51 protein-coding genes (1 of these 51 running past the window's edge) are annotated in these 57,193 nt (G+C 72.1%); 24 read left to right on the forward strand and 27 right to left on the reverse strand.

Going from position 1 to position 57,193, the window contains the following annotated elements; all coding sequences use genetic code 11:
• Positions 1-26: 26 nt before the first annotated feature.
• Entirely contained in the window at positions 27-1,427 is a 1,401-nt protein-coding gene (gene sthA, locus AB0J88_RS10740) for a Si-specific NAD(P)(+) transhydrogenase (protein ID WP_364346207.1), read from the reverse strand.
• Between the two features lie 290 nt (positions 1,428-1,717).
• Between sthA and AB0J88_RS10745 the strand changes: the two genes are divergently transcribed.
• The gene (locus AB0J88_RS10745; protein WP_364346205.1) at positions 1,718-2,152 is read left to right on the forward strand and encodes a CBS domain-containing protein; all 435 of its coding nucleotides are present in this window, start codon (positions 1,718-1,720) and stop codon (positions 2,150-2,152) included.
• A 607-nt stretch (positions 2,153-2,759) separates the two neighbouring features.
• On the opposite strand, the gene AB0J88_RS10750 is transcribed toward AB0J88_RS10745, so the two are convergent.
• From AB0J88_RS10750 to AB0J88_RS10770, 5 genes are all read right to left on the reverse strand, one after another.
• On the reverse strand, positions 2,760-3,215 hold the full coding sequence (locus AB0J88_RS10750) for a MaoC family dehydratase (protein WP_364346203.1): 456 nt from the start codon (positions 3,213-3,215) through the stop codon (positions 2,760-2,762).
• On the reverse strand, positions 3,212-4,384 hold the full coding sequence (locus AB0J88_RS10755; protein ID WP_364346201.1) for an acyl-CoA dehydrogenase family protein: 1,173 nt from the start codon (positions 4,382-4,384) through the stop codon (positions 3,212-3,214). The genes AB0J88_RS10750 and AB0J88_RS10755 overlap by 4 nt, the downstream gene beginning before the upstream one ends.
• Before the next feature lie 412 nt (positions 4,385-4,796).
• Positions 4,797-5,558 (reverse strand): 3-oxoacyl-ACP reductase FabG, encoded by a 762-nt coding sequence (gene fabG / locus AB0J88_RS10760; RefSeq protein WP_364346199.1) that lies wholly within the window; start codon positions 5,556-5,558, stop codon positions 4,797-4,799.
• Positions 5,559-5,587: 29 nt separating this feature from the next.
• Positions 5,588-6,772, reverse strand: coding sequence for an acetyl-CoA C-acyltransferase (locus tag AB0J88_RS10765; protein ID WP_364346197.1), 1,185 nt, complete (start codon positions 6,770-6,772; stop codon positions 5,588-5,590).
• Between the two features lie 17 nt (positions 6,773-6,789).
• Complete coding sequence (locus tag AB0J88_RS10770) at positions 6,790-7,938, reverse strand: acyl-CoA dehydrogenase family protein (RefSeq protein WP_364346195.1); 1,149 nt, start codon at positions 7,936-7,938, stop codon at positions 6,790-6,792.
• A gap of 79 nt (positions 7,939-8,017) precedes the next feature.
• Between AB0J88_RS10770 and AB0J88_RS10775 the strand changes: the two genes are divergently transcribed.
• From AB0J88_RS10775 to AB0J88_RS10785, 3 genes are read left to right on the forward strand one after another with little or no spacing between them, the layout of a single operon-like run.
• Positions 8,018-8,695, forward strand: coding sequence for a TetR family transcriptional regulator (locus AB0J88_RS10775; protein WP_364346193.1), 678 nt, complete (start codon positions 8,018-8,020; stop codon positions 8,693-8,695).
• A 4-nt stretch (positions 8,696-8,699) separates the two neighbouring features.
• A complete protein-coding gene (locus tag AB0J88_RS10780; protein ID WP_364346191.1) occupies positions 8,700-10,148 on the forward strand; it encodes an aldehyde dehydrogenase family protein in 1,449 nt (482 codons plus the stop codon).
• A 37-nt stretch (positions 10,149-10,185) separates the two neighbouring features.
• Entirely contained in the window at positions 10,186-11,259 is a 1,074-nt protein-coding gene (locus AB0J88_RS10785; protein ID WP_364346189.1) for an alcohol dehydrogenase catalytic domain-containing protein, read from the forward strand.
• A gap of 183 nt (positions 11,260-11,442) precedes the next feature.
• Here AB0J88_RS10785 and AB0J88_RS10790 read toward each other — a convergent pair whose 3' ends face one another.
• The 3 genes from AB0J88_RS10790 to AB0J88_RS10800 all read right to left on the reverse strand — a co-directional run bounded on the left by AB0J88_RS10790 (position 11,443) and on the right by AB0J88_RS10800 (position 13,468).
• Positions 11,443-12,018, reverse strand: a complete 576-nt coding sequence (locus tag AB0J88_RS10790) for a GtrA family protein (protein ID WP_364346187.1) — start codon at positions 12,016-12,018, stop codon at positions 11,443-11,445.
• Between the two features lie 341 nt (positions 12,019-12,359).
• Entirely contained in the window at positions 12,360-12,959 is a 600-nt protein-coding gene (locus tag AB0J88_RS10795; RefSeq protein ID WP_364346185.1) for a hypothetical protein, read from the reverse strand.
• Between the two features lie 38 nt (positions 12,960-12,997).
• Positions 12,998-13,468 carry a hypothetical protein gene (locus tag AB0J88_RS10800; protein WP_364346183.1) on the reverse strand — a complete coding sequence of 157 codons (471 nt, stop codon included), beginning with the start codon at positions 13,466-13,468 and terminating at the stop codon, positions 12,998-13,000.
• A 26-nt stretch (positions 13,469-13,494) separates the two neighbouring features.
• Between AB0J88_RS10800 and AB0J88_RS10805 the strand changes: the two genes are divergently transcribed.
• Positions 13,495-14,430, forward strand: coding sequence for an FAD-dependent oxidoreductase (locus AB0J88_RS10805; RefSeq protein ID WP_364346182.1), 936 nt, complete (start codon positions 13,495-13,497; stop codon positions 14,428-14,430).
• Here AB0J88_RS10805 and AB0J88_RS10810 read toward each other — a convergent pair.
• From AB0J88_RS10810 to AB0J88_RS10825, 4 genes are read right to left on the reverse strand one after another with little or no spacing between them, the layout of a single operon-like run.
• Positions 14,413-15,012 carry a TetR/AcrR family transcriptional regulator gene (locus AB0J88_RS10810; RefSeq protein WP_364346181.1) on the reverse strand — a complete coding sequence of 200 codons (600 nt, stop codon included), beginning with the start codon at positions 15,010-15,012 and terminating at the stop codon, positions 14,413-14,415. The two genes, AB0J88_RS10805 and AB0J88_RS10810, sit on opposite strands and share 18 nt — an antisense overlap.
• The gene (locus AB0J88_RS10815) at positions 15,009-15,761 is read right to left on the reverse strand and encodes an SDR family oxidoreductase (protein WP_364346180.1); all 753 of its coding nucleotides are present in this window, start codon (positions 15,759-15,761) and stop codon (positions 15,009-15,011) included. Before AB0J88_RS10815 ends, AB0J88_RS10810 begins: the two co-directional genes overlap by 4 nt.
• Positions 15,758-16,840, reverse strand: a complete 1,083-nt coding sequence (locus AB0J88_RS10820; RefSeq protein WP_364346178.1) for an acyl-CoA dehydrogenase family protein — start codon at positions 16,838-16,840, stop codon at positions 15,758-15,760. Before AB0J88_RS10820 ends, AB0J88_RS10815 begins: the two co-directional genes overlap by 4 nt.
• A complete protein-coding gene (locus tag AB0J88_RS10825) occupies positions 16,837-18,045 on the reverse strand; it encodes an acyl-CoA dehydrogenase family protein (protein WP_364346176.1) in 1,209 nt (402 codons plus the stop codon). The genes AB0J88_RS10820 and AB0J88_RS10825 overlap by 4 nt, the downstream gene beginning before the upstream one ends.
• A 184-nt stretch (positions 18,046-18,229) precedes the next feature.
• On the opposite strand from AB0J88_RS10825, the gene AB0J88_RS10830 reads away from it, so the two are divergent.
• From AB0J88_RS10830 to AB0J88_RS10840, 3 genes are all read left to right on the forward strand, one after another.
• Positions 18,230-18,652: a TOBE domain-containing protein gene (locus AB0J88_RS10830; protein ID WP_364346174.1), complete on the forward strand. Its 423-nt coding sequence runs from the start codon at positions 18,230-18,232 to the stop codon at positions 18,650-18,652.
• A 17-nt stretch (positions 18,653-18,669) separates the two neighbouring features.
• Positions 18,670-19,302 (forward strand): maleylpyruvate isomerase N-terminal domain-containing protein, encoded by a 633-nt coding sequence (locus AB0J88_RS10835; RefSeq protein WP_364346172.1) that lies wholly within the window; start codon positions 18,670-18,672, stop codon positions 19,300-19,302.
• 108 nt (positions 19,303-19,410) lie between these two features.
• Entirely contained in the window at positions 19,411-20,589 is a 1,179-nt protein-coding gene (locus AB0J88_RS10840) for an acyltransferase (protein WP_364346170.1), read from the forward strand.
• 7 nt (positions 20,590-20,596) lie between these two features.
• Here AB0J88_RS10840 and paaK read toward each other — a convergent pair whose 3' ends face one another.
• Together paaK and AB0J88_RS10850 are read right to left on the reverse strand one after the other, a co-directional pair.
• Complete coding sequence (paaK, locus tag AB0J88_RS10845; protein WP_364346168.1) at positions 20,597-21,862, reverse strand: phenylacetate--CoA ligase PaaK; 1,266 nt, start codon at positions 21,860-21,862, stop codon at positions 20,597-20,599.
• An 8-nt stretch (positions 21,863-21,870) separates the two neighbouring features.
• Entirely contained in the window at positions 21,871-22,161 is a 291-nt protein-coding gene (locus tag AB0J88_RS10850) for a DUF4287 domain-containing protein (protein WP_364346166.1), read from the reverse strand.
• Positions 22,162-22,486: 325 nt separating this feature from the next.
• Between AB0J88_RS10850 and AB0J88_RS10855 the strand changes: the two genes are divergently transcribed.
• From AB0J88_RS10855 to AB0J88_RS10865, 3 genes are all read left to right on the forward strand, one after another.
• The gene (locus AB0J88_RS10855) at positions 22,487-25,222 is read left to right on the forward strand and encodes a M14 family zinc carboxypeptidase (RefSeq protein ID WP_364346164.1); all 2,736 of its coding nucleotides are present in this window, start codon (positions 22,487-22,489) and stop codon (positions 25,220-25,222) included.
• Between the two features lie 145 nt (positions 25,223-25,367).
• Positions 25,368-26,549: an FIST N-terminal domain-containing protein gene (locus tag AB0J88_RS10860; RefSeq protein WP_364346162.1), complete on the forward strand. Its 1,182-nt coding sequence runs from the start codon at positions 25,368-25,370 to the stop codon at positions 26,547-26,549.
• A gap of 3 nt (positions 26,550-26,552) precedes the next feature.
• Positions 26,553-28,880 (forward strand): EAL domain-containing protein, encoded by a 2,328-nt coding sequence (locus AB0J88_RS10865; protein ID WP_364346160.1) that lies wholly within the window; start codon positions 26,553-26,555, stop codon positions 28,878-28,880.
• Here AB0J88_RS10865 and AB0J88_RS10870 read toward each other — a convergent pair.
• On the reverse strand, positions 28,854-29,447 hold the full coding sequence (locus AB0J88_RS10870; RefSeq protein WP_364346158.1) for a hypothetical protein: 594 nt from the start codon (positions 29,445-29,447) through the stop codon (positions 28,854-28,856). The two genes, AB0J88_RS10865 and AB0J88_RS10870, sit on opposite strands and share 27 nt — an antisense overlap.
• 164 nt (positions 29,448-29,611) lie before the next feature.
• Here AB0J88_RS10870 and AB0J88_RS10875 point away from each other — a divergent pair, with 164 nt between their 5' ends.
• The 10 genes from AB0J88_RS10875 (at position 29,612) to AB0J88_RS10920 (ending at position 43,803) form a co-directional block, all read left to right on the forward strand.
• Positions 29,612-30,619: a LacI family DNA-binding transcriptional regulator gene (locus AB0J88_RS10875; RefSeq protein ID WP_364346156.1), complete on the forward strand. Its 1,008-nt coding sequence runs from the start codon at positions 29,612-29,614 to the stop codon at positions 30,617-30,619.
• Positions 30,620-30,736: 117 nt separating this feature from the next.
• On the forward strand, positions 30,737-32,095 hold the full coding sequence (locus AB0J88_RS10880; RefSeq protein ID WP_364346154.1) for an extracellular solute-binding protein: 1,359 nt from the start codon (positions 30,737-30,739) through the stop codon (positions 32,093-32,095).
• A gap of 175 nt (positions 32,096-32,270) precedes the next feature.
• Positions 32,271-33,116, forward strand: a complete 846-nt coding sequence (locus AB0J88_RS10885) for a sugar ABC transporter permease (RefSeq protein WP_364737850.1) — start codon at positions 32,271-32,273, stop codon at positions 33,114-33,116.
• Positions 33,113-33,922 (forward strand): carbohydrate ABC transporter permease, encoded by an 810-nt coding sequence (locus tag AB0J88_RS10890; RefSeq protein WP_364361625.1) that lies wholly within the window; start codon positions 33,113-33,115, stop codon positions 33,920-33,922. Before AB0J88_RS10885 ends, AB0J88_RS10890 begins: the two co-directional genes overlap by 4 nt.
• Before the next feature lie 10 nt (positions 33,923-33,932).
• Complete coding sequence (locus AB0J88_RS10895; RefSeq protein WP_364361627.1) at positions 33,933-34,790, forward strand: NAD(P)-dependent oxidoreductase; 858 nt, start codon at positions 33,933-33,935, stop codon at positions 34,788-34,790.
• On the forward strand, positions 34,787-36,037 hold the full coding sequence (locus AB0J88_RS10900; RefSeq protein ID WP_364361629.1) for an enolase C-terminal domain-like protein: 1,251 nt from the start codon (positions 34,787-34,789) through the stop codon (positions 36,035-36,037). Before AB0J88_RS10895 ends, AB0J88_RS10900 begins: the two co-directional genes overlap by 4 nt.
• 19 nt (positions 36,038-36,056) lie before the next feature.
• On the forward strand, positions 36,057-38,687 hold the full coding sequence (locus AB0J88_RS10905; protein WP_364361631.1) for an AAA family ATPase: 2,631 nt from the start codon (positions 36,057-36,059) through the stop codon (positions 38,685-38,687).
• Positions 38,688-38,719: 32 nt separating this feature from the next.
• Positions 38,720-39,517 carry a methyltransferase domain-containing protein gene (locus AB0J88_RS10910; protein WP_364361633.1) on the forward strand — a complete coding sequence of 266 codons (798 nt, stop codon included), beginning with the start codon at positions 38,720-38,722 and terminating at the stop codon, positions 39,515-39,517.
• Between the two features lie 96 nt (positions 39,518-39,613).
• Positions 39,614-43,234, forward strand: coding sequence for a M12 family metallo-peptidase (locus AB0J88_RS10915; RefSeq protein WP_364361635.1), 3,621 nt, complete (start codon positions 39,614-39,616; stop codon positions 43,232-43,234).
• 47 nt (positions 43,235-43,281) lie between these two features.
• A complete protein-coding gene (locus tag AB0J88_RS10920) occupies positions 43,282-43,803 on the forward strand; it encodes a hypothetical protein (protein ID WP_364361637.1) in 522 nt (173 codons plus the stop codon).
• Between the two features lie 53 nt (positions 43,804-43,856).
• Here the strand turns inward: AB0J88_RS10920 and AB0J88_RS10925 are convergent, their stop codons facing one another.
• The 5 genes from AB0J88_RS10925 to AB0J88_RS10945 are packed head-to-tail and all read right to left on the reverse strand — an operon-like array spanning position 43,857 to position 47,377.
• Entirely contained in the window at positions 43,857-44,090 is a 234-nt protein-coding gene (locus AB0J88_RS10925; protein WP_364361639.1) for a hypothetical protein, read from the reverse strand.
• Positions 44,091-44,092: 2 nt separating this feature from the next.
• The gene (locus tag AB0J88_RS10930) at positions 44,093-44,629 is read right to left on the reverse strand and encodes a hypothetical protein (RefSeq protein WP_364361641.1); all 537 of its coding nucleotides are present in this window, start codon (positions 44,627-44,629) and stop codon (positions 44,093-44,095) included.
• A 24-nt stretch (positions 44,630-44,653) separates the two neighbouring features.
• A complete protein-coding gene (locus AB0J88_RS10935; protein WP_364361643.1) occupies positions 44,654-46,102 on the reverse strand; it encodes an MFS transporter in 1,449 nt (482 codons plus the stop codon).
• 54 nt (positions 46,103-46,156) lie between these two features.
• A complete protein-coding gene (locus AB0J88_RS10940) occupies positions 46,157-46,462 on the reverse strand; it encodes a helix-turn-helix domain-containing protein (protein ID WP_364361645.1) in 306 nt (101 codons plus the stop codon).
• Positions 46,463-46,480: 18 nt separating this feature from the next.
• On the reverse strand, positions 46,481-47,377 hold the full coding sequence (locus AB0J88_RS10945) for a LysR family transcriptional regulator (RefSeq protein WP_364361647.1): 897 nt from the start codon (positions 47,375-47,377) through the stop codon (positions 46,481-46,483).
• Positions 47,378-47,449: 72 nt separating this feature from the next.
• Between AB0J88_RS10945 and AB0J88_RS10950 the strand changes: the two genes are divergently transcribed.
• The 3 genes from AB0J88_RS10950 to AB0J88_RS10960 are packed head-to-tail and all read left to right on the forward strand — an operon-like array spanning position 47,450 to position 52,349.
• Positions 47,450-48,364 (forward strand): EamA family transporter, encoded by a 915-nt coding sequence (locus AB0J88_RS10950; RefSeq protein WP_364361649.1) that lies wholly within the window; start codon positions 47,450-47,452, stop codon positions 48,362-48,364.
• The gene (locus AB0J88_RS10955) at positions 48,330-49,244 is read left to right on the forward strand and encodes a serine hydrolase domain-containing protein (protein WP_364361651.1); all 915 of its coding nucleotides are present in this window, start codon (positions 48,330-48,332) and stop codon (positions 49,242-49,244) included. The genes AB0J88_RS10950 and AB0J88_RS10955 overlap by 35 nt, the downstream gene beginning before the upstream one ends.
• Before the next feature lie 33 nt (positions 49,245-49,277).
• A complete protein-coding gene (locus AB0J88_RS10960; RefSeq protein ID WP_364361653.1) occupies positions 49,278-52,349 on the forward strand; it encodes a BTAD domain-containing putative transcriptional regulator in 3,072 nt (1,023 codons plus the stop codon).
• Here the strand turns inward: AB0J88_RS10960 and AB0J88_RS10965 are convergent.
• The 6 genes from AB0J88_RS10965 to AB0J88_RS10990 form a co-directional block, all read right to left on the reverse strand.
• A complete protein-coding gene (locus AB0J88_RS10965; RefSeq protein WP_364361655.1) occupies positions 52,304-53,068 on the reverse strand; it encodes an ABC transporter permease in 765 nt (254 codons plus the stop codon). The genes AB0J88_RS10960 and AB0J88_RS10965 overlap by 46 nt on opposite strands.
• Complete coding sequence (locus tag AB0J88_RS10970; RefSeq protein ID WP_364361657.1) at positions 53,065-54,024, reverse strand: ATP-binding cassette domain-containing protein; 960 nt, start codon at positions 54,022-54,024, stop codon at positions 53,065-53,067. Before AB0J88_RS10970 ends, AB0J88_RS10965 begins: the two co-directional genes overlap by 4 nt.
• Before the next feature lie 137 nt (positions 54,025-54,161).
• A complete protein-coding gene (locus AB0J88_RS10975) occupies positions 54,162-54,995 on the reverse strand; it encodes an alpha/beta hydrolase (RefSeq protein WP_364361659.1) in 834 nt (277 codons plus the stop codon).
• 43 nt (positions 54,996-55,038) lie between these two features.
• Positions 55,039-55,356, reverse strand: a complete 318-nt coding sequence (locus AB0J88_RS10980; protein WP_364361661.1) for an L-rhamnose mutarotase — start codon at positions 55,354-55,356, stop codon at positions 55,039-55,041.
• Positions 55,357-55,376: 20 nt separating this feature from the next.
• The gene (rhaS, locus tag AB0J88_RS10985; RefSeq protein WP_364361663.1) at positions 55,377-56,444 is read right to left on the reverse strand and encodes a rhamnose ABC transporter substrate-binding protein; all 1,068 of its coding nucleotides are present in this window, start codon (positions 56,442-56,444) and stop codon (positions 55,377-55,379) included.
• Positions 56,441-57,193, reverse strand: partial view of an ABC transporter permease gene (locus tag AB0J88_RS10990; protein ID WP_364361665.1) — the 3' portion only. Its footprint extends 288 nt past the window's final position; the window shows 753 of its 1,041 coding nt (coding positions 289-1,041); the start codon falls outside the window, past its right edge; it ends in the stop codon at positions 56,441-56,443. The genes rhaS and AB0J88_RS10990 overlap by 4 nt, the downstream gene beginning before the upstream one ends.

Here is a 57,193-nt window from a genome sequence, read left to right on the forward strand (position 1 = left end):
CCGCGGATTAGCCCCCGCCGGGGTGGTCAGCGGAGGCGGGACAGGTGGCGCATCTTGTTCATGGCGTCCAGGGCCGCGACCTTGTAGGCCTCCGCGAGTGTCGGGTAGTTGAAGACCGCGTCCACCAGGTAGTCGACCGTGCCGTTGCAGCCCATCACCGCCTGGCCGATGTGGACCAGCTCCGTGGCTCCCGTGCCGAAGATGTGGACGCCCAGTAGGCGGCCGTCGTCCGGGGCTACCAGGAGCTTGAGCATGCCGTAGGAGTCGCCGATGATCTGGCCTCGGGCCAGTTCGCGGTAGCGGGCTATGCCTACCTCGAAGGGGACCCTGGCCTCCGTGAGGTCGTCTTCGGTGCGGCCGATGAAGCTGATCTCGGGGATCGTGTAGATGCCGATGGGCTGCAACGCCGGCATTGCCCGGGCCGGTTCGTCGCACGCGTGGTGGGCGGCCAGGCGGCCCTGTTCCATCGAGGTGGAGGCGAGGGCCGGGAAGCCGATCACGTCGCCCACCGCGTAGATGTGCGGGACCGAGGTGCGGAAGTGTTCGTCGACCGACAGCCGGCCGCGCGCGTCGGCGGACAGGCCGGCGGCGGGCAGTTCCAGGTCGGGCGCGGTGCCTTGGCGACCGGCGGAGTACATCACCGTGTCGGCGGCGATCTTCTTGCCGCTCTCGAGCACCGCGACGGCGCCGTCGGCGTAGCGCTCGACCGACGCGACCGACTCGCCGAAGCGGAAGGTCACCGCCAGGTCGCGTAGGTGGTATTTCAGCGCCTCGATCACCTCGAGGTCGCAGAACTCGAGCATCCGGTCGCGGCGCTCCACCACCGTGACCTTGGTGCCCAGGGCCGCGAACATCGACGCGTACTCGATGCCGATCACGCCCGCGCCGACCACCACCATGGACCGTGGCACGCGTTCGAGGTTGATGATGCCGTCGGAGTCGATGATCGTGCGCTCGTCGAAGTCGACCGACGACGGCCGCGCCGGCCTCGTGCCGGAGGCGATGACGACCTTGGCCGCGCTGGCGTAGGACTCGCGGCCCCGCGCGTCGGTGACGGTCAGGGTGTTGGGGTCGGCGAACTTGCCGAAGCCGCTGAGCAGCGAGACCCGGTTGCGGGTGAGCTGGTTGCGGATCACGTCGATCTCACGGCCGATGACGTGCTGCGTGCGCGCCGCGAGATCCGCGACCGTGATGTCGTCCTTGACGCGGTAGCTCGACCCGTACATCTCCCGTTGGCTCAGTCCTGTCAGATAGAGCACCGCCTCGCGCAGCGTCTTCGACGGGATGGTGCCCGTGTTGATGCACACGCCGCCGATCATGTTGTCGCGTTCAACCACCCCGACCCGCCGGCCCAACTTCGCCGCCGCGATCGCCGCCTTCTGTCCGCTAGGCCCCGACCCCAGCACAAGCACGTCGAAGTCGTACATGCGGTCAGTCTGACAGCCGTACGTTAAGTTTTGGGATCATCGATTTCGCCTGTGGACAAACCGAGGCGCTGCGGGATCCTCGGCGGCTCCGGAACGGCGGCGTTCCAGTCCTCCGTCGATTTGTCTCCGACCGGAACGCAGGGCCGGGGTTGACTTCAGCCAGGGTCCGGGTCGCAAGATGGAAACGATGACTGACCAGGCATTGGCCGGCGAAGGGCGCGGACTGACCGCATCAGGCGCTGACGAGCTCGGGTCCACGGCGATGCCGCCGGACGTTTGGGGAGAGCCGGATGCGTATCAGCGATGTGCTCCGCGTCAAGGGCAACAACGTCATCACCGTGAACCCTGAAACCAGTGTTCGGCGCCTTCTCGATGTGCTGGCCGAGCATCGGATCGGTGCGGTCGTGGTATCCCGGGACGGCACCACGGTGGACGGCATCGCCAGTGAGCGCGACGTCGTTCGTGCGCTCGCTGTGCGGGGCGAGGCGGTCCTGCACGGACCTGTGACGGCGATCCAGACGACCGACGTGCACTCGTTGGGTCCCGACGCCCAGCTGGAGGACCTGATGCGCGTGATGACGGAACGCCGCATCCGCCATCTGCCGGTGGTACATGAGGGCCGGCTGGTCGGCATCGTCAGCATCGGCGACGTCGTCAAGAATCGGATCGACGAGTTGGAGTCTGAACGGACCGCGATGAGCCACTACATCGCAGGTGACCGCTGAGGAAACCGGTGTGTCCCTCGCCCCGGGCGGGTCGGGTGGCCCGGTACGCGGTTCCCGTCCGCATCACCCGTGCGCGGGAAGGGGCTGCCGCCCGCCGCACCGGCTTCGCCATGCACGAGCCGTCCCCTCCGTCCGGCCGAAGGGTGCCGCCTTGCGGGCACCCACCGCCAGACGGGGATCGCACCGTGCCCAGCACCACCTCGCCCAAACGGGGATCCCACCGTGCACGCGCCGCCCCCCTAGACGCGGAGCGCGTGTCTTGCGCGAGCCGTCCCTCCGTCCGGCCGGGGGTGCCGCCTTGCAGGCACCCACCGCCAGACGGGAATCGCACCGTGCCCAGGACCACTCCGCCCAAACGGGGACCGCACCGTGCACGCGCCGCCCCCTAGACGCGGAGCGCGTGTCTTGCGCGAGCCACCGCCCACCCAGACGGGAAGCGCGCCGTGCCCGGCACCACCTCTCCCAACGGGGGTCGCGCCGTGCACGCCAGACCCACCTAGACGCGGAGCGCGTGTCGTGCACGAGCCACCGCCCGCCCGCACGGGGGGTCACGCCAAGCACGCGCCACGCCCGTCCGAGTGGAGGCGGTGTCTAATTCGGCGGCTGGTCAGACGTACAGGCGGCTGACGGTTTCGGCGACGCAGACCGGCTTCTCGCTCGCGTTGTTCTCGACGGTGACCTTGGCGACCAGCTGCACGCCGCCCTGGACCGGCTCGACCGAGGCGATCTCGGCGTGGACCCGGACGGACGTGCCGACGCGGACCGGGGCCGGGAAGCGGACCCGGTTGAGTCCGTAGTTGACGCCCATCCGGATGCCCTTGACCGTGTAGAGGGCGCCCACCAGCGACGGTAGCAGCGACAAGGTTAGGAAGCCGTGTGCCACCGGGCCGCCGAAGGGGCCGGCCGCGGCGCGTTCCGGGTCGACGTGGATCCACTGGTGGTCGTCGGTCGCGTCGGCGAACAGGTTGACGCGGGACTGGTCTACCTCGAACCACTCGCCGGGGCCGAGGGTCTCGCCGACGGCGGCGGCCAGTTCCTCGACGGATGCGAACTCGCGCTTCATGCCAGGTGTCCTCCGATTTCGGTGTAGCCGCGGAGCAGGTCACGGGAAATGATCAGGCGCTGCATCTCGTCAGTGCCTTCGAAGATGCGGAGCAGGCGCATCTGCCGGTACCAGCGTTCGATCGGCAGCTCGCGCGTGTAGCCCATGCCGCCGTGGATCTGGAGCACGCGGTCGACTACGTCGTTGACCATGCGGGCGCCGTACAGCTTGGACATCGACGACGCGTGGCGGGCATCCGCGCCCTGGTCGACCGTCCACGCCGCGCGCAGGATCAGCCAGCGCGCGGCCTCGAGCTCGGTCTCGGAGTCGGCGATCATCCACTGGATCGCCTGGTTGGTGGCCAGCGGCTTGCCGAACGTCTCGCGGGTGTTGGCGTGGTCGATCGCCATCCGCAGCGCGCGCTCGGCGACACCGACCGCGTGCGACGGGATGATGTAGCGGCCCTTGCCGATCCACTGCATGCCGAGCGCGAAGCCCTGGCCGACCTCGCCGAGCACGTTGCGCCCCGGGACGCGGACGGAGTCGAAGACCAGCGACGCCGGCCCGCCCTCGCCCATCGTCGGGATGAACTCGGACCGCCAGCCCATCGAACGGTCGACGAGGAAGGCGGTGCTGCCGCCGGCGCGTACGTCCTGGTCGCGATCCGACACCGCCACCACGATCGCGAAGTCGGCGTCGTTGCCGTTGGTGATGAAAGTCTTCTCGCCGTCGAGGATCCAGTCGTCGCCGTCGCGGCGCGCGGTCATCCGGATGTTGGCGGCGTCCGAGCCGGCGCCGGGCTCGGTGATGGCGAAGCAGGAGATCCGGTCGCCCTCGATGGTCGGGCGGAGGAACTCGTCCTTCTGCTCGTCGTTGGCGAAGAACAGGATGTTGTCGGCCTCGCCGCCGAACCGGAACGGCACCCACGAGCGGCCGATCTCGGTCCAGATCAGTGACTGCATGACCGCCGGCAGGTCCATGCCGCCGTACTCCTCGGGAGTTGCCAGCCCCCAGAAGCCGAACGCTCGCGCCTTGGTCTGCAGCTCGCGTAGCTCGTCGAGGCGCAGCCCGGGCTCGTGGGCGCGTTCGCGACGGAGCACCTCCTGCTCGAGCGGCATCACTTCCTTGCGGATGAAGGTGCGGGCGGTCTCCCGGATCGCCCTCTCCTCGTCGCTCAACGAAAAGTCCACGATGGTCCTCCCCAGAACCGGCTGGTGGTACGCGCTAATCCGGGCGAGTCACGTCCGGATTCTGGCCCGGCGCCACGCCCGATGGCGCCGAACCTTCGTCGGAAACAGCGGTTGTTGCGTGTCTCGTGGGTCGATGTGCGGGGGCCTCGTCCAGACGGCATCGGAACGTGCCTGGCGGGTTCTGTCTGGTCGGCCAGCCCCGTCCACGCGGACACCTGCTGTCGTGACCGGCGGCCTCCGCTCACGGCGGACGCCAACCCGGTGTGACCGGCCGACCTCCGCCCACGACCGCCACCGATCGGCGTGAGCGGCCGACCGCCGCCCGCAGCGGAGGCCGACCGTCTTGACCGGCCGACCTCGACCCGCAGCGGACGCCGGCTGGTCTTCGGGCCGCCGTGATTCACGAGAGCCCCTAACGCGCGCCGCCGTTGATGTAGAGGGTTTGGCCGCTCACGTAGGACGCGTCGTCGCTGGCCAGGAAGGCGATGACCGACGCGACCTCTTCCGGTTGGCCGACTCGGCGTAGCGGAGTGACCTCGGCGGCCATCTTCTGGTGGTCCTCGGGCGCGGCACCCACGCGGGTCGCGGTCGCGGCGGTCATCGCCGTCGCGATGTAACCCGGTGCCACGGCGTTGACGTTGATGTTGAACGGGCCTAGCTCGATCGCGAGCGTGGCGGTCAGGCCCTGGACGCCCGCCTTGGCCGCCGCGTAGTTGACCTGGCCGCGGTTGCCCAGCGCCGACCTGCTGCTGAGGTTGACGATCTTGCCATAGCGGGCCGCGACCATGTGCTTCTGCGCTGCCTGGCAGCAGTAGAACATGCTGCTCAGGTTGGTGGTCAGCACCGACTCCCACTCGGCGACGGGCATCTTGAACAGCATGTTGTCTCGGGTGATGCCCGCGTTGTTGATCAGGATGTCGAGCCGGCCGTGGTCGGCGACGACCGCCTCGACCATGGCGGTCACGGCCTCCGCGTCGGTCACGTCGCAGCCGTAGCCGGTGGCCGCACCGCCGGCGCTCTTGATCTCGTCGGCCGTGGCCGCGCTGCGGTCGGCGTCGAGGTCGACCACCGCCACCCGGGCGCCCTCGCTGGCCAGCCGGCGGGCCGTCGCGGCGCCGATCCCCTGTGCCGCGCCGGTCACGATCGCGACCCGATCGGCGAACCTGTCGCTCATCTCACATCTCCCTGCTCAAAGTTGTTGTCTCAGCGCTCAACGAGCACGGCCGTGCCCTGGCCGACGCCGATGCACATGGTGGCCAGGCCGCGCCGGGCGCCGGTGCGGCGCATGCGGTGCAGCAGCGTGGTGAGGATGCGGGCGCCGGAGCAACCCAGCGGGTGCCCGATGGCGATGGCGCCGCCGGACGGGTTGACCAGCTTCTCGTCGATGCCGAGCTCGTCGACGACCGCGAGAGCCTGCGCGGCGAACGCCTCGTTGAGCTCGGCGGTCTCGATGTCGTCAAGGGTCCAGCCGCGCCGGTCGAGCACGCGCCGGGTCGCGGGGACGGGGCCGATGCCCATCACGTCCGGGTGTACGCCGGCGCTGGCCCCACCGACCCACCGCCCGAGCGGCTCGACGCCGAGCGCGCGCAGCGCCTCTTCGCTGACCAGCACCAGGGCTGCGGCGCCGTCGTTGAGCGGGGACGAGTTGCCGGCGGTGACCGTGCCGTCCCTGTGGAACACCGGCTTGAGCTTGCCCAGCTTCTCCAGCGACGTGTCGGCGCGGATGCCCTCGTCGGTCTCGACGGTGGCGCCGTCGGGCAGGGTCACCGGTAGCAGCTCCGCCGCGAAGTCGCCGGCCGCGGTCGCCGCCGCCGCGGCCTGATGGCTGCGCAACGCGAACGCGTCCTGCCGGTCGCGTGCGATGCCGTAGCGACGCGCCACCTCCTCGGCGGTCTCGCCCATGCTCAGCACGCCGTGCAGCTCGCGCATCCGCGGGTTGACCAGCCGCCAGCCGAGCCGGGTGTCGAAGATCTCCATGCCGCGCGGCAGGCCCTCCTCGGGGCGCGGCAGCACGAACGGCGCGCGGCTCATCGACTCGGAGCCGCCGGCCACCACGACGTCGGCGTCGCCGGCGGCGATCGCCCGGGCCGCGCTGGTGACGGCCTCCAGGCCGGACGCGCAGAGCCGGTTGACGGTCGCGCCGGGCACCGTCTCGGGCAGGCCGGCCAGCAGCACCGCCATCCGGGCGACGTTGCGGTTGTCCTCGCCTGCCTGGTTGGCCGCTCCCCAGTAGACGTCGTCGACCTTGGCCGGGTCGAGCCCTGGTAGGTCGGCGAGGACCCCCGACACGGTCCGCGCCGCGAGGTCGTCGGCGCGGACCGCCGACAGCGCGCCCCGCAGCCGTCCGATGGGTGTACGCCGTGCCGCGGCGAAGTAGACCGGTCGCATCGCTTGCCTGACCTTTCTCAGAAGGCGGTGACGCCGGTGAGCGCCCGCCCGATGAGTAGTTGCTGGATCTCGCTGGTGCCCTCGTAGAGCGTGGTGACCCGGGCGTCGCGCAGGTATTTGCCGACCGGGTATTCGTCGATGTAGCCGTAGCCGCCGAACACCTGCAGCGCGCGGTCGGCGGCCCGGACCGCGGCCTCGCTGGCGAAGAGCTTGGCCATCGACGCTTCGGTGCCGAACGGCTGGCCGCGGTCGATCAGGTCGGCCACCCGCCAGACGAGTAGTCGGGCGGCGGCGACGTCGACGGCGATCTGGGCCAGGTGACGCTGGACCAGCTGGTGGCCCGCGATGGGCTTGCCGAACTGGGTGCGCTCGCCGGCGTAGCGGACCGCCGCGTCGAGGCACGCCTGTGCCAGCCCGACACAGCCGGCGGCGAGCGACATGCGGCCCTTGTCGAGAGTGGACATCGCGATCTTGAAGCCGTGCCCCTCGGGGCCGACGCGCGCGGTGTCGCTGACGCGTACGCCGTCGAAGGTCAGCTCTGCCGTTGCCTGCCCGCGGAGGCCGAGCTTGCCGTGGACCTCGCGGCGCGTCAGACCCGGCGTGTCGGTCTCCACGAGGAACGCGGTGACGCCGCGCGGACCGGGGCCGCCGGTGCGGGCGAAGACGAGCGCGACGTCGGCCCAGGTGCCGTTGGTGATGAACAGCTTCGTGCCGGTGAGCAGCCAGTCGTCGCCGTCGCGGACGGCTCGGGTCGCCAGGTTGGCGGCGTCGGAGCCGGTGCCGGGCTCGGTGAGCGCGAAGCAGCCCAGGGCCGAGCCGTCGCAGAGCCGGGGCAGCCACGACGAACGCTGACTGTCGGACCCGTGTGCTGCGATGGTCTTCGCCACCAGACCGAGGGAGACCGACACGATGCCGCGCACCGACGAGTCGCCCCGGCCGAGCTCTTCGAGCACCAGACAGTACGTCAGATGGTCGCCGCCGGAGCCGCCCAGCTCCTCGGGGATGGTCAGGCCGAGGAAGCCCAGGTCACCGAGGCGTTTGACGATCGACTGGTCGACCGCCTCGCGCCTGTCCCACTCGGCGGCGTGCGGGGTGACCTCGCGGGCGACGAACTCGGCGGCGAGGGAACGGCTCGCTTCGTGCTCGGGTGACAAGATGAGGTCCACGCGAATAAACTAACGGTGGTAGTTTTCCGCTGTCCACCCCGCAACACGAGTTGTACACAAGATGGAGAGGAGCGCCGAGATGCCCCGACCGCGCCAGGCGCTGCTCACCCGGCAGCGCATCGTCGACACGGCGGCCGAGCTGATCGACGCCGAGGGGTTGGAGGCGGTGTCGACCCGGCGGCTGGCCGCGCAACTCGGGGTCCGCGGCCCGTCGCTCTACAACCACTTCCCCAACAAGGACGCGATCCTCGACGCGGTCGCCGACGAGATCACGGCCGACGTCGACATCGACTGCTTCGCGACCCACGAGTGGCCCGAGGCCCTGCTGATCTGGGGCCGGTCCTACCGGGCGGCCCTCGCCGCGCACCCCCACATCGTCCCTTACCTAGCCAGGGGCCCCGGCCGGCGGCCGCGGGCCCTAGCCATGGCAGACGCCGTCTACGGCGGCCTGGTCCGAGCGGGCTGGCCGCCGGCGCGGGCGACCCACATCGGCGCGCTGATGCGCTATCTGGTGGCCGGCTCGGCGCTCGGCTCGTTCGCGCGCGGCTTCGCCTCCGACCCTGCGATCTACGTGTCCTCCGACTATCCCCACCTGGGGCAGGCCCACCGGCTGGCGGCGCACCAGCGCGAGGTCGACGAGGGCGCGTTCGAGCTTGGGCTGGAAGCGGTCATCAGAGGCCTCCGGATCACGTATGAAGAGGTGGTCGTCGACACCACCCACCGATTCCACGGCACGACCCGCTCCACCGGGAGGTAACCGCATGGACCACACCGAGGCCCGCGCCGCCGCCAAGGTGGCCGACCGCGATCGGCTCTACATCGACGGCGAGTGGATGACCCCGCTGGACGCCCTGCCGATGCCGGTGCAGGACCCGGCGACCGAGGAGGTCGTCGCGCACGTGCCGGCCGCCGGCAGCGCCGACGTCGACCGCGCCGTGGCCGCGGCCCGCGCCGCCTTCGGCCCGTGGGCGAGCCTGTCCCCCAGCGCCCGCGCCGACCACCTCGACCGGCTGCTGGGCGCGCTGACCGAGCGGGCCGAGCAGATCGCCGCGACCGTCGCCATCGAGGTCGGCACCCCGATCAAGGTGGCGCAGCGGGTGCAGACGGGTCTGCCGCTGCTGGTGCTGCGCGACTACGCGGCCCGGGCACGCGCCGGATTCGAGCCCGAGACGATCGGGAACTCACTGGTCGTACGCGAGCCGGCCGGTGTCGTCGGGGCCATCACGCCGTGGAACTACCCGCTGCACCAGGTGGTCGCCAAGGTCGGCGCGGCCCTCGCGGCCGGGTGCACGGTCGTGCTCAAGCCGGCCGAGCTGACCCCGCTCACCGCGTACCTGCTGTTCGACGCGATCCACGAGGCCGGCCTGCCGCACGGGGTGGTCAACCTGGTCACCGGCTCCGGTCCGGTGGCGGGCTCGGCCCTGGCCGCCCATTCCGATGTCGACATCGTGTCGTTTACCGGCTCGGGTGCGACCGGCGCCGCGATCAGCCGGCTGGCCGCCGACCGCATCGCGCGGGTCACCCTCGAGCTCGGCGGCAAGTCGGCCAACGTGATCCTGCAGGACGCCGACCTGGCCAAGGCGGTCAAGGTGGGCGTCGGCAACGCGTTCCTCAACGCCGGCCAGACCTGCACCGCGTGGACGCGGATGCTGGTGCACCGCTCGGTTTACGAAGAGGCGGTCGAGCTGGCCGCGACCGCTTCGGCCGGCTATGTGACCGGCGACCCGTTCGACCCGGCGACCCGGCTCGGCCCCCTGGTCTCGGAGCGCCAACGCGACCGGGTACGCACCTACGTCGACAAGGGCCTGGCCGACGGCGCCCGGCTGGTCTCCGGCGGCCCGGACGCGCCGGTGCCGGCCCGCGGCTGGTTCGTCGCGCCGACGGTCTTCGCCGACGTCGACCCCGACGACACGATCGCCCAGGAAGAGATCTTCGGCCCCGTCCTGTCGATCATCCCGTTCTCCGACGACGACCAGGCGGTCGAGATCGCCAACAACTCCCGCTACGGTTTGGCGGGGGCGGTCTGGTCCGGCGACGAGGAGCGGGCGATGGCGGTCGCCCGCCGCGTGCGCACCGGAGCCGTCGACATCAACGGCGGCTCGTTCAACCCGCTGGCGCCCTTCGGCGGCTACAAGCAGTCGGGCGTCGGCCGCGAGTTGGGCCAGCACGGCCTTTCCGAGTTCCTGGAAACCAAGTCGATCCAGCGGTGAGGACTTCGTTCATGACAGCGGCAACGGGCGTGTCGGCATGAAGGCGTTGGTCGTGTCGGGCAAGGGCGAGGTCCCTTCGGTCGCCGACGTGGTGCTGCCGCCGGTGGGTCCGGGCGACGTGCGGGTCAGGGTGCGGGCGGCCGGCGTCTGCCACTCCGACCTGTCGATGGTCAACGGCACGCTCGCGCCGTCGTACCCGCTGGTCCTGGGCCACGAGGCCGCCGGCGTGGTGGTCGAGGTAGGCGCCAGCACGCGGGTCAGCGTCGGCGACGAGGTGGTGCTCAACTGGGCGCCGCCGTGCCGGGAGTGCTGGCACTGCACCCACGGCGAGCCGTGGCTCTGCGCCGACAACGGCCGCCCGTCGGTGCCACGCGGCCACCTGGCCTCCGGCGAGGCGACCCACGTGACGTTGGGCCTCGGCGCGCTGGCCGAAGAGGTCGTCGTGCCGGGCCACGCGGTCGTGCCGGTCCCCGCCGGCCTGCCCGCCGACGTGGCCGCGCTGCTCGGCTGCGCCGTGCTGACCGCGACCGGCGCCGTCAACCGCACCGCCGAGGTCCGCCCCGGCCAGTCGGTGGTCGTGATCGGCCTCGGCGGCGTCGGCCTGGCCGCCCTGATCGCCGCCCGGGCCGCGCGCGCCGACCCGGTGATCGGCGTCGACCTCGGCGAGGCGAAACGCGACCTGGCACTCGCGGCGGGCGCCACCGACTTCGTCGTCTCCGACGACACGATGCCCAGGGCGATCCGCGCCCTGACCGGTGGCCGCGGCGCCGACCACGCCATCGAGTGCGTCGGCCGTTCGGCGACGATCGGCGCGGCCTGGCGAGCGACCAGGCGCGGCGGCCAGGTGACGGTGGTCGGCATGGGCGCCCGCGACGACCTGGTCAGCCTGAGCGCCCTGGACATCTTCCACTCGGCCCGCACGCTGCGGTCGTCGATCTACGGCTCGTCCGACCCGGACCGCGACCTACCGGTGCTGGCCGCCGCCGTGGCGGCCGGCTCACTCGACCTGGATCCTCTGATCACCGACCGCATCCCCCTGGAGACCGCCCCCGACGCCTTTGCCCGCATGTCCCGCGGCGAAGGCGCCCGCTCGGTAGTCCTCTTCGGCTGACCCCGGTGCCCGGCACGCCGCTGCACCGGACAGTGCCGGCGCACCACGTCTGGTCGGCGGGCTGCGGCGGATCACCGCGCGCTGGGCCGCACTGGGCCAGCCGCGACGAGGCGCTCGACTCGCCGCTCGCGTACGACGCGTGGACCGTCCCAGGAGCCGGACCCGCCTCCGGCGGTGGCGGGATCAGGCGACCTTGCGGTCGCGGTCGCCCGTTGCCGCCCCGAGGGCTACTCGCGTCTGGGAGGCCGGGCGGGCACGACGGGAGGGGCGGGACGCGCGTGCGCCGGCGTCCGGGAAGACCCACTTGCGGTAGGCCCACAGGCGGAAGACCATCGCCAGCAGGGTGCCGAAGATCATGCCCCAGAGGAAGTCCGAGACCTCCTGGGCCGCGCGGGAGATGTGGGGAGTCTGGAGCGCGAACGCGTAGCGGGCTAGGTAGAGCGGCGCGGAGTTGAGGGCGATGCCTATCGCGTTGATGACGATGTACAGCGCCAGTTCGTGGTGGGCGCGGCGGCCGCCTCGGGTGCGGAAGGTCCATTCGCGGTTGAGGGCGTAGGAGACGAAGGCGGCGATGATCGTGGCTACCGTCAGTGCCGTGACGGGCTTGGCTTCGAACCACGTCACCTTGAGTGCATAGTTGATCACGGCAGTGAGTACCCAGCAGAAGCCGCCGACCGCGAGGAACTTGACCGCCTCCCGGCGCCGGAAGACGTGCTTGCGCAGCGGTGGAGGCAGGGTCTGCAGCAGTCGGCTGGTCATGCGCACTGGCGCACTCTAGCGGCAAAGCCTGGGTCTTCCAGGTAACCCGGCGTCACCCGACGGGGTCTTCCACCGCGCGGGTAAGGCACCGAGATCGCGGCCACGGCGGACCGAAGCCTGCCGTCGAGGGCCTATCCCCAGGCCAGGCCGGGCGCGCCGCGCGCAACGGCCGTCAGATCACCCGGCCGCCACGGCGACCGCGAAACAGCAGCCAAACCGAAACAGCCCCACGGCTGCCAAGCCCGGCCCGCCGTCCGCCGAACACGCACGCTCACGGGCCGGACCGCACCGACCGTGAGCGCGGCCTGGACCCCCTCGTGCGATGGGCAGCGCAGGGGTGGTTAGCCGTTGAAGGCTTGCCAGGCGAAGCCGGGCGTGCGGAACGGGCGAAGCGCTGCCCGGTGCCGGCTGCCGACGTAGACCTCGGCGTCACCGTCGCCGAGGTCGCAGACCATCACCACGACGCCCGGGGCGACATAGTGGTGGGTGGGATCGCTGGGCCAGCGCATCGGCGGCAGTGGGACCTCCTCCAGCTGCCCGAGCAACTCCCCCAGCTCCCCCAACCGGACCGACGCCCACCCGCCATAAGGGCCGTACACCGCCTCGCACAGCAGGAAACGGACCAGGAAGCCGCTCAACGGCACCCGTTCCGCGACGGGCGAATCGAACGGGTCCAGGTACCAGACCGATGGATCATCGGCCGACGGGTCAACGCGTAGGCGGAAGACGCCCTGGTTCTCGCTCCCGATCACGATGCCCGGGCCGTCGTCCGAGGGGTAGATCTCTTCCGGTGAGAAGATCCGATTCTGCTCCCCCAGCACCTGCTGCCGGCCCCTGGCAGCGCGATAGAACTCGAGCAGCGGGCGCGGCAGCGGCGCAACCATGACAAAGGGCGATGACGGCGGGACGTCCGCGTACCACTCGGCCACGAACGCGTGCATCGCCGCCACCGGATCCGCCGGCAGTTGCGAAATCCAGCTCACGTCAGCGGGCGGCGCCGGGGCACGGGCCGCACCCGGTCGAGGACGTCGTACGGGAGCGGATCGTCAATGCGCAGCGAGCACTCGACCAGCCAATCCGGCGATGACGGAACCTCCAGGCCGTCCTCGGTCACCCGCACCGCGAAGTGCCCCGCCCCGGTCGGCCGCGAACTGACGACAGCGACCCGCAGGGGACCGAGCGGCAGGCAACCGTCCGGCATGCGGGCGAAACCGTGGATGGGCAGTTCCTGCCGGTGCGCACCGAGCCGTTCGGCGGCGGCCGGTGGGAACGGGCCACGAAGATGCACTCCGTCGGCGCTGGTCACACCGCTGCCGTCCGGCCGGTCACCCGCGTCCACGACGACCACGGTCGCCGCCGGACCGATCGCGTAACTGACCGACACGGAATGGACCACGACGGCGCCCCGGCCCGCGTACGCTAGCGCTTCGTTCTCGGAGACAGGCCGCACGCGCACGAGGGTACGGAGAATCCAGAATGGTGACTGTTGTCGGGGCCGGGGTCAGTGGGCTGACCACCGCGATCGTGCTCGCCGAAAGCGGCGTGCCGACCACCGTCGTCGCCGCCGAGCCACCACAGGAGACCACCTCGGTGGCCGCCGGGGCGCTCTGGGGGCCGTCCTTCCAGCGGCCCTACGACAGGACGCTCCGATGGACCGCTCAGTCCCTCGTGGACTTCCAGGACCTCGCCGCCGAGCCCGGCACCGGCGTACGGATCGTCGACGTCCTGACCGTCGGCAGTGGTGACCTGCCCGATCAGCTGCCTCCGCAGGTCGCGCTGATTCCGGGGCTGCGTCGGGCGAGCCCGGAGGAGCTGCCCCGCGGCTACGACGCCGGCTCCTGGGGGCGGATGCCCGTCGTCGACATGCCGACCTACCTCGACTACCTGACCAGACGGCTCGCGGCGGCCGGCGTCGAGGTCGAGCTGCGCCGCGTCACGGCGCTCGAGGGAGAGCGGGAGACCGTCGTCAACTGCGCCGGCGTCGGTGCCCGGGAGCTGGCCGGTGACGACAGCGTCCGCGCCGTTTTCGGGCAGCACGTCGTCCTCGACAACCCCGGCCTGACCCACGCCTTCATGGAGCTCGGCCGCGACGGTGAGTGGACCAGCTTCATGCCGCACCCCACCCGCGTGGTCTGCGGCGGCGTCCGGATCGAGGACCGCTGGGACCGCACCCCGGACGACGACGTCACCGCCGGGATCCTCGAGCGCTGCCGGGCCCTCGAGCCGAGGCTCGCCGACGCCCGCGTCCAGGGCGTCGTGACCGGGCTGCGGCCCGAGCGTCCGGCGGTGCGGGTCGAGACGGAGCAGCGCGGCCGGACGCGGGTGGTGCACAACTACGGGCACGGCGGCACCGGGGTCAGCCTTTCCTGGGGCTGTGCCCGCGAGGCCGCCCGGCTAGCTGTCGGCGGTTAGCAGCAGTGCGGTGATCGTGCGGGTCATCACGGCCTCCGCCTCCGGCGCGGACAGGGCCAGGCCCTCGCGGAGCATCGACCACGCCGGCCACATCGACGCCGCGATCACCGCGTCGCGCAACGTCGCCCCACCCGGGGTGGCGAGCTCGGCGGCGAAGAGGACCTCCACCTCCTCGCGGAGGCGTTCGATGTGCTTCTGGCGGTTGCGGCGCAGCTGGGGCGAGAACGGCTCGCGCATCGCCGCCGCCCGGGCCGGCGCGGAGATGAGCTGGAGCAGCCGAGCCCGCTGGCGGCAGTAACGGGCGACCCGTTCCGGCAACGGCAGGGCCGGCGGCACCGGGGAGAAGGCGGCGTCGTACTCCGCGAGCACCCGCGCGCCGCTCGCCTCGAACAGCGTCTCCATGTCCTTGAAGTTGGTCCACAGTGCCCGCAGGGACACCCCGGCCCGCTCCGCGATCCGCTCGCCCGTCGGGCGCAGGTCGCCCTCGCCGATCAGCGCCAGGTGGGCGTCGACGATCGCGGCCCGGGTGCGTTCCGCCCGAGCGGTGCGCCCGTCCACCCGCTCCTCCGAAGAAGAAGTCATGCTCCCCGCCCCGTCAACGTGACCCCGCCGTCGATGACCAGTGTCTGCCCCGTGATCCAGGCCGCCTCGTCGGAGGCCAGGAACGCGACCGCCGCTGCCACGTCGTCGGGGATGCCGAGCCTGGCCAGCGGGTACGCGGAGGCGACCTCCTCCTCGCGGCCCTCGTAGAGCAGGGTCGCGAACTTGGTCTTCACCACCGCCGGCGCGACCGCGTTGACGCGCACGTGCGGGGCGAGCTCCACCGCCAGGCAGCGGGTCAGGTGCTCCAGCGCCGCCTTGGTCACCCCGTAGAACGAGATGCCCGGCGGTGGCACCCGGCCGCCCACCGACGACACGTTGACGACGACGCCCGGGCGCGGGCCGCCGGCGTACACCTGCTGGACCCAGCCCAGCGCGGCCAGCAGGTTGACCTCGAAGATCTTGCGGGCGGCGCCGAGGTCCATGTCGATCAGAGGCCCGAATACCGGGTTGATCCCTGTGTTGTTGACCAGGATGTCGATCGGCCCGAACGCCTCGACCGTCGCCGCGACAGCGGCTGCCTGGTGCGACGGGTCGTCGGCCCGGCCGGCCACACCCAGCGCGACCGACGGCCCGCCCAGGAGCGTCACCGCCGATTCCAACGCCTCGGGCTTGCGGGCCGTCACGCAGACACGGGCGCCCGCACCGGCCAGCCGGGTCGCGATCGCGAGACCGATGCCCCGGCTCGCGCCGGTGACCAGCGCCACCCGGCCGGACAGGGATGCGGTCACGACGCCTCCAGCGGCAGGTCGACGAGGGTGGCCAGGCGCGCGCGGTGCCGGTCGGGAGAACCGTACGCGACGGAGGTCGCCTTGGCCCGCTTGAGATAGAGGTGTGCCGGGTGCTCCCAGGTGAAGCCGATGCCGCCGTGCATCTGGACGCACTCCTCGGCCGCCCGCACGGCGACCTCCGAGCCCACGATCTTGGCCAGCGACGCCGCGATCAGGCCGTCGTCGCCGCCGTCGGCCAGGTCCGCCACGGCGTACGCGACGACCGCGCGGGCCTGTGTCAGCTCCACCCACAGGTCCGCGAGCCGGTGCTTGAGCGCCTGGAACGACCCGACCGGGCGGCCGAACTGGTAGCGCTCCTTGAGGTAGGCCACGGTGGTGTCGAGGCACCACGACGCCAGGCCGACCTGCTCGGCCGCGACCATGACGGCCGCGACGCGCAGGGCGGACGGCACCGCTGCCACCGGTGCGACCAGCCGGGCCGGGGCCGAGGTGAACTCGAGGTCGCACAGCGGCCGCGTCTCGTCCAGCGACGCGATCCGGGCGCGCCGGACGGCTGTGCCCTCGACCGCGTAGAGGCCGTCGTCGGCGGGCACCAGCAGCACGTCCGCGCCGAGGGCGTCGGCGACGCCGCGCACGGTGCCGGTCACCGCACCGTACTGGGAGGACAGTCGCGGCGGTGCGGACCACAGCCCGTACGGCACCGCCAGCGCCGCGGTCAGCTCGCCCGAGGCCAGCCGCCCGAGCAGGTCGTGCGCGGCCGACGAGCCCAGGGCCGTCGTCGCGACCACCGCGCTGGACAGGAACGGCACGGGAGCGACCGCCCGGCCCAGCTCCTCGGCCACGACCGCGGCCGCGCGGTGCTGCGCGCCGGCTCCGCCCTGCGCCTCGGGCACGAGCAGCCCGGCCAGGCCCATCCCGGTGGCCACGGTCCGCCACAGCTTCGCGTCGTACGCGTCCGCGCCCGCCGAGACGAACGACAGCACCGACTGCCCGGTGCACTCGGCCGCCAGCATGTCCCGTACGCCGGAGCGCAGGTCCTGCTCGTCCGGCGACTCCAGCACGTCCAGAACGTCGCTCATCGCGGCAGATCCTTCCACGCGACCCGGGTGTCGACCCGTGGCTCGGCGGGCAGGCCGAGCACCCGCTCGGCGATGATGTTGCGGAGCACCTCGGAGGTGCCGCCCTCGATGGAGTTGCCCCTGGCCCGCAGGTAGCGGTAGCCCGCGTCGCGCCCGGTGAAGTCGACCTCCTCGGGCCGGCCCATCGCCCACGAGTCGCGCCGCAGCCCTTCGTCGCCGAGCAGGTCGAGCTCGGCCGCCGAGATCTGCTGGTTGAGCGTCGCGAACGACAGCTTCACCGCGGAGCCGTCCGGGCCGGGCGCTCCGGCGGCCAGTTGCTGGCGGACCCGCATGCCGGTCAGCCGCGCCGCCTCCGCCCGGACCCAGAGCCGCATGACGGTGTCGTGCATGCCGGGGGTACGCACGCCCGGGTCGGACCGCCACGCGGAGGCCAGCACGCCGATCATGCCGCCCTCGCGGGGCATCGCACCGCCGCCGATCGAGACCCGCTCGTTCATCAGCGTGGTCTGCGCGACCTTCCAGCCCTCACCGACCTCGCCGAGCCGGTGCGCGTCGGGGATCCGGACGCCGGTCAGGTAGACCTCGTTGAACTCGGCCTCGCCGGTGAGCTGCCGCAGCGGCCGGACCTCGACGCCGGGCGCGGTCATGTCGAGCACGAAGTAGCTCAGGCCGGCGTGCTTGGGCACGTCCGGGTCGGTGCGCGCGAGCAGGATGGCCCAGCGGGCGACGTGCGCCATCGACGTCCACACCTTCTGGCCGTCGAGCACCCAGTCGTCACCGTCACGGCGCGCGCGGGTGCCGAGGCCGGCGAGGTCGGAGCCGGCCCCGGGCTCGCTGAACAGCTGGCACCACACCTCCTCACCGGTCCACAACGGACGCAGGAAGCGTGACCGTTGCGCGTCGGTGCCGTGCACGAGGATCGTCGGCGCGGCCATGCCGAGGCCGATGCCGATGCGGCCCGGCCGGTTGTCCGGGGCACCGGCCGAGGCGAACGCGTCGTCGACGACCGGCTGCAGCGACCGGCCCGCGCCCAGCCCGCCGAGCCCGGTGGGAAAGTGGACCCACGCGAGCCCCGCGTCGAACCGTGCGCGCAGGAAGGCCAGCCGGTCCGAATCGCTCCCGGTGGCCGCCGCGGCCGGCTCGTGCTCGGCCAGGAAAGCCGAGATCCGCGCCCGCAGGTCGGCCTCGGTCATCACCGACGCCATCGCGCCCCCTCAGTGAGGAAAGAATGTGCACTCGGACTGCAATCTACTGGTCCGACCGGCGCCGACGCCATCCACAGGGCCGGCCGAGGTCGATCCCGCCGCGTGTCGCGCGGTTGAGGGTCCGGAGCCGGGGGCAGGATGGTCGGGACAAACGCGTACCAAATGATCGCGAATGGACAGGCCCATGCGACTCAGCATCCGCAACCAACTCGACGCCACGATCCTGTCGGTGTCCCGTGGCGACGCGATGGCCGCCGTGAAGGCCCAGCTCGCCAGCGGCCAGGAGGTGACTGCGGCGATCACCAGGGAGAGCGCCGACGAGCTCGAGCTCATCGCCGGCCAGCCCGTGACGATGCTGGTCAAGGCGACCGACGTCGCGCTGGCCACCGGCGCCGTCGGCGACCTCAGCATCCGCAACCAGCTCCCCGGCCGGATCACCTCGCTGACGAGCGGGGCCGCGATGACCACGCTGAAGGTGGCGGTCGACGGCGGCGGGGCGCTCACCGCGGTGGTCACCAACGACGCCGTCAACGACCTCGACCTCAGCGAGGGTGACGAGGTGCTCGCGCTGGTCAAGTCGACTGAGGTCAGCGTCGCGATCAACTGACCGATAGGCTCCGCGGCATGCATCGCAGGGCCTATCTCGACGCGGCGGCGATCGCCGTCGACCTCCTCGCCGACCCGGCGGTCGCCGACCGCTGGACGCAGCCGAGCGCGCTGGCCGAGTTCTCCGTCGGCGGCCTCGCCGGGCACCTCGGGCGCCAGGTGCACATGATGGTCGAGCTCCTCGACGCGCCACCGGCCGACCAGCGGCCGCGCGACCTGATGGAGCACTACGGCGCTTCGGTCTGGCTCGGCAAGGACGTCGACACGCCCGCCAACGTGGCGATCCGGGCGCAGGGCGACGAGTTCGCCGAGGCCGGCCACGCTCAGCTCGTCGAGACGCTGCGCGCCGACCTCGTGGCCATTCGCGAGACACTGCCCGAGATGCCGCCGGACGAGAAGGTGCTGCTGCCCTGGACCGGCTGGGCGCTGTGCCTGGACGACCTGCTGCTGACCCGGATGATGGAGATCTCCGTCCACTGTGACGACCTCGCGGTCAGCGTCGATCTGCCGACGCCGACGTTCCCGTCGCAGGTGCTGCGGCCGGTCCTCGGGCTGCTGACCGACCTGGCGGTGGCCCGGCACGGCCAGGTCGCGACCCTGCGGGCGCTCAGCCGTCGTGAGCGCGCGCCGGAGACCATCTCCGCACTCTGAGCGCCGGAGGTTACGGCTCTATCGGGTGCGATGACCGACCGGAAGGCCGTCGCCCGGGCGGGGTACGCACACCCGCCGCACGGCACGCGCCGTGGTTAGGGTCGGCCGGTGACCGCGAGGGAAGACGACTGGGTCGGGCCGCCGCGCTACCACACGGCGACCGCCGCCCTGACCGCACCGACCAGGCCGGAGCCCACCGTCTGGGCGAAGGCCGCGACGCAGGAACAGCCCACGCTGTGGGCCAGGGCCACGGGCCGGCAACCGGCCGGTGACGGCCGCGACCGCTGGTTCGACCTGCTCCGGGCCGCAGCCATCGTGCGCGTCGTGCTCTACCACATGTTCCCCGTCGCCTGGCTGGGCCTGGGATTCCCGGCGATGGGCGTGATGTTCGCGCTCGGCGGCTCGCTGATGGCCCGGTCCGTCGACCGCTCGGCCGCCCGCGCGGTCCGCGGCCGGTTGCGGCGGCTGCTGCCCGCGCTGTGGCTGCTCGCCGCGGTCGTCGTGCCCGCGATGCTCGTGGTCGGTTGGGACGACCGTCCAGGGTGGCCGGCGCTGCTGCTCTGGCTGCTGCCGATCGCCGAGCCGCCGGCCACCGCCTGGGCCGAGCCGGTCAGCGGCATCCTGTGGTACCTCGTGACGTACCTCTGGCTGGTGCTGCTCTCGCCGTTGCTGCTGAAGCTCTATCGCAAGGCCCGGGTGCTGACCGTGCTGGCGCCGCTCGCGATCCTGCCCCTTTATCAGGTCGCGCCCTGGCCGTTCGGCGACCGGTCCGCCTCGGTGGTCGAGGACGTGCTGACGTTCGCGGCCTGCTGGGTGCTCGGCTTCGCCCATCGCGACGGCGACCTGCGCCGCCTGCGGTTCGCGGCGGTCCTGGCGATCTCGGTGGCGGCCACGTCCGGCGCGGTCGGCTGGGTGGTCACCCACCACGGCGCCGACGGCATCGACCTGGGCGAGAGCCCGGTGGCGTACGCCATCTACTCGATCGGCTTCGTGCTGGTGCTGCTGCGGCTGGCGCCGAAGATGGACTGGCTCACGCAACGCCGCCGCGCAGACGCCGCCGTGACCCTGCTCAACTCGCGGGCCGTGACGATCTACCTGTGGCACAACGCGGCGATCACGGCCGCCTTCCCGCTCGGCGACCTGCTGCACGTCTGGGTGTTCGGCGACACGATCGCCGAGGTCGGCTACACCGCGATCGGCCTGTGGCTGCTCGTCATGGTGGTCATGCACGTCGGCTGGGTCGAGGACCTGTCGGCCCGCCGCCGCCCCCGGCTGCTGCCGATCTGAAGGAAGGTCAGCGCTCGTCGACGATCCGGCGCATCTTGCCCATCGAGCGCTCGACACCGTCCGGCTCCAGCACCTCGACCGCGATGGTCACGCCGATCCGGTCCTTCACCGCCGCGGCGAGCGTGGCGGCCGCCGCGGAGGCGTCGACGCCGGGCCGCCGCTCGACCCGGACGGTCAGCGCGTCGAGCCGGCCGGAGCGGCTGAGCACGCACTGGAAATGGGGCGAGAGCTCGGCGGTCCCGAGGATCAGCTCCTCGATCTGGGTCGGGAACACGTTGACCCCGCGCACGATCATCATGTCGTCCGTACGCCCGGTGATCTTCTCCATCCGGCGCATCGGGCGGGCGGTGCCGGGCAGCAGCCGGGTCAGGTCGCGGGTGCGGTAGCGGATCACGGGCATCGCCTGCTTGGTCAGCGACGTGAAGACGAGCTCGCCGAACGACCCGTCGGGCAGCACCGCACCGGTCACCGGGTCGATGATCTCCGGATAGAAGTGGTCCTCCCAGATGTGCGGGCCGTCCTTGGTCTCGACGCACTCGTTGGCCACACCCGGGCCCATCACCTCGGACAGGCCGTAGATGTCGACCGCGTCGATGCCGAGCCGCTCCTCGATCTCGCGGCGCATGTCCTCGGTCCACGGCTCGGCGCCGAGGATGCCGGTGCGCAGCGAGGTGCCGCGCGGGTCGACGCCCTGCCGCTCCAGCTCGTCGACGATCGCGAGCAGGTAGCTGGGCGTCACCATGATGATCGACGGCTGGAAGTCCTGGATCAGCATGACCTGCCGCGACGTCATCCCGCCCGACACCGGCACGACCGTGCAGCCGAGCTCCTCGGCGCCGTAGTGGGCGCCGAGGCCGCCGGTGAACAGGCCGTAACCGTACGCCACGTGCACGACGTCGCCGGGGTTTCCGCCCGAGGCCCGGATCGAGCGGGCCATCAGCCGCGCCCAGGTGGTGATGTCGTCCTTCGTGTAGCCGACCACCGTCGGGCGGCCCGTGGTGCCCGACGAGGCGTGCACCCGGACGACCTGCTCGCGCGGCACGGCGAACATCCCGAACGGGTAGTTGGCCCGCAGGTCGTCCTTGCTGGTCGTCGGGAACGCCGCCAGGTCGTCGAGGGACTTCAGGTCGTCCGGGTGTACGCCGGCCGCGTCGAACGCGGCACGGTAGTGCGGGACGTTGTCGTAGGCGTGCCCGAGCGACCAGCGGAGTCGTTCGAGCTGGAGGGAGCGCAGCTCGTCGACCGACGCCCGCTCGACGGGTTCAAGCGGCATGCCGCCCACTATGCCGGCCGCGCCGCCTTGCCGTCGAGCCAGAGCAGGTCGGAGGCGTCGCCGTGGGAACCGGCGCGGCCGACGTGCTTCGACGAGATCCGCGGACCCTTCTTGATGACGTGGACCAGGGCCATCGCGTGCCCCCGGCCCAGCCCGTAGTCGTCGCGCAGCCACTCGACGATGGTCGTCGCCTTCACGTCTGCGGCGTCGAAGCCCCGGGCGCGGGCCTCGTCGACCAGCTCACGCGGGGTCTTGCCGGTCTTGTCCTCCGCCGCGTCGAGGTAGGCCTGGAACGACATGTCGGTCTCCTTGCGTCGTGGCCGCCCGCACGTCGCGGGCGGCCCTCACCAGTGCAGCGAACGGGCCGGCCCGATTTCGACATCGTGACGGGACTTTTTCCGGCGGCACCTCGCGGGGTGATCGTCCACGATAGACTTCGCCCGGTTCGGTGGTATTTCACGTTATTCGCCACAATGAATGGCCTCGGGCTTTCGGATCTTGACCCTTGGAAATGCCAGGTCATAGGCTCCATTCGCCTTTCACTCCACCTTTCCGGGAAGGGAAGCGGGTTTAATGCGACTACCGAACCGCGCAAAACGGCTTGCGGGTGCAGCGACAGCGCTGTTGCTCGCCGGCACGCTGCCGATGCTCAACGGCGTTCCCGCCAGCGCCAACCCCCCTCGTCCAGCCTGTGACCCCAACCCCCAGGCCCGCCTGACCGACGTGCCGAGCCCGGAGGCCTTCCTCGGCTTCCCCCTCGGCCTCGGTCAGCAGCGGGTCGTCACCAACGACGAGATCCGCCGGTACGTGGCCGCCGTCGACGCCTCCTCGGACCGCGTCGTCACCGGCACCATGGCCACCAGCGTCACCGGCCAGCCGCTGCCGTACGCGATCGTCTCCGACAGCTCGCACGTCACGAAGGACGGCCTCGCGGCGATCGCGGAGAACATCCGCGACCTGCGCGACCCGCGCACGATGGCGGACTCGAAGGCCGCCCGGATCGCGCACGACGGCCCGGCGATCGTCTACATCGCCGGCAACGTCCACGGTGGTGAGACCAGCGGCGCGGACGCCGCGCTGAAGTCGCTCTACGAGCTCGCCGCCGGCCTGTCCTGCGACGTGCGTGACCGCAACGACAACCTGGTCACGGTCATCATCCCGACCCAGAACCCGGACGGCCGGGCCGCCAGCCGCCGGCAGAACGAGTACGGCTTCGACCTGAACCGCGACTGGTTCGCCCGCAGCCAGCCGGAGACCGACGGCAAGATCGAGCTGCTCCGGAAGTACCCGCCGCAGGTCTTCGTCGACGCGCACGAGATGGGCAGCCGGCGCTACTTCTTCCCGCCGAACGCCGACCCGATCCACCACGAGATCGCCAGCGAGCCGGTCGACTGGATCAACCGCATCGGTGAGGCCAACAAGGCCGGCTTCGGCTACAACGGCGCCTGCACCGCGACGGTCACCACCGAGTGCTACTTCAACTACGACGTCTACGACCTCTTCTACATGGGGTACGGCGACACCGTGCCGGCCGCCGGGTTCGGCGCCGCCGGCATGACGTACGAGAAGGGCAGCGCGTCGGCCGTCCAGGACCGGGTGCAGCAGCAGTTCAACACCCAGTGGTCGACGATCGGCTGGGCCTCCGCCAACAAGAAGGAGGTCCTCACCGGCTGGTTCAAGGTCTGGAAGGACGCGCTGGCCGAGGGCAAGGCCGGCACGCTCGAGCCCAACGAGGTCGTCCAGCCCGACAACACGGTGCAGTTCCCGGTGCCGGACATCAAGATCAAATCCTACTTCCTGCTCCCCGAGCGCCAGCAGGCCGACGTGCGCCGGCTGGTCGAGCGGCTGCGGGCGATGGACGTCGAGGTCTACGAGGTCAAGGAGCCGATCACGGTGCCGAACGCGCACGTGTTCGGTGGCCGTGAGGCCGACAACCTGACCGTGCCCAAGGGCGCCTACTGGATCCCGATGGCCCAGCCGCAGAAGCACTGGATCCAGGCGACGCTCGGCGAGGACCCGTACGTTCCGTTCCCGTACTTCTACGACGTGTCCTCGTGGAGCAACCCGCTGCTGATGGGCATCGACACCATCTACACCGGTGACGACCTGAAGCCCAAGGTGCAGCGCGTCGCGCGTCCGGCCGGCGGCAAGGCGGCCAACGCGCCCGCGGGCGGCTCCTACCAGTTCCGACTCGACTCGGCCGGCGCCGCGGAGCTCACTTTCGCGCTGCTGGGCGCAGGCGTCGAGGTCAAGCGCGACGCCGCCAACGTGGCCTCCTTCCCGGAGGCGGGGCTGACCGGTGCGCTCAACGACCGGGCCCTCGGCCTGGGCGTGACACTCAGCGCCAACCGCAAGCCGCCGGCCGGCGCCGCGGTCACCCTGCCGGACGTCGGCCTGTTCCGCGGCACCGGCATCTCCACCACCTCCGGCTCGTACGGCGAGGCGCGCTACGTGCTCGGCGCCCGCTGGGGCCTCGACCTGAAGCCGGTCACCACGGCCGACATCAACGACAACACCGCGGCGTTCACCGACCGCACGGTGGTGCTGGTGCCGGACGGCAGCAGCGCGACCGGTGGCCTGACCGCCGCCGGCCAGCAGAACCTGCGCAACTGGGTGGCGGCCGGCAACACGTACATCGGCCTGCGCAACGAAGGCACCCGGGTCGCCCGCGCGGCCGGGCTCACCTCGACCACCGAGAAGCCCCAGACGCCCGACTACACGGTGATCGGCTCGCACTTCCGGGTCGACGTCGACGGCAGCAGCCCGGTGGGCGCGGGTCGCCCGGCCGAGGACTTCGAGTTCAACAACGAGGACCCGATCCTCAACCCGAGCACCACCGGCACCAACGTCGTCACCTACCCCACGGACGACACGTTCTGGCACAACGGCTTCACGGTCGACGAGCACCTGCTCGCCGGCACGGCGGCCGTGGTCGACGAGCCGACCGGGGCCGGTCGGGCGGTGCTGTTCGCCTTCAACCCGCTGTTCCGGGCGTACAACGAGAGCGGCATCCAGATGCTCGCCAACTCGGTTCTCTACCCGGCGGGTCAGTCGGTGGCCCGCCGGTCGGCGGCGACGGTCGACCCGGCCCGGGCGGCCGCCGCGGCCGCCCCCGCACCGGAGAACCTGGGCGGCGAGTGGCGCCCGATCACCATCAAGGTCGCTTCGGGCGATCTGGCCCGGGCCGAGTCGGTGGTCGACGGCTACACCGACACCGCCCGGGTCAGCCAGGCCGGCGGGTCGGCCTGGCTGGTCATCCCCAACCCCGAGGGCCTGCAGGCCGACGAGCACCCGTACCTGCGCGATCTGGTCAGTGACCTGCGTGCGGCCGGGATCTCGCTCAAGTCGGTCGTAGGGTGAGTCACGGCACCCGGTGGTTCCCGCCCCTCGGGGACCACCGGGTGCCACCCGTCCCAGACGCGTTATGACCATGACCACTGCGCCCTGAAGCGAACGGTCCTCACCACTACAGTTGGTGGTTGTCCGACCACGCATTCGTGTGGGGGTGAGGGTCCTGACCAGCAACCGCGCCGTCCGCGGTGTCGGCACCGGCAACGGCACCGACACGCGCGTGGCCGCCGAGACGGCGGTCACCGAGGCATTGCGCCCCCTCGGGGGCCGCCGGCCCGATCTGGTGCTGGTGTACGCCTCTGTCCGGTACGACCTCGAAACGGTGCTGAAGACCGTCAACGCGGCCGCCGGCTCCGCCGTGATCGCCGGCGCCACGAGCTCCGGCCAGCTGCACAACGGCCAGCTCACCGAGCCCGGCGACGGCATCGCCGTGCTGGCCCTGGCCGGCGGCGGCTACCGCTTCGGCCTCGGGCACGCCACCGGGCTGCAGGCCGACGCGACCGGGGCCGGCCGGGCGTTGGCCCGCGCCGCGCTCGACGCGGCCGGCCCGGAGCGCTCGCCGCACGAGGCGGTCCTGATCTTCTCCGACGGCCTGGCCGGCGACCAGCAGGAGCTGCTCAACGGCATCCACAAGGTCACGGGCTTCCAGATCCCGGTGATCGGCGGCGCCGCGGCCGACGACCGCAACCTCGCCGAGACGTTCGTGTTCGCCGGCGACAAGGTGCTGCGCGACGCCGCCGTGGCCATCTGGATCGGCTCGGACCGGCCGCTGCGGGTGATCGGCGGGCACGGCTGGCAGCCGACCAGCCTGCCGCTGATGCTCAGCGGGGTCGACGGCCAGATAGTCCGTGAGCTCGGCGGCCGGCCCGCGCTGGAGGTCTACAAGGAGAACTTCCGGCCGCTCCAGACCGGCCGCAAGCTCTACCGGCGGGCGGGCGGATACCACTCCGAGCACGCCTTCGGCCTCATCCAGCCCGACGGCTCGCTGCTGATCCGCGGCGCGTTCATCGACAGCGACGGCGACCTGCGCACGTTCTCGCCGCTGCCGCCCTTCTCCGCGGTTCAGGTGGTCTCCTGCGACACCGAGGACCTCCTGGAGGTCGGCGAGCAGGTGGTGGGAGGCGTCGTGGACGACGAGGAGCCGGCGGTGGTGCTCGTGTTCGACTGCGTCGCCCGGCTCGACATCCTCGGCGAACGCGGGCACGAGGAGGCCCGACGGCTGCAACGGGCCGCGGGCAACGCGCCGACGTTCGGCTACTACACGTACGGCGAGTTCGCGCGCACCACCGGCGTCGCCGGCTACCACAACGCCACGATCGCGGCAATGGCCCTCTGACAGATGGTGGCCTACGGGGATCCGCAGACACCCCGCTTCGAGTCCGAGGCGGAGACGCTGCGTGCCGCCCTCTCCCGCGCGGAGGGCGCCGCCGCGGCGGCGTACCGGGACACCGCCCGTCTGATCCGGCTGCTGACCGTCATCGGCACGCCGTCCTCCCCCGGCCGGCTGATCGACCGCACCCTGACCGTGCTATCCGAGGTGTTCGCCGCCGACGTGGTGTGCATCGCGGAGGCCATCGACGACCGGCTGTTCGTCACCGCCTCGTGCGGACTGCCCGAGGACGACCCGGCGTTCACCACCGGCTGGCCGGTCGGCCCGACCGCCCGCCGGGTGATCACCTCCGGCACCGCCGCGGCCCGGCACGCCGTGCCGGTCGCCGACCGCCCGCCGCCGCTGCGCGACGTCCCGACCACCTCGGCGGCCTGGATACCCCTGTCCGGCGTGGGCACCGAGTTCGCCGGCGACCTGCTCGTGCTCTACCGCAGCGGCGGCGACCTGTTCACGCCGGCCGACCTCCAGGTGCTGCTCTCGATGGCCTACCGCATGTACTCGGCCGTCGAGTCGCGCGAGCGCGGGGCCGCGATCGAGCGGCTCGCGCAGGCCGGCCCCGGTCTGGCCCGGCACCTCGACGTCGGGTCGCTGCTCGACGAGGCAGTGGTCCTGCTGCGCGAGCTCACCGGCACGGACTCGGCCTGGGTGCTCACCGTGCGCGACGACCTGGCCGAGGTGACGGCGGTGGCCGACAACGCCGACACGGGGAAGCCGTGGCCGAGGCCCGCGTCCGAGCTGCCGGGCTGGGCCCGGCTGTCCGCCGGCGAGGCGTACGTCGGCCCGGCCACGACCAGCGACGACCCCGTGCTGCTCGTCCCGGTGATGCGCGACGGCACGGCCATCGCGGTGCTGGCGGCCAAGGGCCGGCGCGCCCGGTCGTTCGGCAAGTCCTCCGTCGAGGTCGCCCAGGTGCTGGCCAGCTACCTGAGCGTGGCGATGGCCAACGGCGAGCACTACCGGCGGCTCAAGGCCCGCGAGCACGAGCTCCAGCGGCGGGCCTCGCGTGACCCGCTGACCGGCCTGGCCAACCGGATGACCGCCGCGCAGCGGATCGACGAGGCGCTGGCCACCTCACCGACCGGCGTGGCCGGGCTGCTCTTCTTCGACCTCGACAAGTTCAAGGCGGTCAACGACCGGCTCGGCCACGAGGCCGGCGACGAGCTGATCCAGCAGGTGGCCCAGCGGCTGCGCAAGGTGGTGCGGCCCGGCGACATGCTGGCCCGGTTCGGCGGCGACGAGTTCGTCCTGCTGATCAACGGCGCCACGGACCTGACCGACCTCAACGACATGGGCCGCCGCATCCAGGTGGCGCTGGGCGACGAGTTCCCGCTGCGCGGCGAGCGCGTCGAGGTCACCGCGAGCATCGGCGCCGTGCTCGGCCGGCGGGGCACCGCCTCTGCCAGCGCGATGCTGCGCGACGCCGACGCCGCGATGTACGCCGCCAAGGCCCGCGGCTCCGGCCGGCTGGAGATCTTCGACGACGAGGCCTCGCACCGCTCGATAGACCGCCTCGACCTGCGCTCCGACCTGTCCGAGGCGCTCGAGCACGGCCAGCTCTCGGTCGCGTACCAGCCGATGGTCGAGCTCAAGACCAACACGATCCGCTCGTTCGAGGCGCTGGCCCGCTGGCGCCACCCGGAGCGCGGCAACGTGCCGCCGGACGTGTTCATCCCGCTGGCCGAGGAGACCGGTGCGATCGTCCCGATCGGTGCCTGGGTGCTCGACCAGGCATGCCGGCAGCTCGCGACGTGGCAGCGCGAGTTCCCCACCGAGCGCCTCCACATGAGCGTGAACATCTCGGCCGTGCAGCTCGAGCGCGGGCACGGCGAGCTGCTCGACGTGATCCGGGCGGCCGGGGTCGACCCGGCCGACATCTGGCTCGAGGTCACCGAGCACATGGACACCGCGGAGGACATCTCCAGCCAGGTGTCGGCGCTGCGCGGCGCCGGCGTGCACTTCGCGCTCGACGACTTCGGGATGTCGTACTCCAGCCTGGCCTACCTCCAGCGGTTCCCGGTCGAGGGCCTGAAGATCGACCGGGGGTTCGTGGCCGCGATGGGCGGCTCGGAGAACAACGGCCGCGGCATCGTCCGCGCCATCATGGCGGTGGCCGACTCGTTGTCGATGAAGGCGTTCGCCGAGGGCATCGAGACGCAGGCGCAGCTCGACGCACTGCTGGACCTCGGCTGCGGCTACGGCCAGGGCCACCTGCTCTCACCGCCGCTGCCCGTCGAGCGGGCCACCCGGGCCCTACGGGCCCAGCGGGACCGTGCCTAGCGACGCCCGGTCGATCGCGCCGTCAGCCGTGCGCGGGAAGCGGTCGAGCACCACCAACCTGCGCGGCACGCGCGGCGCGGCCAGCCGCGCGGTCAGGTAGTCGCGAAGCACCTCCGGCTCGGCGTGCCAGCCCGGCAGCAGTGTCAGGTATCCGATCAGGACGGACTCCCGGAGCACCACGGCGCACTCGTCGACCTCGTCCGCCGCCGCCAACGCGGCCTCGGCGACCTCTGGGTCGGACCGGCCTCCGCGGATGCGGAAACTGGGCCGGCGCCGTACCGGCGTGGGCAGGAGGTGCGGCAACCGCACTCCCGCCGCGAGACGCAGAGCCACGGACGGCGGAAGCCACAACCTGGTGTCGTGCGGCGGCGGCGCCAGGACCCGCGTCGGGACCAATCGCGGGTAGGTGGCGCGCAACAGGGCGCGGATCGCCCGCGGGTCGGCGCAGTCGGCCACGGGAATGTCCCGATCCGCGGCCCATCGCCAGTTGGCGGGCAGCTCGTGCCCCCACTCCCGCAGCAGGTGCGGCCACCCTTCCGAGGGCAGCGCGACATGCGACGATCCCATTCCCCGTGACTCCCCTGTTGTGGCAAACGCCGGTAACTTTAGGTCACTGGTCGACTACGTTGGGGTACCAACACTCCCGGCGTGTCCGGCTCAGTTCGACGGACGTCACTGCGAGCGCGGTACGATCCGGCCACAGCAGGACTCACCGAGCCGAGGAGGTCCGGGTGGCGTTTCGCGGCGACCGGCCGCGGATCGGCCAGGTCGCGCAGCTCGCCGGGGTCAGCGCGACCACGGTCTCGCACGCCCTCAACGGGCGCCGGCCGGTGTCGGCGGAGACCCGGCGGCGCATCATGGACGCGATCGAGGAGCTCGGCTACCGGCCCAACGTGGTCGCGCGCGGCCTGCGCGCCGGCCGCAGCCTGACGATCGGCCTGGTGATCCCCGACATCACGAACCCGTTCTACCCGGTGCTCGCCCGTGGCGTGCAGGACGTGCTCGGGCCGGCCGGCTACGACGAGATCATCACCAACACCAACGGCGTCCGCGACCTGGAGCGCGCGGCCCTCGACAAGATGATCTCGCGGCAGGTCGACGGCGTCGCGTTCGCGGTCTTCAACACCCACGCCGACGACCTCCAGCCGGTGATCGACGCGCAGATCCCGGTGGTGCGCCTCGGCGGGCGGCAGACGCAGCCCGGCGTCGACCTGGTGCACAGCGACGACGAGGGCGGCGCCCGCGACGCGGTGCGCTATCTGATCCACAATGGATACCGGCGGATCGCCTTCATCTGCGGCCCCGCGGCCGAGGGGCCGGCCGCCGAGCGGGTCGCCGGCTACCGCGCCGCGCTCGCCGAGGCCGGCATCGGTCCACAGCAGAACCTCGTGGTGCACACCGACTTCAGCCGCGCCGGCGGCGCGCACGGCGTGGAAAAGCTGATCCGGCAACGCAAGCGTCCCGACGCGGTGCTGTGCGCCAACGACATGATGGCGATCGGCGCGCTCGACGCGGCCCGGGAACGCGGCCTGCGGGTGCCCGACGACCTCGCCGTGATGGGCTTCGACGACATCGACGCGGCGAGCCTCGTCACGCCGCAACTGACCACGATCGCCAACCCGGCGCGGGAGATCGGGGTGGCCTGCGCGCGGCTGCTGCTCGACCGGATCGACGGGGTCGCCGGCCCACCCCGGGAGATCGTCATCCCGACCCAACTGATCCGTCGCCAGTCCACCTGACTGACGCCCGTCCATATAGAACCTCTTGACTTCCGTCAGGTTGCGGGTAGATTGCCGGCAGGTCTTAACGATTTGCTAGCCCGATAGATCCCCTTCGTCCAGCGGGAGGGCCAGACCATGATCGGAAACAGACGCGTCCTCGCGGCGGTGACCGCCGTCGCACTCGGCTTGACGGTCACCGCGTGCGGCGGCGACGACGAGAGCGGCGACGGCGGCAAGAGCCTGACGATGTGGACGTTCAAGCGCACCCACGTCGAGGCGTTGCAACAGGCCGCCGCCGCCTTCAAGGACAAGAGCGGCATCGACGTGCGGATCGAGGCGTTCTCGCCCGACGACGTCTTCACCGCGAAGATCCAGAGCGCGGCGCAGACCAAGGACCTGCCCGACGTGCTCGAGCTGCACTCGGGTGGCGAGGACCTGCGGGTCGGCGGCGGCGGGCTGCTCGCCGACCTCAAGGGCGACTTCGACGGCAAGCTCGACCGCTTCCTGGCACCCACGCGGGAGTCCGGCCGGGTCACCCAGCAGCGCAAGGACAGCATCGAGGAGCTGTCGGGTGCGACCGTCGGAAGCCTCTACAGCGTCCCGTTCACCGCCGGCACGTTCGGCATCGTCTACGCCAACAAGGAGAAGCTGGCCGCGGCGGGTCTCGACCCCGCGACGCCACCGGCCACCTGGGAGGAGTTCCTGAGTGCGCTGAAGGCGACGACCACCTCGGACAAGGAGCAGGGCGGGCTCTCGCTCGGCCTCAAGGTCACCCAGACCGGGTTCAACTGGGTCTACGAGCAGCTCGCGTTCGCGTACCTCGGTCAGCAGAAGTTCGAGGCCCTGTTCGGCAAGGGGACCACGGCCGGCTTCGGCTCGCCGGACGGGCTCAAGACCCTCGACCTCTACGCGCAGCTGCGGCCCTACTGGATCCCGGGCGTCAGCGCGCTCGGCATCGACGAGGCCGACATCGCCTTCGCGCAGGGCAAGTCGGCGTTCAACGTCGGCGGCACGTTCACCCTGGCCTTCCTCGCCCAGAACGGCATGAAGCCCGAGAACGTGCTGGCCTTCCCGATCCCGCCGGCCACCGGCGGTGCCGTGCGCGACCTCCGCCTGGCGCCCCTCGCGCTGACCGGGCTGTCGGTCACCTCGACCAGCGCCAACGCCGCCGGCGCGAGCCAGTGGGTCGACTTCCTCACCTCGCCCGAGGGGGCCGGCATCTTCGCCAAGGCGTCGCTCGACCTGCCCGCCACCGACCTCGGCACGCAGGCCGAGACGCTGATCGGCCCGGACCTCGCGGCGCTGCAACAGTTCTTCACCGGCCCGGCACAGGACACCTACGACGCCGGCAACCGGGGGTTCCGCCCGCCGGACTACGACGAGGTCGAGATGGGCAACCCGCTGCTGAAGCTGGCACCCCTCGGCGAGGCCGACGCGGCCACCACCGGCCGCACGCTCGACACCGTCGTCAAGGCGATGTGGGACGCGAAGTAAGTGGCCGTCACCACCGACACCACCGTCGCGGGGGGGGGGGCCCCGGGGGCCCCCCCCCCCCCCCCCGCCCCCCCCGGGGGGGGGGGGGGCCCCCGCCCCCCCCCCCCCCACCGCCCGGTCCCGGCAGCGGGGGCGCCGGGCCCTGGTCGGCTACGCGTTCATCGCCCCCGCGGTCGTGCTCTTCCTGGTGATGGGGCTCTACACGCTCGTCTACAGCTTCGGGCTCAGCTTCGCCAAGTGGAACGGCTTCTCGCCGAGCTGGGACTGGGTGGGCCTGCAGAACTACCGCGACCTGCTCTACGCGGACCCGCGGCTGGCGCCCGAGATGCGCAACGCCGCGGTCAACACGGGGATCGCGATGGTCGCCGTCTCGTTCGGCACCGTCCTCATCGCCCTGCCGCTGGCCACGCTGCTCAACAGCGTCACCCGGCTGCGCGGCACGCTGCGGTCGATCTTCTTCCTGCCGTACGTGACGGCGGGCATCGCGGTCTACTACGCGTGGCGCTACGTGCTCGAGCCCGACGGCGCCGTCAACCTCGCGTTGCGGGCGGTCGGGCTCGGCAGCCTGGCCCGGCCGCAGGGCTTCCTCGCCGACCCGGACACGGCGCTGCCGACCCTGATCGTCATCATGGTCTGGGGCAGCGTCCCGGTCGCGATGCTGCTCTACCTGGCCGGCCTGCAGGCGATCGACCCCGCGGTGATCGAGGCGGCCTCGCTCGACGGCGCCGGGTCGGTGCGCCGGCTGCGGCACATCACCTGGCCGCTGCTGGTGCCGATCACGGTCGCGATCGTGCTGCTCGGGCTGCGCGACACCATGCAGGGTTTCCAGATCTTCCTGATCATGACCAACGGCGGTCCGGCCGGGCACACCGACGTGCTCGGGCTCAAGGCGTACCAGCAGGCGTTCTTCCAGAGCCTGTCCCCCACGCTCGGTGTCGCCAGCGCGCTGGGCTGGCTCATCTTCCTGGCCGCGCTGCTGCTCGCCGTGGTCAACGCCCGGCTGCTGCGGGGGCAACGATGAGGCGCGTCGTCCCCTTCCTGCTGTTGACCGCGTACGCGGCGATCAGCCTCTACCCGTTCGTCTGGATGGTGTCCGGCGCCTTCAAGGACCGCCTGGAGGTGCTGTCCGGTGGCCATCTCGTTCCCCGTCGGCCGACGCTGGAGACGCTCGCCGACACCTGGAGCCGGCTGCACTTCTTCGACTACTTCCTCAACAGCCTCCAGGTCACCGGGCTGACGGTGCTCGGCGTGCTGGTCGTCTACAGCCTCGCCGGCTACGCCTTCGCGATGATCGAGTTCCCGGGCCGGCGCTTCGTGTTCTGGTTCTTCGTCGCCCTGCTGTTCGTGCCGAGCATCACCGTGCTGCTGCCGCTGACCATCCTGGAGAACAAGCTGGGCATCCTGGGTACGCACGCCGGCCTGATCCTGCCGTTCGTCAACGGCACCGCGCCGCTGGCGGTGCTGATGCTGACCAACGCGTTCCGCGCCGTCCCGCTCGACCTGCACGACGCCGCGACCGCCGACGGCGCCGGCGAGCTACGGATCTTCTGGCGCGTCTACCTGCCGCTGGCCCGGCCGACGCTGATCACCATCGGCGTGCTGACGGCGGTGCCGACCTGGAACGAGTACGTGCTCACCCGGGTGTCGCTCAACGACGAGTCCCGCTACACGCTGCCGCTCGCGCTGGAGCGGCTGGCGTCCGGCACCGTGCCCTCGTACAACGAGATCATGGCGGGCTCGCTGATCCTGGTGGTCCCGGTGATCGTGCTGTTCCTGGCCCTCCAGCGGTACTTCGTCAACGGGCTGTCCGGTGCGGTCAAGAACTGACCGTGTGCTGGTGACGGGCGCCGCGGGGCTGCTCGGCCGCGCGGTGCTCGAGGCGCTGGTCTCGGACGGCGTCCCCGTCACCGCGCTGGACCGGGTCGACCCCGGCGACCTGCCGGCGGACCGGGTCGTGGTGGGAGATGCCGGCGACCCTTCCGTGGTGGGCCGGGCGCTCGCCGACGTCGACGCGGTGATCCACCTCGCCGCGATCCCGGCGCCGACGCTGGACACTCCGCTGGCGGTGTTCGGCGGCAACACCAGGGCGACGTTCGTGGTGCTCCACCACGCGGCGCAGGCCGGCGTGCAGCGGGTGGTGCTGGCCAGCAGCATGTCCGTGCTGGGGCTGGCCTGGGCACAGGTCCCGCTCGAGCCGGTCTACCTGCCGATCGACCTCCGGCATCCGTTGCAGGTCTCCGACCCGTACGCGTTGTCGAAGCAGGCCGACGAGGCGACCGCCGCGATGGTCGCCCGCCGGCACGGGGTGGCGGTGACGGCGCTGCGCTTCCCTTTTCTGGGCGGCGTCGACCGCCTCACCCGGCGGTCCGAGGAGTTCCGCGCCGATCCGGCCTCGGGCGCCCTGGAGCTGTGGTCCTACCTCCACGTCGACGACGCGGCCGCGGCCTGCCTGCTCGGGCTGACCGCGGCGCCGGTCGGCTCCCACATCCTGTTCGTGGCCGCGCCGGAGACGCTCGCGCCCTATCCGACCGAGGACCTGCTGGCGGCCTTCCTGCCGGGCGTGCCGGTGCGGGCGCGGTTCCCCGGTCGGACGCTCCCGGTCGACCTGGAGCCGGCCCGGAGGCTGCTCGGCTTCACGGCCGCGCGCCCGCTGCCGTTAGGCTCACGCACGCTGGACGAGGAGGAGCCGGTATGACGATGGAGGAGGCCCAGCCACCCTGGGCGGCGCGCGACGGGCTGCGGATCACCCGGGTGCGGGCGATCGTCACCGCGCCCGAGGCGACGCTCGTCGTGGTGCGGGTCGACACCTCCGAGGACGGGTTGTACGGCCTGGGCTGCGCGACGTTCACCCAGCGCGCGGGCGCGGTGGCGGCGGTCGTCGAGCACATCGCGGAACTGATCGTCGGCCGGCATCCCGCCGACATCGAGGACATCACGCGGATGGTGCACCTCTCGTCGTACTGGCGGAACGGCCCGGTCCTCAACAACGCACTGTCCGGTGTGGACATGGCGCTCTGGGACATCGCCGGCAAGCGGGCCGGCATGCCGGTCTACGAGCTGCTCGGCGGCCGGGTCCGCGCGGCGGTGCCGATCTACCTGCACGCCAGCGGCGCGACGATCGCCGACACGGTGGACCACGCCCGTTCCCTGGTGGCTTCCGGGTTGAGGCATGTGCGGCTGCAGACCGGCGGCCCCGGCGTCGGCACCTACGGCGCGCCGGGCATCCCGGGCGCGTACCCGTCGTCGCCCTACGCGGACGGCTGGGACGTCGAGCGGTACCTGGCGGTCACCCCGGCGCTGTTCGCGGCCGCCCGCGACGCGCTCGGCGACGAGGTCTCGCTCTTGCACGACGTGCACAGCCGGTTGACGGTCAAGCAGGCACTGGTCCTGTGCCGGGCGCTGGAGCCCTACCGGCTGTTCTTCGTCGAGGACCCGATCGCGCCGGAGCACTACGACCGGCTGCCGGAGCTGCGGGCGGCGGCGCCGGTGCCGATCGCGGCCGGTGAGCAGGTCGGCTCGGTGCCCGACGCGGCCCGGCTCGTCACGGCCGGCGGCGTCGACCTGCTGCGCCTGCACATCTCCGCGATCGGCGGGCTGACCCCGGCCCGCAAGCTGACCGCTCTGTGCGAGCTGGCCGGTGTGCGCACCGCATGGCACTCCCCCGCCGACGTGTCACCGGTCGGGATGGCCGCGAACCTGGCGCTCGACGTGTCCAGCCACGCGTTCGGCATCCAGGAGGGCCACGTGTACGCCGAGGAGGTGCACGAGGTCTTTCCCGGCACGCTGCGGCACACGAACGGCTACCTGACGCCGTCGCCCGAGCCCGGCTGGGGCATCGACCTCGACGAGAAGGCGGCGGCGAAGTACCCACCCCGGCACTACGGCCACGAACGGTGGTCGACGCGGATCCGCCGTCCCGACGGAGGCATCGAGCCTCCGTAAGCCGGTAGCGTCGCTCCCGATGGAGCTGCTCGAGCGTGCCGCGGTGCTGGACGCGCTGGCCGAGGCGCTGGCCGCCGCCCGGGGCCGCGTCGTCCTCGTCACGGGCGAGGCCGGGATCGGCAAGTCCTCCCTCGTGCGGCGTTTCGCCCGGCAACACGCGGCGCAGGCCCGGTTCCTGCTCGGCGCCTGTGACCCGCTGCTCACCCCGCGTGCCCTCGGTCCGCTGCACGACCTCGGACGCCAGACGGGTGGCCGGCTGGCCGCGCTGCTGGGGGCCGGCGGGTCCCGCGAGCAGCTGTTCACGGCGCTGCTCGACGAGCTCGACGGGCACGGTCGTCCGTGGGTGGTGGTCGTCGAGGACGCCCACTGGGCCGACGAGGCCACGCTGGACCTGCTGGTCTTCCTCGGCCGGCGGATCGCCGACACGACGGCGCTGCTGATCGTGACCTACCGCGACGACGAGCTCGCGGCCGACCACCCCCTGCGCGCCGTCGTCGGCCGGCTCCCCGCCGGGTCGGTGCGGCGGCTGCCCCTGTCACCGTTGTCCGAGGCGGCCGTCGCGGTGCTGGCCGACCGGGCCGGCCGGCCCGCCGCCGGGCTGCGCGCCCTGACCGGCGGGAACCCGCTGCTGGTCACCGAGGTGCTGGCCACGGCCGACGCCGGCGTGCCGATGACCATCCGCGACCTGGTGCTGGCCCGCGTGGGCGGCCTGCCGGACGACGCCCGGGAGGTCCTGCGGCTGGTGGCCGTGATCCCGACCGCGGCCGAGCTCTGGCTGCTGGAGCGGCTCGTGGACGCGCCGGCCGCGGCGGTCGAGGCGGCGGTGTCGGCCGGGCTGCTGGTCGTCCGGGACGACACGATCGGCTTTCGCCACGAGCTGCTCCGGCGGGCGGTCGAGGACTCGCTGTCGGCGCTGGCCCGCCGCGAGCTCAACCGGCGGATCCTCGCGGTGCTGACCGGCGGTCGCGTCGACGTGGCCCGGCTGATGCACCACGCCCGCGAGGCCGGCGACGACGGCGCCGTCCTGCGCTACGGGCCGGAGGCGGCGCGGCAGGCGGCCGCGGTCGCGGCCCACCGGGAGGCCGTCGGCCACTACCGCGCGGTGCTGACGCACTCGGAGCGGCTCGGTGCGCCCGTACCCGCCGAGGTGCTCGAAGGCTACTCGGTCGAGTGCTATCTGGCCGGGCTGTCCGCCGAGGCGGTCGAGGCCCGCCGGTCCGCGCTGGCGCTGCGGGAGGCGGCCGGCGACCGCGAGAAGGTCGGCGACGGGCTCCGTTGGCTCTCGCGGCTGCACTGGTGGGACGGCAACCGGCGCGCCGCCGAGGAGTCGGCGGCCAGGGCCATCGCCGTGCTGCGCGAGCTGCCACCCGGTCCGCGGCTCGCCATGGCCTACAGCAACCAGGCGCAGCTGGACATGCTGGCCTACCGCCCGAAGGCCGCGGCGCGGTGGGCCGCGCCGGCCATCGAGCTGGCCCGGCGGTTCGCGGACCAGGAGATCCTCACCCACGCGCTGACCAACATCGGCACGGCCCGGCTCCAGGGCGGTGACGTCGGCGGCCGCGCCGACCTGGAGGAGGGCTTCCAGGTCGCGGTCGCGTCCGGGTTGGACGACCATGCCGCCCGGGCCCTGTGCAACCTGGCGACCACCTCCGCCGAGTGGCGCGACTACCGCCACGCCGGCGACGACCTGGAGCGCGCGCTCGCCTTCACCCGGCCGCGTGAGCTGGCCGGCTACACCCAGCACCTGCTCGGTCATCGGGCGCGCCTGCGCCTGGACCGGGGCGACTGGGCCGGCGCGGAACGCGACGCGCACGAGGCGCTGGCCGAGCTCGTGCACGGTGGCGCCCGGGTGGTGGACGCGTTGGTTCCCCTCGGCCTCCTGCGGGCCAGGCGGGGCGATCCGGGCGCCGGCGACACCCTCGACGAGGCAGTCGAGCGCGCCTTCGCCACCGGCGACCTGCAATGGATCGCTCCGGCGGTCGCGGCGCGGGCCGAGCACCGGTGGCTGAGCGGCGGGACGGATCCCGCTCTGGAGCGGACGTTCGCGCTCGCGATCGAGGCCGCGCATCCGTGGTTCGTGGGAGAGCTCGGCCACTGGCTTCGGCTCGCGGGCACGCCGGTGCCGGACGACCTGGTCGCCGCCGAGCCCTACCGGTTGCTGTTCGGCGGCGACTGGCGCGGGGCGGCCGCCGCGTGGTCGGAGCTCGGCTGCTCCTACCACCGCGCTCTGGCGTTGGCGCGCGGCGACGACGAGGCCGTGTTGGCGGCGCTGGCCGTGCTCGACGCGCTGGGCGCCCGGCAGACGGCGGCGCGACTGCGCCGCGAACTGCGCACCCGCGGCGTGCGCGTGCCCCGCGGGCCGACCCGGTCCACGTCCGCCAACCCGGCCGGCCTCACCGCGCGGCAGGTCGAGGTGCTCGCGCTGCTCGTCGACGGCCACAGCGACGCCGAGATCGCCAACCGGCTGTCGCTGTCGGCCAAGACCGTGGGCCACCACGTGTCCGCCGTACTCGCGAAGCTCGCTGTCGGGTCCCGGCACGCGGCCGCCGTGCGTGCCGCCGAGCTAGGGATCGCGCCACCGAAAGATGGGGAGCCGGCGCCGCGGAGTTGGGGATTCGTCCCCGATTCGTCCACGGCGGAGGAGACCTAGCGTCTCTCCTATCCACTTCAGGAGGGACCACAATGGACACCACTGTCATCAAGCAGAAGCAGCAGGCGACCTGGGCCTCGGGCGACTACTCGGCCGTCGGCACGCGCCTGCTGCTCACGGCCGAACGGCTCTGCGAGGCCGTCGACCTGCGCGCCGGCGAACGGGTGCTGGACGTGGCCTGCGGCAACGGCAACGCGAGCCTCGCCGCCGCGCGCCGCTTCTGCCAGGTCACCGGCGTCGACTACGTGCCCGCGCTGCTGGACCGCGCCCGCGGGCGCGCCCGGGCCGAGGGCCTCGAGGCCTCGTTCCAGGAGGGCGACGCGGAGGACCTGCCGTTCGCCGACGACTCGTTCGACGCGGTCCTGTCGACCTGCGGCGCCATGTTCGCCCCCGACCAGGAGAAGACGGCGGCCGAGCTGCTGCGGGTGTGCCGGCCCGGCGGCCGGATCGGCATGGTGAACTGGACCCCGGACAGCTACGTCGGTCAGCTCTTCCAGACCCTCGGCCGCTACGTGCCGCCCCCGCCCGGGCTGCTCCCGCCGGCGCTGTGGGGCAGCGCCGAGCGGCTGAGGGAGCTGTTCGGCCCGTCGGTCACGATCGACGCGCCGGCCCGGGAGTTCCTGTGGCGGTTCCCCTCGCCCGAGCACCAGGCGGAGTTCTTCGGCACCTTCTACGGCCCGACCCACAAGGCGCTGGCCGCCCTCTCACCCGACCGCGCGGCGGACCTGAAGGCCGAGATGGTCGAGGTGGTCAAGCGCTTCGACGTCTCCGACGACGCCACCCTGGTGCTGCGGATGGACTACCTGGAGGCCGTCATCCGCAAGCGTTGACCGTTTTCGATTTCTCCTCCGTACGGACCATGGTCACGGCATCGATCAACTGCCTACGGTGTCGGTGCGTCTGCCCGTCGAAGGAGATGAGTCCAGATGGCCGTGACCCGTTCTGTCCACAATCGAGGCTCGGGCCGCGGGAGGCGTCTCGCCGCCGTCGTGGTCGCCGCGCTCACGGCCGCGCTGCTGCCGATGGTGGCGCCGACACCCGCCGCCGCCGCGCCCGACCCGAAGGCGCCCTGGACCAGGGTCACCGGCAAGCCGGCGGCGGCCAAGGGGGTCCACCGGGCCGACGTGCGGGCCAAGCGGATGGCCACGCACACCCTCGACCGGGCCGCGCTGACGTCGGCGCTGGCCAAGGTGCCCTCCGAGCGCGCCCGGGCGGCTGCGGCCCCCTTGGTGGTCTCGCTCCCCGCGCCGGCGGGCGGCTTCCAGCGCTTCGCGCTCGTCGACTCCCCGGTGATGGAGGCCGGGCTCGCGGCGAAGCATCCGGAGATCAGGACGTACGCCGGCAAGGGCATCGACGACCCGTCCGCGACGATCCGGGCCGACCTGACCCCACTGGGGTTCCACGCGTCGGTCCGGTCGCCGCGCGGCGCGTGGTACATCGACCCGTACTACAACCAGGACCAGAGCCTGTACGCCAGCTACTACGGCCGCGACCTGAGCGACAGCCACGGTGAGTTCGTCGAGCGGGAGGACGTCGCGACAGCGGCGTCGGCCCTGTCGGACGAGGTCGCGGCGGTCGCCGGGGCGCCCGTGTCGCTGCGCACGTACCGCGTCGCGCTGGTCACCGACCCGTCGTACGCCACCTTCTTCGGGGCCGAGAACGTGACCGCCGCGAAGGTCACGCTGATGAACCGGGTGACGCAGGTCTACGAGGACGAGACGGCCATCCGGCTGGTGCTGGTCAACGACACCGACCGGACCAACCTGAACACCGCGGCGCTGGCGACCGAGCCCAACGGGCCCTGCGGCGCCTCGGCGTGCTTCACCCCGGCGCAGCTCAGCGCGTGCACCAGCGGGGCGCTCAACCGCAACCGGATCGTGCTCGGGCAGCTCGTCGGGGCGAGCGACTACGACGTCGGCCACCTCGGGCTCGGTGTCGCCGGTGGTGGCGTGGCTGGCCTGGGCGTGGTCGGCGGTGACGGCAAGGCGCGCGGCTGCACGGGTCTGCCCACTCCGGTCGGCGACTTCTACGCCGTCGACTACGTCGCCCACGAGATGGGTCACCAGTTCAGCGGCAACCACACCTTCAACGGCACGCAGCTCAACTGCTCCGGTGGCAACCGCAGCGCCGCGAACTCGGTCGAGCCGGGCAGTGGATCGTCCATCATGGCGTACGCGGGGATCTGCCGTCAGGACGACCTTCAGCCCCACAGTGACCCGTACTGGTCGCAGCGCAGCTTCACCGAGATCACCACGTACATCACGTCGAGCCGGCCCGCGATCAACGAGGTGCAGACGGTCTCGCTGCGGGACTTCGACGCGGACGGCGACTCGTTCACCGTCTCGTTCGGCGGGGTCACCTCCGCGCCGCTCGTGCGCGGGGTCAACTACACGCTCGCGGACCTCAAGGCGGCGATCGATGCCCTGGTGCCGGCCGGCACGACGGTGACCACGGCCGCCTTCGGGGGCAGCGGCGCGTTGACCGACGCGGGGTTCCAGGTCACGTTCACCGGAGCCACGAACGTGGACGCACTCGGCCTCGCCGACCTGGTCGGCGCCTCCGGGTTCGTCGGCGAGACGGCCAAGGGCGGCCCGATCGACAACGGCGGCAACGTGGTCACCGAGACCGGCAACCACGCGCCGGTCGTCACCGTTCCCGACGCCGTGACCATCCCGGTCCGGACGCCGTTCGCACTGACGGGCAGCGCCACCGACGCCGAGGGCGACACGCTGACGTACCTGTGGGAGCAGAACGACCGCGGTGGGCTCGCCGGCGGCAGCACCGTCGGGACGGCGCTGGTCAACAACGTGAAGACCAACGGCCCGTTGTTCCGCCAGTTCGGCACGGCCGCCGTCGTGAGCCCGACCGACACGTTGGAGTACTACTCCCCCGGCGAGAACGCGGTCCGGGCCGACCCGACGCGGGTGTTCCCTGACCTGGCCCAGATCGCGGCGGGCAACACGAACGCGGCGACCGGCACCTGTCCCGCGGCACCGCCGCCACCGACGTCGGGCGGGTCCAACGTGCCGCCCGAGGTCCGCGACTGCTACTCGGAGTTCCTGCCGACCGCGGACTGGGTGGGGTTCGACAACGACCGGACGATGCACTTCCGACTCACCGCGCGCGACGGGCACTCCGGCGGCGGTGGGGTCGGCAACGCCGAGGTCGCGGTCACGCTCGCGCCCGCGGCCGGGCCGTTCCTGGTCACCTCGCAGTCGGTCGCGACCACCGTGGTGGGTGGCGAGGCCCTGGATCTGAGCTGGGACGTCGCCGGCACCGATGTGGCCCCGGTCAACGCGGCCTCGGTGCGGATCTCGCTGTCCGTTGACGGCGGCGCGACCTTCCCGCATGTGCTGGCTGCCAGCACGGCGAACGACGGCGTCGAGTCCGTGACGCTGCCGAACGTCGGCACGACCGCGGGCCGGATCAAGATCGAGGCGGTCGGCAACGTCTTCTTCGACCTCAACGACGCCGATCTGACGATCCAGGCGGTGCCGGTGGTGTCGTCGGACGCTCCGGGCGGGGTCACGCAGGTGCAGTACAGCGACGCGCTGTCGCCCCGGGTGACGGTGCGGGCAAGCGACGCGGACACCGCGGGGTCGGGTTTGACGGCGACGGCCGCGGGTCTGCCGGCAGGGCTGTCGCTGGCCGTCGCGTCGACGTCCGGTGACTCGGTCCGGCCGGGCACGCGCACCTGGACCGTCGCCGGTGCCACGACGGCCGCTCCGGGCTCGTACCCGGTCACGGTCACGGTGACCGACTCCGGTGGCATCGCCGGGACCACGTCGTTCACGGTGGTGGTGGGCCGGGAGGACGCGGAGGCCACGTACACCGGTGACACGCTCGTCTCGGGTGGCACCGCGGTGCTGCGGGCGACCGTGCGGGACGGTTCGGCGCTGGCCGCCCCGACCGACCGGGCTCCGGGCGACGTCCGCAACGCCACGGTGACGTTCACGGAGGGCGGGACGACGCTGTGCAGCGCGCCGGTCGGGTTGGTCGGCGACGCCGCCACCGTCGGGTCGGCGTCCTGCAGCGCGCCGCTGTCGCTGGGCGCGCACACCGTGACGGTCTCGGTCGACGGCCACTACACGGGCGGCGACACCGGGCTGGTCACGGTGGCCAAGGCGCGTGGCTCCGTCAGCGGCAGCGGCACCATCCGGCCGCTGAGGTCCGCCGGCATCTATCCCGCGCGGGCTGGGTCGCAGGTCGACCTCACGCCGAGCCTCGTGCGGTTCCAGAGCGGGAGCCGCACGTACGAGATCCGTTCGACGGCTGTCTCGTCGCTGGGGTCCAGCTCGGGCGGCGGGGTGGCGCGGGCTGATCTCCGGGCTCAGGCCACTTTGAACGACGTCACCGGCTCGTCCCCGACGCTGGTTGCCTCCGGGTTGACCCTGCGGGTGGCCGTGAGCGACCGGGGATCGCCGGGGTCGGCCGACTCGTTCGCGGTGACGTTGTGGAACGGGAACGCGCTGCTCTTCTCGTCCGAGTGGACCGGGGCGAAGAGCCAGGAGCTCAGATTGGCCGGCGGAAACCTGGTCGTCCGTTGAGTGAGGAGGCCGTTTCGGCCCGCCTGCCCGTCGGGTAGGTGGGAGGCATGGATCGCAACGTGGTCAAGGTGCTGCTGGGCGCTTGGGAGCGACCCGACTTCCGGGCGGGCCTGCAGCACCTGATCGACCTCGACGAGGTGACGTCGCTGTTGGCCGCCCTGGCGGTCGACGACCAGGACGACGAGGTGCGGCGCCGGGGCATGGAGTTGCTGCGGTCGGCACTGGAGACCGCCGAGATCCGCCGGGCGGTGCTGCTGCTGATCGAGACCGACGACATCCGGCACAGCCTGACGGCCGCGATCGCCGACGGCCTCGCGCACCGTCCCGGCCTCGCCTCGGCGATCCGGTCGGCCCTGGACGATCCGGCGGTCCGCGCGGAGCTCCGGGACGCCCTCGAGTCACCGAACATCCGGGCGCTGGTGTGGAAGGTGGCGGAGGACGAGTTCCGGGGGCGTCGCGTCGCGCTGGTCGGGCAGGTGACGCTCCTGCTGCTGCGGCACCGACCCGTCCGGCGACTGGCGTGGGCCTTGAAACGACACGGCGTGATCCGCGAGCTACGCGTCACGTGACCATGGTCCCCTTGAGCTGGTTACCGGGGCTGATGTCCTGGAGGAACGCGTCGTCAGTCGTGGTCGTAGACGGTGGTGACGATGTCGCGAGCACAGAGGGCAGCGACGACGAGCGGCTCGATGCGCTCCCAGCGGCCGCCGGCCAGCCCACAGCCGATGCGAGGCAGATGAACGGAGGCGGCGAGTTCGGCCGCATGCCCGGCCACGGCGTTCAGACAGCGCTCGACGGCGTCGTAGCGGATCGGCGGCCCGCCGCTCCCGGTGCGCATGCCGTGCTGGGCGACCACCTCTATCGGCTCTTGAGGCAGATGAACGGGCCGCGTACGCCCGCGCTGTAGCGTTCGGCCGCCGCCAGGGCGCTCATCACGCGGCGGCGTGGTGACAGGTTCGCGTTCGCTGTCGCGTGCAGCGCTCCCAGGGCGATCTGGTCTCCGCACCCTACGGCGGCGAAGCCGTCGGCGGCCTTCGCTACCTGGTAGTCGTCGTGGATCGCGAACAGCTCACCCGCCACGCCCACCAGGAACGTGCCGCCTTCCTCGCGCTCGTTCTCCTTCGCTGCCCAACCCCCGGTCTTCAGGCAGTCCCGCAGCGCGTCGATGAAGGTTGTCGACATGAACGCGTCCAGGTTGCCGGTTGGCTTCGGCAGCGTCAGCGAGTAGCGGATGAGCTGGCCCATCCGGAACGACGTCGTGAAGCCGAACACGTACCGCTTCTTCCGGAACACCTTGGCGTCCGCGCGCACCGTCAGGCTCATGCCGGCCACTCCGGCGCTGTCGCCTCCGATGTAGACCGTGCCCAACTCCACCAGCCCAACGATCGCCGTCATTCCAGAACGATGGCAGCATTGACGTCAGCGGGCCAACCCTGGAACCCCGGCCACGGCCGCCTCCGCGTACGACTCCTCCTCGACGAGCGGCGCGGCGGCCACGTAGTGGTGGTTGCGCGGCACCAGCAAGGCAGCCAACGCGGCACCGACACAGGCCAGGCCCAGCACCGCGAATCCCACCGTGTAGCCACTCTCCGTCGGCAACCCGCTCGGCAACACGTGCGCGCCCACGATGCTGGCCATCACCGCCGCGCCCATCGCGCCGCCGATGCTGCGGATGTTGGCGTTCATGCCGTTCGCGGCTCCCGTCTGGTGCGCGGGCACCGCCGCCACGATCACATTGGACATCGTCGCGAAGGCCGCCCCGAAGCCGACGCCGAGGATCGCCATCGACATCAGGATCTCCCATTGTGAGCCGTGGGCCAGCGTGAGGAAGACGAACGACCCGACCGCGAAGACCGTGCCGCCGACCAGCACCCCCTTCGCGCCGAAGCGGTGGGTCAGGCGCGGGGCGGCAAGGCCCGACACGAACATCGTCACGCTCAGCGGCAGCATCAGCAGGCCGGCCCGGGTCACGCTCGCGCCGAATCCGTAGCCGGCGGCGGGAACCGTCTGCATGAAGGCCGGCAGGAAGCCCATCAGGCCGTACATGCCGATGCCGAACAGCAGAGCCACCAGGTTCGTGGTCCAGACCGCGGGCGCGCGCATCATCCGCATGTCGATGAGTGGGCTTTCCGATCGCGTCTCCACGACGATCCAGGCCACGAGGAGCACGACCGCGAGCGCGAGCAGGCCGAGCACCCGGGCCGAGCCCCAGCCCCACGACGCCGCCTCGGTCAGCGCGACCAGGAGGCTGACCAGCCAGAGGGCCAGCAGGCCGGAGGCGGTCCAGCTGAACCGGCCCGGCGCGCGCGACTCCGATGCCGGGATGCGGAAGTGGGTCGCGACGGCGGCGACCACGACGGCCAGCGCGGGCAGCCAGAACAGGGCGCGGTAGCCCAGGAGGTCGACGATCGGACCGGCCAGCACGATGCCGAGGCCGGCGCCGATGGCGAGCAGCGCGGCGATGAGGCCGACGGCGCCGGCGACCCGCTCGCGGGGCAGCTCGTCGCGGACGATCCCGAACGCCAACGGCAGCACGCCACCGCCGACGCCGGACAGGGCGCGGCCCACGAGCATGACGCCGATGTTCGGTGCGACGGCCGATAGCAGCGCGCCGGCGGCCAGGGCGATCAGGGCGATGAGCAGCACCTTGTCCTTGCCGGCCCGGTCGCCCAGGCGGCCCAGGATCGGCGTGAAGATCGCGGCCGAGAGCAGGTTGGCGGTCAGCACCCAGGTGACCGTGCTCTGCGTGGTGCCCAGGTCCTGCTGGATCACCGGCAGGACGGGGGCGATGAGCGACTGGATCAACGCGTACGACAGGACGCCCAGGAGGAGCACGGGCAGGATCAGGCGGTTGCGGGTCTGTGGCACGGTACGAACGTACGCGTACTATCGAACCGTGCTCAACCCAGTGTGAGCCGGCAGTCAGCCAGCCCGCACCGCGTCGAGGATCGCGTCGAGCAGTCCCGGGAAGCGGGCGTCGAGGTCCTCACGCCGAAGCCCGGCGCGGAACTCGCGGCCGGTGCGGTAGACCCCGACCACGCCGCTCTCGCGCAGGATCCGCCAGTGGTGGGTGGCGGTCGACTTGGGCAGCTCCGACAGGAGTTCGCCGCACGTGTACCGGTACGCGCTGTCCGCCGCCATCCTGGCGACCGCGCGCTGGCGGATCGGGTTCGACAGCGCTTCGAGGACCCGCGAGATGTCCAACTGCTCCCGGGTGGGCTGCGACATCGCCATCATGGTACGAGCCTACCCGTACGATCGCTCCCACGATTCCCGCAGCGCCACGACCGTCTCCCGCAGGGCGGGCCGCGCGGCGGAGGCGGCCCGCCACGCGACCGTCACCCGCCTGGTCGGCCGGGGCGCGACCGCCAGGGTGACCACGCCGGACGGCAGCGTCGGTCGGGCCAGCCGGGGCAGCATCGCCACGCCGAGGCCCGACGCCACGAGGGTCAGCTGGGTCTCGAACTCGCCCACCAGGAAGTCCGGCTCGACGCCCGGCAGCACCCGCATCAGCCACTCGTAGCAGATCGCACCCGGCGGAGCCGCGATCCACCGCTCGCCGAGGAGCTGGTCGCGGCGCACCGGCCCGGCCGCGGACGCGAGGCGGTGGCCGGTCGGCACCACCAGGTCGGCGACGTCGAGCCCGAGCTCCGCGGTCGCGATCCCGGCGGGCCAGGTCAGGGCGGCCTCCGGCCAGTCGTCGAGGACGGCCAGGTCGACGTGGCCGCGCTGGAGCAGGTCGAGCGCATGGTGCGGGTCGCCCTCGACCAGGCCCGTACGCAGGTCCGGGTGATCGGCCGCCAGCCGGTGCAGCGCGTGCGGCAGCAGCCCCCGGCACGCGGTGGCGAACGCCGCGATCGTCACCCGCCCGGTGACGGTGTCCCGTTGCGCGGCCAGCGCCGCCTCGGCCTCGTCGAGGGCGGCCAGCACCTTGGCGGCGTGGGCGGCCAGCACCCGGCCGGCCTCGGTCAGCCGGATCCGCCGGCCGTCCTTCTCGACCAGTGTGGCGCCGGTCTCCCGCTCGAGCTTGCCGAGCTGCTGCGACACCGCCGACGGCGTGCAGTGCAGCGCCGCGCTGGCCGCGAGTACCGTCCCGTAACTAGCCACGGCGTCGAGCGCCCGCAGCCGACCCACCTCGATCATGTAGTGAGGCTACCTGGACGATGAAGAAAGCATCGCTGGTGCTAAACCGTCCGCGACCAGAACGATGACCTTGTGAAACCACGCGACATCGCCCTCGCCGTCGGGGTGACGGCCCTCTGGGGCGTCAACTTCGTCGTCATCCGGGTCGGGCTCGACCACTTCCCACCGTTGCTGTTCAACGCTCTGCGCTTCACCGTCGCGGCGGTGCCGGCGGTCTTCTTCGTCGGTCGCCCCCGGGTGCCGTGGCGCTGGGTCCTCGCCGTCGCCCTGGCCCTCGGCGTCGCCAAGTTCTCCCTGCTGTTCGCCGGCATGGCGGCCGGGATGCCGGCCGGCCTCTCGTCACTCGTCCTGCAGAGCCAGGCGATCTTCACGGTCCTGCTGGCGGTGTTCCTGCTCAAGGAGCGACCGGGCCGGCGCCGCCTCGCCGGGTTGGCCGTCGCCGCCGTCGGAGTGCTGATCGTGGCCGTCGGCCTCGGCGCCGCCCTGCCCGGCGGCGCGTTCGCGCTGGTGATCGCCGCGGCCGCCGCCTGGGGTCTGTCCAATGTGGCCACGCGGAGGGCCGGCGCCACGGACATGCTGCGCTTCATGGTCTGGGTCAGCGCGCTCGCGTCGCCCTGGCTGATCCTGCTGTCGCTGCTGGTCGACGGTCCGGCGAAGGACCTGTCGGCGCTGCGGGACGTGACGCCCGGCGCCGTCTTCGCCGTGCTCTTCGTCGCCGGCGCGGCCACCCTCGGCGGCTTCGCCGCGTGGGGGCACCTGATCGGCCGGTACGGCGCCTCGACCATCGCGCCGTTCGCCATGCTGGTGCCCCTGTTCGGCATCGCCAGCGCCGCGCTGCTCCTGGACGAGGCGGTGCGTCCGACCGACGTACTCGGCGGACTGCTCGTGATCGGCGGGGTGCTGGCGGGCCTCGTTTCGACGCCGGCCCGCGGCGTACGGCAAGATCCGGTTGGTGAATCTCCAGGACGAGCTCGAGCGGCGCGCTGACCTGCGTGCCGCACCGGCCCTGGCGGTCGGGGTCTCCGCCGCCGGCACGCGAACCGTGGCCACGCGGGGCGCCGGCGCGCGCTTCCGGATCGCGTCGCTGACGAAGACGGTCACGTCCGCCACGGTCGTGCTGACCATGGCCGAACGGGGCATCCCCATCAGCACGCCCGCCGTCGAGCTGCTCCCGATGCTGGCAAGCGACTGGCGGGCCGACCGCTCCCTGACCGTCGAGCAGCTGCTCGGGCAGGTCTCGGGACTCCGCGAGGACGTGGACGCGGCGGCCGTGGCCGAGCTCGGCGACGGGACGTTCGCCGTCGAGGAGGCCGCCCGGCTCGTGGTCCGCGCCGGCAACGCGCGTCCACCAGGCGGCCGGTGGTCCTACTACAACGGCAACTACTTCCTGGCCGGTGCCGTTCTCGCCGCCGTGACGGGTGTGTCCTACGAGCTGGCCGTTCTCAAGAACCTGCTGCGCCCCTGGGAGCTGGACGGCACCGGCTTCCTCGGGTTCGCCGACTACCCGCGAGGCCGGCGTCCCAGCGGCGGCCTGTGGTCCGGCGTCCCGGACCTGCTGACCCTCGGCGAGCGCCTGATCGGCGACCCGCCGCTGCTGGCCGAGACCCGCCGGCCGCGGACGGCGCCGGACGACCCCATGGCGTACGGGCTGGGCTGGGCGCTCGGACCCTCGGGCCAGCTGTTCGTCAACGGCCGCCTGCCGGGTCACCGGGCGGCCATGCTGCTGGTCCCGGACCAGGGCTTCGTGGCGGTCGCGCTGGCCGGCGACGAGTACGTGCTGCCCGGGCTGGCCCGCCTGCTCAGCGACCTTCAGCAGCCGCTGACCGGCGACGACCTCGGCGCGGCGATCGACGGTTTCGCGGCCTGAGGCCGACCCGGCCCGCTGGCTAGACTCTCGTGAGTGACGGTCGAGCTGGTCCTGCTGCCGCGGGTGGCCTACCGGGGCCAGGAGATCACCGGCTCGGGGCCGCAGAACCTGCTCGCGCTCCTGGCCGACTCGACCAGCACGGGCGGCAGCAGCACCGGCCGGCTGATCGAGGACCTGTGGCCGGAGAAGCGCCCCGACCACCCGGCCAAGGCGTTGCAGCTGTTGGTGTCGCGGCTGCGGGCGCGGCTCGGTGCTGACCTCATCGCGTCGACCCCCACGGGCTATCGCCTCACGCTGAGCGCGGACCAGATCGACGCGTCCGCCGTGCGGCTGCACGCGGAGGCGAGCTCCCGGGCGGCCGCGGTCGGTGACCACGCCGCCGCGCTCGCCGCGGCCGACGCCGGCCTCGCGCTGTTCGAGGGCGCGGCCGCCGACGCCGGAGACGACCCGCTGGCGACGGTGCGGGCGGAGCGAGTGCCGGTCAGGCGCTCCCTGGTGCGGGGGCGCGCGCTGGCGCTGGCCCGGCTCGGTCGGCCCGCCGAGGCCCTCGAGCCGCTCCGGGAGCTGGCCGCCGCGCAGCCGCGCGACGAGGAGGTGCTGGCCGAGCTGCTGCGCTCCGAGGCGGCCACGGTGGGTGCGGCGGCGGCCCTGGCCAGATACGACGCCTACCGCCGGTCGGTGCGGGACGAGCTGGGCAGCGATCCCGGGCCGGCGCTGCGACAGGTCTACCAAACGTTGCTCGCCAGTGACGCGCCGGCGGTCCGGCACGGGGTCGCGGAGGAGCCGAACCCGATGCTCGGCCGGGACAAGGACGTCGCCACGGTGGCCGAGATGTTGCGTACGTCCCGGGTGGTCTCGATCGTCGGCTCCGGCGGGCTGGGCAAGACGCGGCTGGCCAACGCCGTCGCCCGGCAGGCGGCACAGCGGACGGTCCACGTCGTCGGGCTCGCGGGCGTCGCCACCGACGAGGACGTGGCCGGCGAGGTGGCCTCCGCCCTCGGTGCGCGCCTGTCCGGGCCTGGCCGGCTGCCGACCGGTCGGGACACGGCCGCCGCGATCGTCGACACCCTCGGCCCCGGTGCCGCGCTGCTGGTGCTGGACAACTGCGAGCACGTCGTCGACGGGGCCGCCGAGCTGGTGCGTTCCCTGGTGTCGGCGAGCCGGGACCTGCGGGTGCTGACCACCAGCCGGGCGCCGCTGCGGCTCGCGGCCGAGTCGGTCTACCCGCTCCCCTCGCTCGATCTCCCCACGATGGTCGAGCTGTTCGGCCTGCGGGCGCGGGCGACGCGGCCCGACGCCGACCTGCCGCCGGCGGTGGTGGGTGAGCTGTGCGCCCGGCTCGACGGGCTCCCGCTGGCTGTCGAGCTCGCGGCGGCCCGCGTACGCGTGATGTCCGTGACCGAGATCGCCCGCCGCCTCGACGACCGCTTCGAGCTGTTGCGCGGCGGCACTCGCGACGCCCCGGACCGGCACCGCACGCTGCACGCCGTCATCGACTGGAGCTGGCACCTGCTGGCCCCCGCGGCCCAGGCGGCGATGCGCATGCTGTCGGTGTTCCCGGGTGGCTTCACCGCCGCGGCGGCCCGGCACGTGCTGGGCTCGGATCTCGTCCTGGAGGAGCTGGTCGACCAGTCGTTGCTCCGGGTGACCGAGGGCGCGTCGGGCACACGGTTCCGGATGCTGGAGACGGTCCGGGAGTTCAGCACGGCCCGCCGCGACGAGGCTGCCGAGACCACGGCCGCTGTGGACCGATTCCTCGGCTGGGCAAGGGATCCCGGTTTCTGGCCGTCCACGTCGGACCTTGGTCTGCCCGATGTGGACGCGGTGCGCGGCGAGCAGGACAACCTGCTCCAGGCGCTGCGCTACGCCCTCGACCGACAGGACGGGGCGACCGTCGCCGCGACGGCGGCGTTGCTGGGGACCCTGTGGACCACCGAGTCGAACTTCACCCGCCTCGTCGCGCTGGCGAAGGACACCTCGTGGGTGCTGTCGCACTTCCGGCCCGGTCCCGACCTCGTCGAGGCGACCCGGCTGGCCGCGGTGCTCAACGCGATGATCGCGTCCGTGATGCCGGACCTGAGCCCGTCGCGTGCCCTGGCCGTTCTGCGCCGGTTGCCGGTCGCGCCGCCGGACACCCCGATCCGGGCGATCGACCGCGCGTTGCGGGCCGGCGACACGGCGGCGCTCGAGCGGATGGCCGACGACGACCGGCCGCTGCTGGCCGGCATGGCCAACTACGTGCTGAGCTACCGGCAGGAGCAGGCCAACGAGCTCTCGCGGGCGCTGGCCTCGGCCCGGCGGATGCTCGCGTGCCTCCAGGGCGACGACCTGGAGGTGATCCAGGCCCTGGCCCACAGCCGGATCGGCGAGCTGTGCCTGACGGTCGAGCCCGGCGACGGCGCGTACCGCCACATCGCGACGGCGTTGTCGATCGCCGAGCGGCTGGGCTGGTCGACGATGACGCGCGGCCGGTGGGCGCTGGTGCAGGCCAATCTTCAACGCGGCGCGTACGACGAGGCCGAGCGCGGTCTCGCGGAAGCGATCCTCGAGAGAGGCGACGACCCGGTCGACGCGGGGCGCTTCGAGCTGTGCGCGCGGGCGCAGATCCAGCTGGGCCGCGGCGACGTGGACGGCGGGCTGCGGTGGTGGCGGCAGGCGGCCGACTATCCCGCTTCAGGCACGGAGTTCGGCCTGTGGCCCTTCGAGGCCGAGGCGGGGGCAGTGCTGATGCACGCCCGCTACGGCCGGCTGCCCGAGGTCTCGTCCGTCGTGGCCGCACTGCCGGGGATGCTGGCCGGTCTGCTGCCGACAGCGCCGCCGACGATGTTCCCGGTGTGCGGCTCGCTGTTGCTGGCCATGGCGGTGGCCTCGTCCGGCCCGCGGGCGGCGCGCCTGATCGCCTTGGCCGAGCGGTTCGGCGTCATCCGCGGACTCCAGCCCGACCTGACCCCGTCCCGCATCTCGTCGATCGGCGTCGAGGCGGACGGGCCGGCGTACGCCGACGCGGTGTCGTCGTACGCCGGCCTCGATTCCGCGGGTCTGCGTTCGGAGGCGCTGGCTCAGGTCACCGGGTCCCGGCGGAACAGCAGCCGCGCCCAGCCGTAGCCGGCGAGCGTGAGCCCGGCACACCAGGCGACGGCGACGATCCCGTTGTCGTCGACGGGCGTGCCGAGCAGCAGGGCCCGCATCGCGTCGATGATCGGCGTGAACGGCTCGTGGGTCGCGAACCAGCGCACGGCCCCGGACATGGACTCCGGCGCCACGAACGCGCTGCTGACGAACGGCAGGAGCTGCACCGCGAACAGGAACGGCGTGGTGCCCTCGGGCGACTTCGCGGCCAGGCCGACCGCGACGGCGAGCCAGGTGAGGGCGAGCGTGAAGAGCGCGACGAGCCCGGCGGCGGCGAGCCAGCCGGTCGGGCTGGCATCGGGCCGGTAGCCCATCAGCACGGCGACACCGACGACCAGCACGGAGCTGACCAGCGTACGGGCGGTCGACACGATCACGTGCCCGGTGAGCACGGACGTGCGGGAGATCCGCATCGTGCGGAACCGCGAGATGATGCCCGTCGTGACGTCCTGGTTGACGGCCATGGCGGTCTGGCTGGCCCCGTAGCCGACGGCCATCAGCAGGATCCCGGGCACGACGTAGTTGATGTAGTCGCCCTGGGCCGCCTGCCCCATGCCGAGGTTCAAGGCGCTCCCGAAGATCCCGACGAACAGCAGCAGCATGAACACGGGCAACGCGATCGTCATGATCAGCACGATCGGGTTGCGCTGGGTGTGCTTCACGTTGCGGCGCAGCATGGTCATGGCGTCACTCATCGGGCGGCCTCCTTCTCCTCGCTGGGGTGCCCGGTGAGGGCGAAGAACACATCATCAAGATCCGGCGTGTGTACGGAGAGGTCCTCGACCTCGACGCCCGCCCGCTCCAGTTGGTCGAGGAGGGCCTTGAGCGCGCGTACGCCGCCGTCGCTGGGCACTTCGAGGGTGAGCGCGTCGTCGTCCCTGGCCGCGTGGGCGAACAACCGAGCCGCGGCGTCGAGCTCTTCGGCTGTGGCGAAGCGAAGCCTCACGTGACCGCCGGGTAGTCCTCGCTTGAGCTCCTCGGCGGTCCCGACGGCGACGACCTTGCCCTGATCGAGCACGGCGATGCGATCGGCGAGCTCGTCGGCCTCGTCGAGGTACTGGGTGGTCAGGAAGATCGTGACCCCGCTGGCCACCAGGCTCCGGATGGTCTCCCACATGGTGCGGCGGCTGCGGGGGTCGAGCCCTGTGGTCGGCTCGTCGAGGAAGATCACCCGCGGGTCACCGACGAGCGTCATAGCGAGATCGAGCCGCCTGCGCATGCCACCGGAGTAGGTCGAAGCCACCTTCCTGGCGGCGTCGGTGAGCTCGAAGCGACGGAGCAACTCGGCGGCCCGACTGCGACCCTCGACCCGGCCGAGGTGGTGCAGGTCGGCCATGAGGAGGAGGTTCTCCTCGCCGGTGAGCAGGTCGTCGACGGCGGAGAACTGCCCGGTGACCCCGATCGCGCCACGCACGTCGTCGGCCTCTTTGACGAGATCATGCCCGGCGACGCGGGCCTGCCCACCGTCCGCCTTGATCAACGTCGACAAGATCCGCACGGCGGTGGTCTTGCCGGCCCCGTTGGGGCCGAGCAGGGCGAAGATCGTGCCGCTGCGAACCTCGAGATCGACCCCGTCCAACACCACCTTGTCGCCGAACGCCTTCCGCAGCCCGGCCACCTCGACCGCCACCCCTGCTGGCACGCGCGTCATGCCCGTCCTCCCGTAACCGCGGCCCGACCGGCCACGCCTGGGAGGAAGAGTGCGCGGACCCGGTTTCACCCTGGCTTCACCACGGTGTCTCCAGGCCCGCATCGATCGATGCCACTGGCGATCCAGCCCAGAACGACCTAACTCTGCTTCTGGGCCAGGAAGTCGAGGATGACCGCGGCGAACAGAGGTGAGCTGAAGATCGAGTAGTGGGTCAGGCCGGGGAGGATGGCCAGGGCGTGGCCGCCTGCTGGGCGGCCTTCGCCTGTCCAGCCTCCGTCTCGCTTGCCGCCGTCAAGCAGTGCGAAGACGTCCATGAAGGCCGTCGGTGGGACCTGGTCCGCGTCCGCGCCCACCACCATCGTCGGGACCGAGAGCGCGCTGACCTTGTCCGTGAAGTCGATCTCGGTTTGCATGAAGGCGCCGATCTTGTCCAGCAGCCGGCCGAAGTCCTCCGGTCGTGGTGCGACCCGCTGGTACAGCTGGTACATCGGCGTGTCCACCATGAACTCGGCCGCCGCGGCGCTTACCTGGCCCTGCATCGCGCGCATTTCCGGGTAGATCGCGTCCGTGCGGAGCCACGCCGACGCCAACACGAGCCGGCCTACCTTGTCGGGGTGGTTTGCCGCTACGTGCATCGCCACGCCGCCGCCGAGGGAGTAGCCCGCCACGTCCGCTCGGCCCAGCCCCAGATGCTCGATCAGGGCGGCCACGTCGGCGGCCATCGTGTCGAGCGACAGTGGCCGGTCGACGTCCGCCGTGCGGCCGTGGCCCTGCAGGTCGACGGTGATGACCTCGTGCGCCGCGGCGAGCAGCGGCAGCACCGGCCCGAACATCTCGCCCGAGCCCAGGCCGCCGTGCAGCAGGATCAACGGGCTCCCGGCGCCGTAGCGCTCGTAGTAGAGGTTGATGCCGTTGACGTCGGCGTAGCCGCCGGTGCCAGCGAGGTCGGCGCTCCAGTCAGTGTCGGTCACCCGGACCATGCTACGAGTCAGGCACGTCGTCGCGCTGCCTCGGTCACAGGTGGAACACCTCGTCCAGCACCACGAAGCCGCGGTCCGGCCGCTCGCCGGGCTGGTCGACGAAGAACGGTGCCATCTCGGCCTGCCAGCGGGCGTTGACCTCCGTGGCCTCCATCGCGGCCAGGGACGCGTCCAGGTCTGCCGTCAGGAAATAGCCCACCAGCAGGCCGTCTTCGCGAAGGAACAGGGAGTAGTCGTGCCAGCCCGCCGATCGCAAGGCGGCCAGCATCGACGGCCAGACGGCGGCGTGGCGGCGCCGGTACTCGTCCAGACGATCCGGACGAACCTGGAGCGTGAAACAGATCCGGCGCACGCCAGCCACCTCGCGGAAGACTAGAAGTCGAACTGGTCGATGTTGGACGCCTCGAAGGTGAAGGGGTCACCCAGCACGATCTCGCCGCCCGCGCCGACCTTGTAGTCACCCAGCTTGCCCGCCTTGAACGATTCACCCTCCTTGCCGGTGATGATGCCCGAGGCCAGCGCGGCGCCGGCGTAAGCGGCCAGGTAGCCCAGGTCCGCCGGGTTCCACAGGGCGAACGCCTTGCACGTCCCGTCCTTCACGAACGCGCGCATCTGGTTCGGGGTGCCCAGCCCGGTCAGCTGCACCTTGCCCTTGTAGGAAGACCCGGACAGGTAGCGCGCCGCGGCCGCCACACCCACCGTCGTCGGCGAGATGATGCCCTTGAGGTTCGGGTGCTTGGCCAGCAGGCCCTGCGCCTCCTGGAACGACTTCTCGTCCTGGTCGTCGCCGTAGACGGTGTCGACCAGCTTCAGCTTCGCGTACTCCGGCTTGGCCAGCTCCGTCTTCATCATCTCGATCCAGGCGTTCTGGTTCGTGGCGTTCGCAGTCGCCGAGAGGATCGCGATCTCACCGCCGTCCGGGCCGACCGCGTCCGAGATCAGCTTGATCTGCGACTTGGCGATGCCGTCCGCGGTCGCCTGGTTGACGAACACGTCGCGGCACTCGGGCTTGGTGTCGGAGTCGTAGGTCACGATCTTCGCGCCCGCCGTCTTGGCCTCGGTCAGGGCGCCGCAGATGGCGTCCTTGTCGTTGGCCGACACGACGATCACGTCGGTCTGCTGCTGCGACAACGTGTTGATGTACGAGACCTGCGCCGACGGGCTCGCCTCGGACGGACCGGTCTGGGAGTACGCGCCCTTGAACTCCTCGACAGCGGACTTGCCGCCCTTGTTGTCGGACGTCTCGAAGTACGGGTTGTTCACCTGCTTCGGCAGGAAGGCGATCTTCAGGCCTTCTTTGATGGTGCCGGCCTGCCCCGAGCCCGAGCCCGAGTCCGTGCCGGTGCCACTGCCGGAGCCGTCCTCCGCGCAGGCGCCCATGGCGAGCGTCAACGCCGCGAGGACGGTTGCCGCGACGACGCGTACACCTGTGATCCTCATGGTTGGGTCCTTTCTCCAGGGGGTGGTCGTCGGCGTAGCCGCCCACGGGCCATGCGCACCACGTTGGGCCCGACGACGGAAGCGATGAGCAACGTTCCGGTGACGATCGTCAACGCGTTGGCCGGGACGTCGGCCAGTTGCAACGCGTTGCGGAGAGTGCCGAGGAGCGCGACCGCGGCGACCACACCGAGCAGGCCGCCGCGACCGCCGAAGATGGACACGCCGCCCAGCAACACCGCCGCCACCACCGACAGCTCGAGGCCGTTGGCGTTGTCGGCCCGGGCAGACGCGAACCGGAACGTCCAGAAGACGCCCGCCAGCGCGGCGACCACACCCGTCGCCACGAACAACCAGAACTTGGTCCTCATGACCGCGATCCCCGAGTACGCGGACGCCTCCGCGTTGTTGCCGATCGCGTAGAGCCCACGACCGAGCGGGGTCGCGTGCAGCAGCACGCCGAACAGCAGCGCCAGGACGGCGACCACGAGCACGAACCAGGGCACCACCGTGCCGGAAATCGGCGCGATCATGTTCGTCGTCCACGAGATCGGGTAGTCCGCGACCGCGCGGTCACCGAGCACCACGTAGGCCAGACCGCGATACAGGGCGAGGGTGCCGATCGTGACGGCCAGCGACGGCAGCCCGAAGACGGTGACGAAGACGCCGTTGACCGCGCCGAGCACGGCGCCGAGTGCCAGCGAGATCACGATCAGCAGCGGCAGCGACGTCACGCCCGCCTGCCACAGCCA

The sequence above is a fragment of the Asanoa sp. NPDC049475 genome (genome assembly GCF_040676915.1).
Lineage (GTDB): Bacteria > Actinomycetota > Actinomycetes > Mycobacteriales > Micromonosporaceae > Asanoa.

Coding starts and splice junctions, on each gene's coding strand:
- sthA (WP_364346207.1), bottom strand. CDS start 1,427: ATGTACGACTTCGACGTGCTTGTGCTGGGGTCGGGGCCTAGCGGACAG.
- AB0J88_RS10745 (WP_364346205.1), top strand. CDS start 1,718: ATGCGTATCAGCGATGTGCTCCGCGTCAAGGGCAACAACGTCATCACC.
- AB0J88_RS10750 (WP_364346203.1), bottom strand. CDS start 3,215: ATGAAGCGCGAGTTCGCATCCGTCGAGGAACTGGCCGCCGCCGTCGGC.
- fabG (WP_364346199.1), bottom strand. CDS start 5,558: ATGAGCGACAGGTTCGCCGATCGGGTCGCGATCGTGACCGGCGCGGCA.
- AB0J88_RS10765 (WP_364346197.1), bottom strand. CDS start 6,772: ATGCGACCGGTCTACTTCGCCGCGGCACGGCGTACACCCATCGGACGG.
- AB0J88_RS10775 (WP_364346193.1), top strand. CDS start 8,018: ATGCCCCGACCGCGCCAGGCGCTGCTCACCCGGCAGCGCATCGTCGAC.
- AB0J88_RS10780 (WP_364346191.1), top strand. CDS start 8,700: ATGGACCACACCGAGGCCCGCGCCGCCGCCAAGGTGGCCGACCGCGAT.
- AB0J88_RS10785 (WP_364346189.1), top strand. CDS start 10,186: ATGAAGGCGTTGGTCGTGTCGGGCAAGGGCGAGGTCCCTTCGGTCGCC.
- AB0J88_RS10790 (WP_364346187.1), bottom strand. CDS start 12,018: ATGACCAGCCGACTGCTGCAGACCCTGCCTCCACCGCTGCGCAAGCAC.
- AB0J88_RS10795 (WP_364346185.1), bottom strand. CDS start 12,959: ATGCACGCGTTCGTGGCCGAGTGGTACGCGGACGTCCCGCCGTCATCG.
- AB0J88_RS10805 (WP_364346182.1), top strand. CDS start 13,495: ATGGTGACTGTTGTCGGGGCCGGGGTCAGTGGGCTGACCACCGCGATC.
- AB0J88_RS10810 (WP_364346181.1), bottom strand. CDS start 15,012: ATGACTTCTTCTTCGGAGGAGCGGGTGGACGGGCGCACCGCTCGGGCG.
- AB0J88_RS10820 (WP_364346178.1), bottom strand. CDS start 16,840: ATGAGCGACGTTCTGGACGTGCTGGAGTCGCCGGACGAGCAGGACCTG.
- AB0J88_RS10825 (WP_364346176.1), bottom strand. CDS start 18,045: ATGGCGTCGGTGATGACCGAGGCCGACCTGCGGGCGCGGATCTCGGCT.
- AB0J88_RS10830 (WP_364346174.1), top strand. CDS start 18,230: ATGCGACTCAGCATCCGCAACCAACTCGACGCCACGATCCTGTCGGTG.
- AB0J88_RS10835 (WP_364346172.1), top strand. CDS start 18,670: ATGCATCGCAGGGCCTATCTCGACGCGGCGGCGATCGCCGTCGACCTC.
- paaK (WP_364346168.1), bottom strand. CDS start 21,862: ATGCCGCTTGAACCCGTCGAGCGGGCGTCGGTCGACGAGCTGCGCTCC.
- AB0J88_RS10850 (WP_364346166.1), bottom strand. CDS start 22,161: ATGTCGTTCCAGGCCTACCTCGACGCGGCGGAGGACAAGACCGGCAAG.
- AB0J88_RS10865 (WP_364346160.1), top strand. CDS start 26,553: ATGGTGGCCTACGGGGATCCGCAGACACCCCGCTTCGAGTCCGAGGCG.
- AB0J88_RS10870 (WP_364346158.1), bottom strand. CDS start 29,447: ATGGGATCGTCGCATGTCGCGCTGCCCTCGGAAGGGTGGCCGCACCTG.
- AB0J88_RS10880 (WP_364346154.1), top strand. CDS start 30,737: ATGATCGGAAACAGACGCGTCCTCGCGGCGGTGACCGCCGTCGCACTC.
- AB0J88_RS10890 (WP_364361625.1), top strand. CDS start 33,113: ATGAGGCGCGTCGTCCCCTTCCTGCTGTTGACCGCGTACGCGGCGATC.
- AB0J88_RS10900 (WP_364361629.1), top strand. CDS start 34,787: ATGACGATGGAGGAGGCCCAGCCACCCTGGGCGGCGCGCGACGGGCTG.
- AB0J88_RS10905 (WP_364361631.1), top strand. CDS start 36,057: ATGGAGCTGCTCGAGCGTGCCGCGGTGCTGGACGCGCTGGCCGAGGCG.
- AB0J88_RS10910 (WP_364361633.1), top strand. CDS start 38,720: ATGGACACCACTGTCATCAAGCAGAAGCAGCAGGCGACCTGGGCCTCG.
- AB0J88_RS10915 (WP_364361635.1), top strand. CDS start 39,614: ATGGCCGTGACCCGTTCTGTCCACAATCGAGGCTCGGGCCGCGGGAGG.
- AB0J88_RS10920 (WP_364361637.1), top strand. CDS start 43,282: ATGGATCGCAACGTGGTCAAGGTGCTGCTGGGCGCTTGGGAGCGACCC.
- AB0J88_RS10930 (WP_364361641.1), bottom strand. CDS start 44,629: ATGACGGCGATCGTTGGGCTGGTGGAGTTGGGCACGGTCTACATCGGA.
- AB0J88_RS10940 (WP_364361645.1), bottom strand. CDS start 46,462: ATGTCGCAGCCCACCCGGGAGCAGTTGGACATCTCGCGGGTCCTCGAA.
- AB0J88_RS10945 (WP_364361647.1), bottom strand. CDS start 47,377: ATGATCGAGGTGGGTCGGCTGCGGGCGCTCGACGCCGTGGCTAGTTAC.
- AB0J88_RS10965 (WP_364361655.1), bottom strand. CDS start 53,068: ATGAGTGACGCCATGACCATGCTGCGCCGCAACGTGAAGCACACCCAG.
- AB0J88_RS10970 (WP_364361657.1), bottom strand. CDS start 54,024: ATGACGCGCGTGCCAGCAGGGGTGGCGGTCGAGGTGGCCGGGCTGCGG.
- rhaS (WP_364361663.1), bottom strand. CDS start 56,444: ATGAGGATCACAGGTGTACGCGTCGTCGCGGCAACCGTCCTCGCGGCG.